Source organism: Mesorhizobium sp. B3-1-7 (genome assembly GCF_006439385.1).
Classification (GTDB): domain Bacteria; phylum Pseudomonadota; class Alphaproteobacteria; order Rhizobiales; family Rhizobiaceae; genus Mesorhizobium.
Window position 1 is genome coordinate 1 of record NZ_VFTL01000033.1, and the last position, 55,111, is coordinate 55,111.

The 55,111-nt window shown below is 63.3% G+C and carries 60 protein-coding genes; 22 read left to right on the plus strand and 38 right to left on the minus strand.

The features are described 5' to 3' along the window. Positions 1–196: 196 nt before the first annotated feature. A complete protein-coding gene (locus FJ417_RS24575) occupies positions 197–1,618 on the minus strand; it encodes an MFS transporter (RefSeq protein WP_140659748.1) in 1,422 nt (473 codons plus the stop codon). Positions 1,619–1,818: 200 nt separating this feature from the next. On the opposite strand from FJ417_RS24575, the gene FJ417_RS24580 reads away from it, so the two are divergent. The 3 genes from FJ417_RS24580 (at position 1,819) to FJ417_RS24590 (ending at position 4,035) form a co-directional block, all read left to right on the plus strand. Next, positions 1,819–2,055 (plus strand): type II toxin-antitoxin system prevent-host-death family antitoxin, encoded by a 237-nt coding sequence (locus FJ417_RS24580; protein ID WP_140785205.1) that lies wholly within the window; start codon positions 1,819–1,821, stop codon positions 2,053–2,055. Between the two features lie 164 nt (positions 2,056–2,219). Further along, a complete protein-coding gene (guaB, locus tag FJ417_RS24585; protein ID WP_140659747.1) occupies positions 2,220–3,722 on the plus strand; it encodes an IMP dehydrogenase in 1,503 nt (500 codons plus the stop codon). A gap of 106 nt (positions 3,723–3,828) precedes the next feature. Further along, positions 3,829–4,035: a transcriptional regulator gene (locus FJ417_RS24590; RefSeq protein ID WP_140785206.1), complete on the plus strand. Its 207-nt coding sequence runs from the start codon at positions 3,829–3,831 to the stop codon at positions 4,033–4,035. 235 nt (positions 4,036–4,270) lie between these two features. Here FJ417_RS24590 and FJ417_RS24595 read toward each other — a convergent pair whose 3' ends face one another. The 4 genes from FJ417_RS24595 to FJ417_RS24610 form a co-directional block, all read right to left on the minus strand. Then, positions 4,271–4,657: a hypothetical protein gene (locus FJ417_RS24595; RefSeq protein WP_140785207.1), complete on the minus strand. Its 387-nt coding sequence runs from the start codon at positions 4,655–4,657 to the stop codon at positions 4,271–4,273. A gap of 9 nt (positions 4,658–4,666) precedes the next feature. Then, on the minus strand, positions 4,667–5,098 hold the full coding sequence (locus FJ417_RS24600) for a DUF2280 domain-containing protein (RefSeq protein ID WP_140785208.1): 432 nt from the start codon (positions 5,096–5,098) through the stop codon (positions 4,667–4,669). A gap of 111 nt (positions 5,099–5,209) precedes the next feature. After that, positions 5,210–5,638, minus strand: coding sequence for a hypothetical protein (locus FJ417_RS24605; protein WP_140785209.1), 429 nt, complete (start codon positions 5,636–5,638; stop codon positions 5,210–5,212). A gap of 12 nt (positions 5,639–5,650) precedes the next feature. Continuing rightward, the gene (locus FJ417_RS24610; protein WP_140785210.1) at positions 5,651–5,980 is read right to left on the minus strand and encodes a hypothetical protein; all 330 of its coding nucleotides are present in this window, start codon (positions 5,978–5,980) and stop codon (positions 5,651–5,653) included. A 259-nt stretch (positions 5,981–6,239) separates the two neighbouring features. On the opposite strand from FJ417_RS24610, the gene FJ417_RS24615 reads away from it, so the two are divergent. From FJ417_RS24615 to FJ417_RS24625, 3 genes are all read left to right on the plus strand, one after another. Further along, on the plus strand, positions 6,240–6,446 hold the full coding sequence (locus tag FJ417_RS24615) for a CopG family transcriptional regulator (RefSeq protein ID WP_140785211.1): 207 nt from the start codon (positions 6,240–6,242) through the stop codon (positions 6,444–6,446). Positions 6,447–6,556: 110 nt separating this feature from the next. Continuing rightward, positions 6,557–6,982, plus strand: a complete 426-nt coding sequence (locus FJ417_RS24620; protein ID WP_140785212.1) for a hypothetical protein — start codon at positions 6,557–6,559, stop codon at positions 6,980–6,982. A gap of 91 nt (positions 6,983–7,073) precedes the next feature. Beyond that, positions 7,074–7,277: a hypothetical protein gene (locus FJ417_RS24625; RefSeq protein ID WP_246687533.1), complete on the plus strand. Its 204-nt coding sequence runs from the start codon at positions 7,074–7,076 to the stop codon at positions 7,275–7,277. A gap of 124 nt (positions 7,278–7,401) precedes the next feature. On the opposite strand, the gene FJ417_RS24630 is transcribed toward FJ417_RS24625, so the two are convergent. The 13 genes from FJ417_RS24630 to FJ417_RS24690 form a co-directional block, all read right to left on the minus strand. After that, positions 7,402–8,823 carry a LamG-like jellyroll fold domain-containing protein gene (locus FJ417_RS24630; RefSeq protein ID WP_140785213.1) on the minus strand — a complete coding sequence of 474 codons (1,422 nt, stop codon included), beginning with the start codon at positions 8,821–8,823 and terminating at the stop codon, positions 7,402–7,404. Between the two features lie 73 nt (positions 8,824–8,896). Then, positions 8,897–11,761, minus strand: coding sequence for a hypothetical protein (locus tag FJ417_RS24635; RefSeq protein WP_140785214.1), 2,865 nt, complete (start codon positions 11,759–11,761; stop codon positions 8,897–8,899). Positions 11,762–11,765: 4 nt separating this feature from the next. Beyond that, the gene (locus tag FJ417_RS24640) at positions 11,766–12,071 is read right to left on the minus strand and encodes a hypothetical protein (RefSeq protein WP_140785215.1); all 306 of its coding nucleotides are present in this window, start codon (positions 12,069–12,071) and stop codon (positions 11,766–11,768) included. A gap of 285 nt (positions 12,072–12,356) precedes the next feature. Beyond that, positions 12,357–12,863 (minus strand): hypothetical protein, encoded by a 507-nt coding sequence (locus tag FJ417_RS24645; protein WP_140785216.1) that lies wholly within the window; start codon positions 12,861–12,863, stop codon positions 12,357–12,359. A 15-nt stretch (positions 12,864–12,878) separates the two neighbouring features. Then, a complete protein-coding gene (locus FJ417_RS24650) occupies positions 12,879–13,118 on the minus strand; it encodes a hypothetical protein (RefSeq protein ID WP_140785217.1) in 240 nt (79 codons plus the stop codon). Positions 13,119–13,128: 10 nt separating this feature from the next. Next, positions 13,129–13,794 (minus strand): hypothetical protein, encoded by a 666-nt coding sequence (locus FJ417_RS24655; protein WP_140785218.1) that lies wholly within the window; start codon positions 13,792–13,794, stop codon positions 13,129–13,131. Positions 13,795–13,851: 57 nt separating this feature from the next. Then, positions 13,852–14,163, minus strand: a complete 312-nt coding sequence (locus tag FJ417_RS24660; RefSeq protein WP_140785219.1) for a helix-turn-helix domain-containing protein — start codon at positions 14,161–14,163, stop codon at positions 13,852–13,854. A 123-nt stretch (positions 14,164–14,286) separates the two neighbouring features. Beyond that, positions 14,287–14,511 carry a hypothetical protein gene (locus FJ417_RS24665; RefSeq protein ID WP_140785220.1) on the minus strand — a complete coding sequence of 75 codons (225 nt, stop codon included), beginning with the start codon at positions 14,509–14,511 and terminating at the stop codon, positions 14,287–14,289. A gap of 12 nt (positions 14,512–14,523) precedes the next feature. Continuing rightward, positions 14,524–14,838, minus strand: coding sequence for a hypothetical protein (locus FJ417_RS24670; RefSeq protein ID WP_140785221.1), 315 nt, complete (start codon positions 14,836–14,838; stop codon positions 14,524–14,526). Between the two features lie 202 nt (positions 14,839–15,040). Continuing rightward, positions 15,041–15,322, minus strand: coding sequence for a DUF6074 family protein (locus tag FJ417_RS24675; protein WP_140785222.1), 282 nt, complete (start codon positions 15,320–15,322; stop codon positions 15,041–15,043). Then, positions 15,312–16,100 (minus strand): helix-turn-helix domain-containing protein, encoded by a 789-nt coding sequence (locus tag FJ417_RS24680; protein WP_140785223.1) that lies wholly within the window; start codon positions 16,098–16,100, stop codon positions 15,312–15,314. The genes FJ417_RS24675 and FJ417_RS24680 overlap by 11 nt, the downstream gene beginning before the upstream one ends. Then, positions 16,097–16,294 carry a hypothetical protein gene (locus FJ417_RS24685; protein WP_140785224.1) on the minus strand — a complete coding sequence of 66 codons (198 nt, stop codon included), beginning with the start codon at positions 16,292–16,294 and terminating at the stop codon, positions 16,097–16,099. Before FJ417_RS24685 ends, FJ417_RS24680 begins: the two co-directional genes overlap by 4 nt. 541 nt (positions 16,295–16,835) lie before the next feature. After that, positions 16,836–18,089, minus strand: a complete 1,254-nt coding sequence (locus FJ417_RS24690) for a site-specific integrase (RefSeq protein ID WP_181183290.1) — start codon at positions 18,087–18,089, stop codon at positions 16,836–16,838. Between the two features lie 120 nt (positions 18,090–18,209). Here FJ417_RS24690 and FJ417_RS24695 point away from each other — a divergent pair, with 120 nt between their 5' ends. Together FJ417_RS24695 and FJ417_RS24700 are read left to right on the plus strand one after the other, a co-directional pair. Continuing rightward, the gene (locus FJ417_RS24695; RefSeq protein WP_246687534.1) at positions 18,210–18,896 is read left to right on the plus strand and encodes a hypothetical protein; all 687 of its coding nucleotides are present in this window, start codon (positions 18,210–18,212) and stop codon (positions 18,894–18,896) included. A 20-nt stretch (positions 18,897–18,916) separates the two neighbouring features. Continuing rightward, positions 18,917–19,336: an MAPEG family protein gene (locus FJ417_RS24700; RefSeq protein ID WP_140785226.1), complete on the plus strand. Its 420-nt coding sequence runs from the start codon at positions 18,917–18,919 to the stop codon at positions 19,334–19,336. Positions 19,337–19,407: 71 nt separating this feature from the next. On the opposite strand, the gene rnd is transcribed toward FJ417_RS24700, so the two are convergent. Together rnd and FJ417_RS24710 are read right to left on the minus strand one after the other, a co-directional pair. Beyond that, positions 19,408–20,559, minus strand: coding sequence for a ribonuclease D (gene rnd / locus FJ417_RS24705; RefSeq protein ID WP_140785227.1), 1,152 nt, complete (start codon positions 20,557–20,559; stop codon positions 19,408–19,410). A gap of 320 nt (positions 20,560–20,879) precedes the next feature. Beyond that, entirely contained in the window at positions 20,880–22,106 is a 1,227-nt protein-coding gene (locus FJ417_RS24710; RefSeq protein WP_140785228.1) for an MFS transporter, read from the minus strand. Between the two features lie 119 nt (positions 22,107–22,225). Here FJ417_RS24710 and FJ417_RS24715 point away from each other — a divergent pair, with 119 nt between their 5' ends. Both FJ417_RS24715 and aspS read left to right on the plus strand, forming a co-directional pair. Then, positions 22,226–22,984 (plus strand): DeoR/GlpR family DNA-binding transcription regulator, encoded by a 759-nt coding sequence (locus FJ417_RS24715; RefSeq protein ID WP_140785229.1) that lies wholly within the window; start codon positions 22,226–22,228, stop codon positions 22,982–22,984. 114 nt (positions 22,985–23,098) lie between these two features. Next, the gene (aspS, locus tag FJ417_RS24720; RefSeq protein ID WP_140641349.1) at positions 23,099–24,892 is read left to right on the plus strand and encodes an aspartate--tRNA ligase; all 1,794 of its coding nucleotides are present in this window, start codon (positions 23,099–23,101) and stop codon (positions 24,890–24,892) included. Positions 24,893–25,128: 236 nt separating this feature from the next. Here the strand turns inward: aspS and FJ417_RS24725 are convergent, their stop codons facing one another. Beyond that, positions 25,129–26,319 (minus strand): hypothetical protein, encoded by a 1,191-nt coding sequence (locus tag FJ417_RS24725; protein WP_140707433.1) that lies wholly within the window; start codon positions 26,317–26,319, stop codon positions 25,129–25,131. 415 nt (positions 26,320–26,734) lie between these two features. Here FJ417_RS24725 and parC point away from each other — a divergent pair, with 415 nt between their 5' ends. Together parC and FJ417_RS24735 are read left to right on the plus strand one after the other, a co-directional pair. After that, positions 26,735–28,990: a DNA topoisomerase IV subunit A gene (gene parC, locus FJ417_RS24730; RefSeq protein ID WP_140785230.1), complete on the plus strand. Its 2,256-nt coding sequence runs from the start codon at positions 26,735–26,737 to the stop codon at positions 28,988–28,990. 332 nt (positions 28,991–29,322) lie between these two features. Beyond that, a complete protein-coding gene (locus tag FJ417_RS24735; RefSeq protein WP_140785231.1) occupies positions 29,323–30,522 on the plus strand; it encodes an AI-2E family transporter in 1,200 nt (399 codons plus the stop codon). Here FJ417_RS24735 and FJ417_RS24740 read toward each other — a convergent pair. The 4 genes from FJ417_RS24740 to FJ417_RS24755 all read right to left on the minus strand — a co-directional run bounded on the left by FJ417_RS24740 (position 30,510) and on the right by FJ417_RS24755 (position 33,717). Next, the gene (locus FJ417_RS24740) at positions 30,510–31,406 is read right to left on the minus strand and encodes a DMT family transporter (RefSeq protein WP_140785232.1); all 897 of its coding nucleotides are present in this window, start codon (positions 31,404–31,406) and stop codon (positions 30,510–30,512) included. The two genes, FJ417_RS24735 and FJ417_RS24740, sit on opposite strands and share 13 nt — an antisense overlap. Positions 31,407–31,530: 124 nt before the next feature. Next, positions 31,531–32,295, minus strand: a complete 765-nt coding sequence (locus FJ417_RS24745) for an arginyltransferase (protein ID WP_140659119.1) — start codon at positions 32,293–32,295, stop codon at positions 31,531–31,533. A gap of 149 nt (positions 32,296–32,444) precedes the next feature. After that, a complete protein-coding gene (locus FJ417_RS24750) occupies positions 32,445–32,915 on the minus strand; it encodes an RDD family protein (RefSeq protein ID WP_140785233.1) in 471 nt (156 codons plus the stop codon). Positions 32,916–32,988: 73 nt separating this feature from the next. Then, positions 32,989–33,717, minus strand: a complete 729-nt coding sequence (locus tag FJ417_RS24755; protein WP_246687535.1) for an isoprenylcysteine carboxylmethyltransferase family protein — start codon at positions 33,715–33,717, stop codon at positions 32,989–32,991. A gap of 172 nt (positions 33,718–33,889) precedes the next feature. Between FJ417_RS24755 and sthA the strand changes: the two genes are divergently transcribed. Then, complete coding sequence (sthA, locus tag FJ417_RS24760) at positions 33,890–35,278, plus strand: Si-specific NAD(P)(+) transhydrogenase (protein WP_140785235.1); 1,389 nt, start codon at positions 33,890–33,892, stop codon at positions 35,276–35,278. 21 nt (positions 35,279–35,299) lie between these two features. Here the strand turns inward: sthA and FJ417_RS24765 are convergent, their stop codons facing one another. The 5 genes from FJ417_RS24765 to FJ417_RS24785 all read right to left on the minus strand — a co-directional run bounded on the left by FJ417_RS24765 (position 35,300) and on the right by FJ417_RS24785 (position 40,475). After that, a complete protein-coding gene (locus FJ417_RS24765; protein WP_140785236.1) occupies positions 35,300–36,406 on the minus strand; it encodes a hypothetical protein in 1,107 nt (368 codons plus the stop codon). After that, positions 36,406–37,023, minus strand: a complete 618-nt coding sequence (locus tag FJ417_RS24770) for a 5-bromo-4-chloroindolyl phosphate hydrolysis family protein (protein WP_140659115.1) — start codon at positions 37,021–37,023, stop codon at positions 36,406–36,408. The genes FJ417_RS24765 and FJ417_RS24770 overlap by 1 nt, the downstream gene beginning before the upstream one ends. Before the next feature lie 8 nt (positions 37,024–37,031). Then, a complete protein-coding gene (locus tag FJ417_RS24775; protein WP_140785237.1) occupies positions 37,032–38,603 on the minus strand; it encodes a substrate-binding domain-containing protein in 1,572 nt (523 codons plus the stop codon). A gap of 10 nt (positions 38,604–38,613) precedes the next feature. Beyond that, the gene (locus FJ417_RS24780; RefSeq protein WP_140785238.1) at positions 38,614–39,693 is read right to left on the minus strand and encodes a toxic anion resistance protein; all 1,080 of its coding nucleotides are present in this window, start codon (positions 39,691–39,693) and stop codon (positions 38,614–38,616) included. A gap of 107 nt (positions 39,694–39,800) precedes the next feature. Beyond that, on the minus strand, positions 39,801–40,475 hold the full coding sequence (locus tag FJ417_RS24785; RefSeq protein WP_246687536.1) for an alpha/beta hydrolase: 675 nt from the start codon (positions 40,473–40,475) through the stop codon (positions 39,801–39,803). Positions 40,476–40,678: 203 nt separating this feature from the next. Here FJ417_RS24785 and opgC point away from each other — a divergent pair, with 203 nt between their 5' ends. Next, positions 40,679–41,875 (plus strand): OpgC domain-containing protein, encoded by a 1,197-nt coding sequence (gene opgC / locus FJ417_RS24790; RefSeq protein ID WP_140785240.1) that lies wholly within the window; start codon positions 40,679–40,681, stop codon positions 41,873–41,875. A 56-nt stretch (positions 41,876–41,931) separates the two neighbouring features. Here the strand turns inward: opgC and FJ417_RS24795 are convergent, their stop codons facing one another. Beyond that, complete coding sequence (locus FJ417_RS24795; RefSeq protein ID WP_140785241.1) at positions 41,932–43,011, minus strand: LacI family DNA-binding transcriptional regulator; 1,080 nt, start codon at positions 43,009–43,011, stop codon at positions 41,932–41,934. A 175-nt stretch (positions 43,012–43,186) separates the two neighbouring features. Between FJ417_RS24795 and FJ417_RS33210 the strand changes: the two genes are divergently transcribed. Next, entirely contained in the window at positions 43,187–43,330 is a 144-nt protein-coding gene (locus FJ417_RS33210) for a hypothetical protein (protein ID WP_181167102.1), read from the plus strand. A gap of 53 nt (positions 43,331–43,383) precedes the next feature. Further along, complete coding sequence (locus tag FJ417_RS33215) at positions 43,384–43,527, plus strand: hypothetical protein (RefSeq protein WP_181175486.1); 144 nt, start codon at positions 43,384–43,386, stop codon at positions 43,525–43,527. Positions 43,528–43,544: 17 nt separating this feature from the next. Here FJ417_RS33215 and FJ417_RS24800 read toward each other — a convergent pair whose 3' ends face one another. Both FJ417_RS24800 and FJ417_RS24805 read right to left on the minus strand, forming a co-directional pair. Continuing rightward, positions 43,545–43,919: a DUF423 domain-containing protein gene (locus FJ417_RS24800; protein ID WP_140707457.1), complete on the minus strand. Its 375-nt coding sequence runs from the start codon at positions 43,917–43,919 to the stop codon at positions 43,545–43,547. A gap of 37 nt (positions 43,920–43,956) precedes the next feature. Beyond that, complete coding sequence (locus FJ417_RS24805) at positions 43,957–45,204, minus strand: MFS transporter (protein WP_140659109.1); 1,248 nt, start codon at positions 45,202–45,204, stop codon at positions 43,957–43,959. A 130-nt stretch (positions 45,205–45,334) separates the two neighbouring features. On the opposite strand from FJ417_RS24805, the gene FJ417_RS24810 reads away from it, so the two are divergent. Both FJ417_RS24810 and FJ417_RS24815 read left to right on the plus strand, forming a co-directional pair. Beyond that, positions 45,335–46,000, plus strand: coding sequence for a GntR family transcriptional regulator (locus tag FJ417_RS24810; RefSeq protein ID WP_140785264.1), 666 nt, complete (start codon positions 45,335–45,337; stop codon positions 45,998–46,000). A gap of 115 nt (positions 46,001–46,115) precedes the next feature. Further along, on the plus strand, positions 46,116–47,087 hold the full coding sequence (locus FJ417_RS24815; RefSeq protein WP_140785242.1) for a glycosyl transferase family 90: 972 nt from the start codon (positions 46,116–46,118) through the stop codon (positions 47,085–47,087). 16 nt (positions 47,088–47,103) lie between these two features. Here the strand turns inward: FJ417_RS24815 and FJ417_RS24820 are convergent, their stop codons facing one another. Continuing rightward, positions 47,104–48,147: an aldo/keto reductase gene (locus FJ417_RS24820; RefSeq protein ID WP_140785243.1), complete on the minus strand. Its 1,044-nt coding sequence runs from the start codon at positions 48,145–48,147 to the stop codon at positions 47,104–47,106. A 255-nt stretch (positions 48,148–48,402) separates the two neighbouring features. On the opposite strand from FJ417_RS24820, the gene ppk2 reads away from it, so the two are divergent. After that, on the plus strand, positions 48,403–49,323 hold the full coding sequence (ppk2, locus tag FJ417_RS24825) for a polyphosphate kinase 2 (protein ID WP_140659106.1): 921 nt from the start codon (positions 48,403–48,405) through the stop codon (positions 49,321–49,323). A gap of 245 nt (positions 49,324–49,568) precedes the next feature. Here the strand turns inward: ppk2 and FJ417_RS24830 are convergent, their stop codons facing one another. The 4 genes from FJ417_RS24830 to FJ417_RS24845 all read right to left on the minus strand — a co-directional run bounded on the left by FJ417_RS24830 (position 49,569) and on the right by FJ417_RS24845 (position 52,607). Beyond that, complete coding sequence (locus FJ417_RS24830; protein WP_140785244.1) at positions 49,569–50,216, minus strand: dihydrofolate reductase family protein; 648 nt, start codon at positions 50,214–50,216, stop codon at positions 49,569–49,571. Between the two features lie 189 nt (positions 50,217–50,405). After that, positions 50,406–50,543, minus strand: a complete 138-nt coding sequence (locus tag FJ417_RS24835) for a HepT-like ribonuclease domain-containing protein (RefSeq protein ID WP_140785265.1) — start codon at positions 50,541–50,543, stop codon at positions 50,406–50,408. An 89-nt stretch (positions 50,544–50,632) separates the two neighbouring features. After that, complete coding sequence (gene hemB, locus FJ417_RS24840; RefSeq protein WP_140785245.1) at positions 50,633–51,664, minus strand: porphobilinogen synthase; 1,032 nt, start codon at positions 51,662–51,664, stop codon at positions 50,633–50,635. Between the two features lie 121 nt (positions 51,665–51,785). Then, the gene (locus tag FJ417_RS24845; RefSeq protein WP_140785246.1) at positions 51,786–52,607 is read right to left on the minus strand and encodes a DUF2066 domain-containing protein; all 822 of its coding nucleotides are present in this window, start codon (positions 52,605–52,607) and stop codon (positions 51,786–51,788) included. A gap of 90 nt (positions 52,608–52,697) precedes the next feature. On the opposite strand from FJ417_RS24845, the gene FJ417_RS24850 reads away from it, so the two are divergent. The 3 genes from FJ417_RS24850 to FJ417_RS24860 all read left to right on the plus strand — a co-directional run bounded on the left by FJ417_RS24850 (position 52,698) and on the right by FJ417_RS24860 (position 54,820). Further along, positions 52,698–53,147 (plus strand): isoprenylcysteine carboxylmethyltransferase family protein, encoded by a 450-nt coding sequence (locus FJ417_RS24850; protein WP_140785247.1) that lies wholly within the window; start codon positions 52,698–52,700, stop codon positions 53,145–53,147. A gap of 210 nt (positions 53,148–53,357) precedes the next feature. Continuing rightward, a complete protein-coding gene (locus FJ417_RS24855) occupies positions 53,358–54,401 on the plus strand; it encodes an enoyl-CoA hydratase/isomerase family protein (RefSeq protein ID WP_140785248.1) in 1,044 nt (347 codons plus the stop codon). Then, the gene (locus FJ417_RS24860; protein WP_140641396.1) at positions 54,398–54,820 is read left to right on the plus strand and encodes a DUF6163 family protein; all 423 of its coding nucleotides are present in this window, start codon (positions 54,398–54,400) and stop codon (positions 54,818–54,820) included. The genes FJ417_RS24855 and FJ417_RS24860 overlap by 4 nt, the downstream gene beginning before the upstream one ends. Positions 54,821–55,111 lie beyond the last annotated feature (291 nt).

Below are 55,111 nucleotides of genomic sequence, written 5' to 3' on the forward strand. Positions count from 1 at the left end.
CGGGAGGAGTCGGTGGAGCTTTATCTGCTGGCGAAGGAGTTCAAAGGTCCTGGAACTTCGTCATTCTAGGGCGGAGCGAAGCGTAGACCCTAGAATCCCGTGTGTTGGTTCTGGCATGGATTCCAGGGTCTGCGCGCGTCGCTTCGCTCCTTGCTCCGCCCTGGAATGACGAAGTCACGCAGGGCGGCGCCGTGAGCTACTTCCCCGCTGTCCCCACCGTTTCCAGCGTCTTCGGCGTGGTCAGGCGACCGTGACCCGAGACGGCGTTGCCGGCGTCCGGCGCCAGCCGCATGAAGGTGATGGATGCCGCCGCCGAAACGGCCGCCACGATGAAGAAGGCGATGTGGAAGTCGCTGAGCGTCAGCGGCCCGCCATGGATGGACGTCGATACTTCGAGGATGCCGCCAGCCAGCGCAACGCCGAGCGCGATCGACAATTGCTGGAAAACCGCCGTGATCGGCGTCGCCTTGCTGGTGTCGGCGGGCGTGATCTCGGCATAGGAGAGCGCATTGACGCCGGTGAAGAACATCGAGCGGATGAAGCCGCCGACCAGAAGTATCGCCAGCATCAGCGCATAAGGCGTCTGCGGCGTGAACAAGCCGTAGATCGCGATCGAGGCGGCCGCGACAAGCGAGCCCCAGATCAGCACCCGACGGAAGCCGGCGAGGCGGAAAAGCAGTGCCGTGACGAACTTCATGCCGATGGCGCCGATCGCCGAGACGAAAGTGATCATGCCCGACTGGAAGGGCGTGAGCCCGAAGCCGATCTGGAACATCAGCGGCAAGAGGAACGGCACTGCGCCGATGCCGATGCGAAACAGCGAGCCGCCGAGCACGGAGGATCGGAACACCTGGTTGCGGAACAGCTCCAGCGCCAAGAGCGGGTTCCTGGCGCGCCGGGCATGGAGGAGATAGAGCACCCCTGAGACCACGCCGACGGCGACAGTGATGAAGCCCGCCATCGGCGGCAGCGCCGGCAGGCTGACGACGGAAAGGCCGAACACGACGCCGGAAGCGGCAAGCCCCGAGAGCACGAAGCCGGGGAAATCGAGCGGCGGCGTCTGGACAGGCTCCGTCTTGGGCAGATAACGCGTGGCGAGCCACATGCCGATCAGGCCGATCGGCACATTGATGAGAAAGATCCAGTGCCAGGTGAAATAGGTGGTGATGAAACCGCCGATCGGTGGGCCGACCAGCGGGCCGACCAGCGCCGGCACGGTCAGCCAGGACATTGCCGCGACGAGCTCGTTCTTCGGCGTGGCGCGCACCAGCACCAGCCGGCCGACCGGCGTCATCATCGCGCCGCCCATGCCTTGCAGGAAGCGCGACACAACGAAAGCCGGCAGCGAATTGGCGAAGGCGCAGGCGACCGAGCCGGCGATGAAGACGCCGATCGCGGCGCGAAACACGTTCTTGGCGCCGAACCGGTCCGCCATCCAGCCGCTGATCGGAATGAAGATCGCCAGCGACACCAGATAGGCGGTCAGCGCCAGCTTCAGCGCGATCGGGCTGGTATGGATGTCGACGGCGATCGCCGGCAGCGACGTCGCGATCACGGTCGAATCCATGTTCTCCATGAAAAGTGCGACCGCCAGGATGAGCGGGATGATGCGGTTCAAGGGAAACGCCCTGATTTGTCTTCGCGATTCTAGGCCCGGCTTGGGGGCGAACCGGTGCGACCGGGCGGTTATCACGCCTCGGCCCGAATGTCGCATTAAATTGCTGTCACTTTTGCGGGATCGCAACCACTGGCAGGGCAAATTTTTCGGCGGAATGTCGTCCTACCGGGCGTATTGTCATACTACCAATCTGTATGGAGTTGGACGACATCGTCTCCATAGCTGACGTCGAACGCAAACTCTCCTTCATCCTGCGTGGAGGCAGTGAAGGACAGAGCTATGTCGTGGTCAGCAATGGGCGGCCTGTGGCGCGGATCGTTCCCGCCGACACGCAGGAACTATTGCTCCACTCGCGCGCAGCGTTGTTGTCGCGGCTCGAGCAACAGCCGGTCGTCGCAGTCGAAAACTGGACACGCGACGATACTTACGAACGCTAGCGATGAAGGCTTTGGTTCGAAACGGGTGCCGTCACCTCGCGCAACGATCGGCTTTTCAACCGCGACAGGACGTGTTACCAGCCAGCGCCAATCCTGAAAGGGAAGATGAGAGTCGGCGCTGGCCAATCGGCCCAGCGCCTTTTCCGCATTCAAAAGGACTGGCCATGGCAAAAATCATCGAAACGTCCACCGGCGCGCTGGCGCTGACCTTCGACGACGTGCTCTTGCAGCCCGGCCATTCCGAAGTCATGCCGGGCGAGACCGACATCCGCACCCGTATTGCAGGCGACATCGATCTCAACGTGCCGATCCTGTCGGCGGCGATGGACACCGTCACCGAGGCGCGGCTGGCGATCGCCATGGCGCAGGCCGGCGGCATCGGCGTCATCCACCGCAATTTCTCGCCGGCCGAGCAGGCCGAGCAGGTCAGGCAGGTGAAGAAATTCGAGTCCGGCATGGTGGTGAACCCGGTCACCATCGGCCCGGACGCCACGCTGGCCGACGCGCTGGCGCTGATGCGCACCTATTCGATTTCGGGCATTCCAGTGGTCGAGAATGGCGGCACCGGCGGCCACACGGTCGGCCGGCTCGTCGGCATCCTCACCAACCGCGACGTGCGCTTCGCTTCCGATCCGGCGCAGAAGGTCTACGAACTGATGACGCGTGAGAACCTGATCACGGTCAAGGAGAATGTCGACCAGGACGAAGCCAAGCGTCTCCTCCACAAACACCGCATCGAGAAGCTGGTGGTGGTCGACAGGAATGGCAATTGCGTGGGCCTGATCACCGTCAAGGACATCGAGAAGTCGCAGCTCAACCCGCATGCCACCAAGGATGCCCAAGGGCGCCTGCGCGCGGCGGCCGCCACAAGTGTCGGCGACGACGGTTTCGAGCGCGCCGAGCGCCTGATCGACGCCGGCGTCGACTTGCTCGTCATCGACACCGCGCACGGCCATTCGCAGCGCGTGCTGGACGCGGTGGCGCGGGCGAAGAAGCTCTCCAATTCCGTGCGCATCCTGGCTGGCAATGTCGCCACCGCCGACGGCACGCAGGCGCTGATCGACGCCGGCGCCGACGCCGTCAAGGTCGGCATCGGCCCGGGCTCGATCTGCACAACCAGAATCGTGGCCGGCGTCGGCGTGCCGCAGCTTTCGGCGATCATGTCGGCGGTGGAGACGGCGCATAAGTCTGGCGTGAGCGTCATTGCCGACGGCGGCATCAAATATTCGGGCGATCTGGCCAAGGCGCTTGCCGCGGGCGCTAGCGCAGCAATGATCGGCTCGCTGCTTGCCGGCACCGACGAGAGCCCGGGCGAGGTCTATCTGCACCAGGGCCGCTCCTTCAAGGCTTACCGCGGCATGGGCTCGGTCGGCGCCATGGCGCGCGGCTCGGCCGATCGCTACTTCCAGGCCGAGGTCCGCGATACGCTGAAACTGGTTCCGGAAGGCATTGAAGGGCAGGTTCCCTACAAAGGACCTGTGGCTGGCGTGCTGCACCAGCTTGCAGGCGGCCTGAAAGCCGCTATGGGTTATGTGGGTGGACGTGACCTTGCAGATTTCCGCGAGCGCGCCACTTTTGTGCGCATATCCAATGCCGGACTTCGTGAAAGCCACGCCCATGACGTCACGATCACCCGCGAAAGCCCCAATTACCCGGGCGGCCTCTAGGAAATCGGTGAAAACCGTTTAAAATCCTCCCGATAGCGCATCAGCTCTGGTTGACGAATTTGTCCTTATCAGCGTGATGTCAGCACAATAGGGCAGGGGGGACTTCATGACCTGGATCACGAAACCGCGGCGTGAGCTCGATACCGCGGCGGTCTGCCGGCGCTACTGCGTCTGCGACACTACTCTCGACCGATGGCTCTCGAATCGATCGCGCGGCTTCCCGGAACCAAACCTGAATGGCCGGCGGCGCTTCTGGCTCGAGAGCGATCTCGACGCCTACGACGCAGCAGGGCTCGGCAAACCATTGATTTAATTCGGTCGAAAACTCGACCAGGGTTTCCCCCGGGATCGGGGGAAACGCCCCGAGAAGGGCACGCATATTGTGCGTACCCTTGGAGGCGAACCCTTCGCCGAAAAAATCCTTCACCGGTACTTTCGCGGTACCGGTGACGACTGACCCCATGGCGCCCGGTAAATTCGTACCGACTGTGAGGGCGCGCCGTTAGCTCATTGCGATCGCCGGTTTCGGCGAGCGCAAGATTGTGCGCCTAATCCTCTTCTGGATATTTGAGGGCTCGACGTTCAGCTTTTGCCGCGGCCCGGTTATCAGCCAATAGCTTCGAAATGGACAGCTTCGCCGAAGCCAGAGCAATCCGCCCACGTTCCTCCACTGACGGCTCAGGCTCTCGCGTGCTTGGCTTTGGTGGAATGATGCCTGCGCGCAAGAACTCTCGCATCGCGCCGGCGGTCACCCAATCCCTTCGGCCAGCCCGTGCCATGGCAAGAGCGCCACGATCCCGCGCCGCCCGCAGGGAGCCGGGACCCATCATGCCGCGGAAGAAGAGTTGGCAGGCCTCAGGAAGGGTCAGGGCGAAGTCGTCTGGCATCTCGTCGAGCGGAGGCAGGCTGTTCAGATCCCGCGACTTGATCACCATGATTGGCGCTCAGCGCTTCGGCAAGATAGCGACGACCGCCGGAGACGGCGACGGGCTGAACTCGCGCCGACCGGTAAACATGCCGCCGACTTCCCGCGCCGCCTGCTCAAGCAGCTTCAGCAGCAGATACCCGTCGCCCCGCTCTTCGGCTTTGTCGGCCATGCGCTGGAGCGCGCGTAGCCGGACCGTGCGGTGGCTGACTGCGATGGATGTTAAGTCGCGGATGAACGTCTCGCGGGTTTTTTCGAAGAGCGTCCGCCATTTCGGCGCCAGGTTCCGGCCGGCGTGCTTGGTCGGATCGAAAAACTCAATGCTCTGGCGGGCGATCACAATCCCGAATTCTTGCTTGACCGCCTCGGCGACGTCCGACGGCGACTCGAAGCGCGCGAGCCGTTGCACCACAAGGGCTTTCGCCCCTTCCGGGAGCTTTGCTTTCGCCATGGGTCTTTGCCATTTCGTCAGGTAAGGTCAGGCAAATATGCCATGCGAAGCGGGTAAAAGTCTTCCCCCTGCTGCAATCTAAGCAGGGGATGCGCAATTCTGCGCGGGGCCCTAACCCTTGCTGCCGGGCTTCCGCCTGCGTTGGTCTTCTGCGGCTTTGAGCTTCGCCAGAGCGCGCTTGTATGCACCGCTTGGGCTAACTGGCGCCGTCGGATGGTCCCTCTGTTTTGAAGATCCCCGCCATCTGAACAATTCATCGATCTGCCGCGGTGAGATCAGCACCTTTTTGTCGACATGGTAGCAGAGGCCGGCCTTGAGAGCTTTGGCGCGCAACGATCTGGCGCTCATGCGAAGGCCGCGCGCCGCGAAGCGCCCGGCCCAATATTCCGGCGGCTCGGCCGAGGCGAGCACGTCGGGCTGAAGGATGCCTGTGGCGACGCGAGCCGCCGCCTCTGGCCCCAAAGCTGCGAGCAGCTTGCCGAGGCTCGCCTCGATCATCTCAAGGGCGCTGGCGGCGGCCGCAGCCGCTTCGTCATCCATGTTTCCGCCGCATCAGGTGCACCGGCCTTCGAAAAATGCCAACGACGCCGCGAGGAGGCTCTTCACAATTGGCTCGCCGTTGTTCTCGCGCAGAACCTGGAGGGCCATGCGCAGCGCGGCCGTGGCGCCCTCAAGCGACGTCGCTGGCGCTGTCCATGCCACCAGGATGGCATCAGGATCGCCGCACAGGCGCTGGAACGCCTCGTCGTCCCCCTCCTCGTCGAGATCGTCGGGCAGATCGTCGTACGCCTCGCCAGCGAAGCGATAGAGGTTGATGGCGGCGAGCAGCGGGTCATTCGGCTCGGCGCCGGGCAACGGTCTTGTCGCAGCGGCGGCCATCATGCGCACTCCAGCTCGCGCCGCACAGCAGCGCCGTCCTTGAATGGCGGCCGAGGAAAGCGGACCGGGATGACAATGGGCTCGGGGTCGGTGTTGTCTTCGCCGCGGGCCAGGAAGGCCGCGACGACTGGGTCGCGGGCAATTTTAGAGAGTGCTATAGGAAGGCAAGCCATGGTCGAAATCTCCTTTCGATTGTGGTCCAGGGCTGGATTGAGGCGGCAACCTCTTTCCGGCCCGACTATTAAATGATAGGAATTAAACCATGAGCTCGTCAACAATAAATCCTATCAAAAAATCCAGAGGCAGACCTGCGGTTGATTCCGATCAGGTGAATATCCGCCTTGTTCGCAGCGACTTGGATGCGATCGATGCGTTCGCTGCCGAGCAAGCAGACTCGCCGACAAGGCCTGAGGCAATCCGCCGGATCATGAGAAACTGGCTGCAGGCGCACAACTACCTCTCCAAATAGCATGCCTGCGCTGTAACCATTTTGGTTGCATCGGTGCCGATCTGGTACGGGCTTGCGCTGTTATTTCAAGTGCGCAAGTATTCACCCGGGCAATGACTAGGGAGGTGGGGATGCTCCGGGTCCTGGCGATTGGCGCGCTCTTTGGCGCCGCCGGCGCGGCACATGCGCAGACCTTCGAGGCCATCAACAATTGCCGGCAGCTCGTCGACGGAGCCGATCGAGTGGCATGCTATGACGCGCTGAAGCCGGAGCCGGCCGCGGCAACGGTGGTGGCTGCTGACGCGAAGGCTCGCGAAGAGCGACAGTGTCACCACATCCCGATAGCGCTTGCCGGCGGCAACTGCCAAGAAGGCGACATCATGAAGATCGACGACATGAACGCCGACGATGTCGCCGACATGGTGCAGTCCTTCTGCGATTTCAACGCGCAGATCCTGACGCTCCCGGCTTCCTCGATATCGAGCCAATTGGCGGGGAAGCCGCAGTTCGTGTTGCTCTGCAAATATCATGCGAGACCGCTCGCACCGAGCAAGTGACCTCGAAAATGGGTTGGCCTGGCTCGGCTCGAGACCCCATCAGCCATAGCGGTCGGCGAGATCGTGGTCGCCTACGTCGGAGAGAACGAAAGTGCTGGACCAGCCTCATTCGATCGCGGACACCACACCACACATCAGCAGCGGGCAGAAGATCGAGCTAACGGGGGAAGTCACCAGGGTAGATGGGGACAGCGTGACGGTCGGCGGCAAGGACCTCGGGATCACGGTCAAACTCCATGCCGTGCGGCTCGTGACGAGCCATATGAGCCCGAAGCGGACGAAGGCCTCGAAATGAGGTGGGGGGCAAGGGTCCTGGCCTCGCCGGCTTCGCGATCGTCCACGCCTTCGCCGATTGAATATTAGCAACTCCTTGTATTCTACTCCCACCACTTCCAAGGTCTCGTCCGGGTGTCCTGGAACTAGCTCCTCGGAAATGCTGCCGTAGGCACGGTGATCGAGCCGTCGGTGTCGTAACGGCAGACGCCCTTGGTGATGCGGATCTCATCGAGCCAGCCATTGTAGATCGCACTGCCAAAGGCGCGGCCTATTTCGAGAGGGTCGACGGTAGAGTTGAACATGGCGCTGTTGGCCGGCGTGGAACTATCAGCCAAAGCCCCATTGCGCCAAAGCCTGAGCTTGCCGCTTGCATTCTTGCTGATGGCGATGAAACTCCAAGCGTCGATGCTTATCGCCGGACTTGCACCGGCACCAAGATCTTGAAAATTACTGCCGTCGGAGGTCCAATGAAACGCGGGCTTTAGGAGATTTTGGTCGATATACCAAACCCAATGGGTATTCACCTGCCCCATAACGCGTTCGATCGTACTTCCGTCATCATGTGGCCTCATCCAAAATTCGATCGTGAACTGATCGGAATTGGCTGCTGAGAGCCGCCAGTCGCTGCTGTTTGGGATCGATAGATAGTCGCCTGACCCGTCGAACAGGCAAGATGACGTACTGCCGACCGCAGCCTGTGCCGTATCGATCTGCGCATTGCCGTTGAAGGTTATCGGAGAATGGGCAGAAGGGCTTTGGTCGGTGGTCGTCGTTGCGCCGTCCGACCCCTCAAAGCCGAGCAGCAGCACGACATTGGCGAAGTATGGATCGGTGACCGGCGTCTTGCCGATCGGATAGAACCCGGTCGGAACCGAATAGGCGAATTTCGAGGCGATGAACTTGAACGTTGCCACCGTCGACGCGCTGTAGAGCGCGATGAAGGGGTAATAGGGACCGTCTCCGGTCAGCGTGCCTTGCTGGCCTGATCCGCCGACAACGGGCGTCGAGCCGAGCCATGTTCCATTCTTGGCGAACCAGATGCGGCCGGTGTCATGATCGCGCGCGATGCCGATGCGGTCGCCGCGCCCGAAGGTGGCAAAGCCGGACGTCTCCGATCCATCGTTGCGGACGACGCCGCTCGACCAGTAGGCCAGCGCGCCCGCCGTGTCGCCGGGGATTCCGTTCAGCGGCAGATCGCCATTGGTGACGCCGACCGCCAGCGTTGCGTTCTTCGGCGTCGAGTTCTGGACGAGGATTTCCCAATAATCGTAGCCGACCAGTTCCGCCGCCACATAGGCATTGCCCCAGGTTCCGGGATCGGCCGCCGTGCGGATCACGGTCTGTTTGGCATCGGTGACTTCAATGCGCGTCGCCTCGACGAAATCAGGGTCGATGCCGGGTTCGGGATTGCCGGTGTCCGGGTCGGTCGGCGTATCCTCGGGCGGCGTCGGATCGCCGGACGGCGGCGGGTCCGGCTCTTCTACTGGCGGAACATAGGGTGGCGCGGCAGCGGCAATGACGCGGCGCGCGGCGCCAAGGCGAAGGCCAAGCGACAGACAGGGCATATCTTAAAATCCTTTCAGCAAGGCCAGCGCCAGCACGACGGCGCAGGAGGCTATGAGGGCCAGAACTGACATCCTATCGACCATTGATGCCTCGTAGGGCTTCGCGAATCGCGAGCACGGCCTGACGCTTCAATTCGGCGGCGCTGTCCTTGGTGACTTGGGCGCCAGCCTGGAGGTAGATCGGCATGGAGAGCGTGCCGATCAGCGGCCGATCATTGGCGGCGTTGGAATTGGCCGCCGCCGGCTGGGAGCGCGCGTCGGTGAACTGATCCGGCCTTGCGATGATGAGCTTCTCGTTCGGGTTCTTGAAGAACTCGACCTTCTGGGTGTCGCCGGCATCGCCGCCGATCATGCCGCCAGAGGCAAAGCCGTATTTTGCCTGCGTGGCCTTGAGCGCGATCTGGAACGGAGACGAGCTGTTGCCGAGGCCATAACCGATCGGCTGGCCCGCAACGACGCCCGCCGCCTGAAAATTCGACTGATACTGCTTGAAGATCTGCATGAAGTAGGCGTCGCGCTCGGAGCGATCGGTCGTGCCGTTACTCGAAGACGAGCCGCCAGAAGAAGACGAGCCGCTGAACACCGAAGCGCTGCTTGCCGTGGCCGTCCTGATGTCGTCGAGGATTTGCGTGGTCTTGCGCGTATTCGCCTCGATGTTCATCTGGACCGTCCACATGCGGTCCTGGTCCTGGGTCGGCTGGGTGCCGGTGAAGGCCGATTGCGGGCTGGCGAGGGCCTGCATCTGGCCCGGTGTGAAGATGCCGACCGTTTCATCGGGGCTCTTGAAGAACGACACCTGCTGCGTATCGCCGGGATGGATCATGCCGCCCGTGGCGAAGCGCCAGACGTTGACCGTCGATGTGCCGGGCGAGCCCGATCCGCCCTGGCTTCCATAGCCGCTGGAGGGCACCTCATTGGCGGTGATCGAGGGGCCGGAGGTCGAGCCATCGCCGCCATAGCGCGTCACGCCGACCGAACTGGTGCCGCCATTGCTGTTCGGCACATCGTAGAGGGACTGCGTGCCGGAGCCGACCTGGCGCGTCACGACGGTGATCGTCACCGTCTTGTTGCGAATTGCCTGAATCGCGGCGTTGAGCTGCTTCGCGCCGGCCGCGTCTTGATCCAGCTGCATGCGGGTGCGGACAAGCGAATCGACGAATTTGTTCACCGCATCGACGCCGAAACCGTCGCGGATGAGGCTCTGGCGAATCATGTCCAGACCTTCGAAAACGGTCCGCGTCGTGGCGCTGCCCGAGTGCATCGCATCGAAAAGGCGGTTGACGGTGTCGACCGACCGCTGCAGCTCGGAATTGGCGTTGGCGATGCCGCTGACGTCGTTGAAGAACAGCTTGACGTTGTCACCGCTGGCGGCCGACGCAATGGCCTGCTTCAGCGCGTCCGCCTCCTGGGTGGTGGTGCGCAGCTGGTTGTCGAGATCAACGAAGCTGCTCAGCTGGTTGCGGCGCGCTTCCTGGATGGCCTGGTCGACCTGCTGAAAGGCACCAAGCGTGGCTTGTACGGATCCCGCCAGTTGCGCCCCGAAGGCATTCTGAGAGCGCGTGACGCCGAAGCGATCTCCACCGTTGATATCGCCGAACAGCTTGGCGATGGTGGCATCGGCGCCGCCGGCCGAAGCCTTGACGCCATCGAAGCCGCTGGCGAGCTCGAAGAGCGTCTGCGTCGCCCGCTTGTTGTGATCAACTATGCCCGCGAAGTCGTTCTTGACGTTCAAGGCATCCTGGAGCTTCGCCGCCGCCGTCGCGTCATCCTGCAGCGACTTGGCCAGGTCGTGCACGTTCTCGTTCAATGCGGGATCGAGGCGCATGCGGCCGAGCGCGGCCTGGACCTTGTCGGCGGCGTCGACGGCACCGGATTTCGCAATGTCGGCGAGATCGCCAAACGCCTTCTGGCCGGAGCTGCCGACGAGGCCCCATTCCTGCGACAGCATCTGCATCCGTGTCGAGAGCGAGCCAAGCAGGTCGTCGAGAGTCCGGGTGTTTTCTTTGATCTTATCGTTGATGTCGGCAGCGGCGACCGACTGCGGCAGCCTGGAGGCGACCTCCTCATATTGCTTCGCCGCCTTCGCCGCCTCGGGATAAGCGGCGGCGATCTCGTCGATGAGGGCCTTGTGCTCGGTCAGCACCTGGTCGACGCTCTGGATCGAGTTGCGCGTGGCGAGGACGTAGGCCGTGAGCCCTGCGACGGCGGCAACGCCGGCCGTAGCGATCATACCAGTGCCGGTGCCGAGAAAGGCGCCGAAGGCCGCGCGAGCCTTCGAGGTGGCAGCGATCAAACCTTCTTCGCCGGCGAGCGCGTATGAGAGGTGGTTTGCCTGCTGGGCGAGGATCTGCATCGCCGGCACGCCGAGCACCAAGCCCTCGGCCGCCGATCGGCCGGCATGGGCCAGCGACATCATCTGGGTCGCGCCCAGCCGTGACGCGCTCGCCGCGTGCTCCGTGGCGGATGCGACTTTCCCGGCCGCTCCGGCCTGGGCGTTGAGCGCGCCGACGGCGCCCTGCGTCAGCGTGGCCTTCTGTTTTTCGAGCTCCACGCCGATGCGGTTCGCATCGTTCACCTGCAACAGCGCCGTTTCGTATTGCTGCGACTGCGCGCCGATGATGGAGAAATTGGCCTTGGTCTCCATCTGGGCGAGGTTGAGGCTGTCCAGCGCCGCGGCGGCGCCTTTCGTCGCCGCGGTCACTTTCTCGAGGCTGGCGGCCGCAGGAGACGCCGCTCCGACCATCTTGGAAAGCAGCGCGTTGGTCTGCTCGATCAGCCCGGCGATCTTCGCCAGCCCCGCCGACATGCCGGCGCCGGAGAGCTTCGCCGACACCGCCGCGTCGAAGGCATCCGCCTGCTGCCGCGCCTTGCCGAGCGCGGCCTCAAAGGCGGCTGCGTTCGCGGAAATCGTGATGACGACGTCGCCGGCGGCCTCCATGGGTTTAGGCTCCCTTGAATGGCCGGCCGCCGTTGCAGAGAGCGGCGACATAATCGCTGAGCTTGCCGGATAGCTCGACCAGGTTCGATGCGGCGACGGCCTCGGCCGTGCTTCTCGCTTCCGCGCCCTTCAGCCCGGCGCCGGCGTTGATCACCATCGCCATGGCTTTGACACTGAGGCGGGAAATGGCCGCCATCGCCGGCGCAAGCCCATCGGCAGCGTCCGAAATTGCGAGCGCGGCCTCTCCCGTCGGAACGAGGGTTACAGTCTTGCCGGCGAGGTCGATCTCGACGGGTTTGGCGTCATCCATGGGAATGTCCTTTTTTTGGTGGGTGTGAGAGCGCTGAGCGGCGGCTCGCCCGCCGCCCAGCTTTTTGTTTCCCTCGAAGGAGGGCCTTGAGGTGACGGTCGGCACCGCAAGCCCGAGCGGCCGCGCCCTGGAAAAAGGCCGCCGCATCTCGGTGATTTTCCGGTCTCCGCCGAGTGGACCGCCAGGCCTTGCATCCTGGGTGCGCGCATTGCGGAAGCGTGCCAACCGCGCTGCGCGATGGAGAGGCCAGGACACTCAAGATCGGGAGCGTCCCGGCCATGATGATCATTCGTATCCGTGCGCCCTCACCAACTCACATCGGCCGGTGTAGAGCGATGGCTGTTCGCGAAGCACGCGATCGTAGGCCTTCGCGAAGGTCTCGTCCGGCCGCTGCTGCTTGCGGACCAGATCCTCGAGCTGGTCATCCATTTTCCGGATGCTGTCGAAGGCCTTGCTGATCCTGGTTTCCACCGGTGCCCGCCGCTCGGCCTTGACGACATGGTCCTTGCCGGCCTCGCCATATCGCGACCATTCGTCGGGATGCTCATTCGTGGCCTTCATGATCGCGGCCAGACGGGTTGAATTGTCACGCTTCTGGATACGGTCCACGCATGCCTCGAAGTCGCCTTGGGCCTTGGTGAAGGCGTCGACCGGAGGCTCGTCGGCGCGCTTCATGATCACCGCATTCGCACCTTCCTGGGCCGGACGATCGACGGCGGCGATCTTGTCGACCGTGAGCTCCTGCAGGATGCGGCGGCGCTTCAAGGCCGTGTTGAAATCCATGGCGGTCATCTCGTTCGTTCCCCCTTACTTCGGTCGTTCGTTCATCTGGGCGAAGGTGATCGCGCGGACTTCACGGGCGTTGATTGCCTTCTCTGCCTGCCCATCGCAGAACGACGAGATCCGCGGGTCGATGTTGGCCACATGGGCGAGGAGCCAGAAGCCGGCCGACCAGGGCGAGCCGCCAGCCGCGATGTAGGCGCTCACCGCGGTGGAGAGCGTCCCGAACGCGCTGTCGATTGCGGCTTTTTCCGATTCGAGTGCCATGGTGCGCCTCCTATGCCGCCGCGGCGGGGGTGTTCGTGGCAGCGCCGAGCACGGCCACGTCATGCCGAGCGAGCGTCGACCTGGCCGTTCCTGTGCCGGCCGCTCCGTCGAAGGAAGCGAAGCCGTGGAGACCGGCGGCGGCCATGGCACGATTTATCGTGAGCCGGCCGGCCAACTGGTTCGAGACTTCTGGCCGTACCGCTCCGGTTTTGACGAGTGCTGTCCGCAGGGCGTCGCGTCGACCAAGGGCAACGGCGGCTTCGGCGAGGGCCGCATCGATCGTTTCCGCCTCGGCGATGATCTGGCTCGCGATTTCACGGGCCGCGGCTGTGCGGCGGGCTATATCGTGTTCGGCGACGCGGTCCTCGGCCGCTTGCACATTCTTCCGTGCCTCGGCGATCGCGGCGGCGAGTGAGGCCATCTCCGATCCGTGCGTGCTCACCTCGACATTGATCGCGTCGAGCCTCGCCTTGGCTGCAGCGTCGCCGGTATGCGCCGCAAGGGCGACGCGAGCCCGCTCAGCTGCCAGATTTTCGGAATGCCGGTTGGCGGCTTCCTGCTTGGCTGCGATCGCTTCGACGACACGCTTGGCCGCGTCCAGTGCTGCAGAAGCCTCGCTGACGGCCTCTGCTGTCACTGGTGTTGGTGAGGCCTTGCCTCGTTTCAAAATGCTCAATTTGAGCTCCTTCTTCCGGACGGGCCGTCATCTCGACGGGCCTATGATGTGTCGTGATTAGGCGGCGCGGGCCTCCGAGTGAAGGCATCGGGACAGAAGCGAGCGGATCTCGCGGCGGTGCTCGGGCTCGACATCGCCGCGACGCAAACGACGAGCGAGAATATCGACCTGGCGGGCATCGTCTTCGATTTCCGCGAGGAATTCGATGATCTCATGATGCTGGGCGATAAAGGAATGCAAAGTCCCGCGCGCTACCTGGAGCTCTAGCGCGGCCTCGACGCGATTGCCGCCGGTGCGTTCCAGCACGGTCTTCACCTTGTCGATGGTCAGTATCCGTCTCACCAATGATTCTCCTTTCGCTTCGCACATTCGAGCACCATTATTCGCAGGTGTACAATACAAGAAATGTCATCCGCGGAGCTTTTTTCACGTGAAACAAAGTAACGTAACCAAAACGGTTACGTCGCGCGACAGTATATGTAACCTTTTTGGTTATGTGGGACTTAGGGAGGGCTCGATCTTCTCGCTCACCGCGCTCTCCCGCCGCTTCTGAGTCGCGACGAGGATTTCGAGTTCTTCGTCCGTCAAATGACTGATGTCTGGCTTTTGACGCGTGAAAATCGCTTCGCCGTCCTTGCCGGTGTTCTCGACGCGGCGGACGTAGCCGCGGTCCTTGCCTTTGAGCTCCAGAAACCAGCGTACAGGCGGACGTTCCACCTGTTCGGGAAGTCATGCGTTACCGCCGTCATCTAGGAGCAGTATAGTTGTGTGCTTCCCCGCTCGGACCAGCGCCAAGTGGACGTGGAAGAGGGTGATCTCGATGTCCCTGACATCCGCAGCGCCAGACAAATAGGCTCGAATGCTCTGCAACACGGCTTCGACTGCATCGTCAATTTGGTCGGTATCCCAGCCCTCAGAAATCGCACGTGTAGCGATCTGCGTCCCGAAGTGATCGCCGAGGCCTTTCATCGCTGCGACGCAGGCCTGGGTGTCTAGTCCGTGCAGCCTCAACTTCCGGTCTCCGGCGCTCTCGTTGCGTTTCATATGTACGACCTCCGCAGAGCCGGACGCTCGGGCCGTTCCGAGCGCTCACCCTTCGATGCAGCATGTTGTGCGCAGAACGTGGCGTAGATTGCAGCGACGCGCGCTCTCGCCTCTGGTGAGCGTGTCGCTGGTCTTTCCTCGAGGCCGTCATGCTGGCGCTTGCTGGCCCGCTCACCAGCCCGCTTGATGAATTCGGCCTGGTTCACCTCGTTCGCCCTTTCTGCGGCGTGTCGCCGCCGTACTGGCGCAGCAGCTCCATCTGCACCGCGTCGAAGAACGCCCAAAGCTCAACGTCGATCTGCTCTCTAGGCAGGCCGTGGGTGGACAGCCGGCGGTCGAGGTCCGCCACCACGCCGCGCCAATAGACTGCGGCCTCGTCACCGTGGATGACGTCCAGCCGACGCGCGACCTGGCGGACATCGGCGATTCGTCTCGACAGCGGAAACACCAAGATCCTGGCCGTGAAGTCGAGTTCAAGCTGCATCGGTGATCTCGCTCAGTCGACGGAGCATTCCTGCGATCGCGTCTCTCACCCGAACGGTTCGGTGGTACTCAGAATCGTCGGTGATCTCGCCGCTTTCGAGTTGGGCACTCAGCCAGGCAACCCGGCGCTTGCCCTCGCTCTCATCCATGCCGTGCTGCAGCCTGCGCTCGATGATCCCCAACATCGCTCCGAAGCTCTTTCCCGGCACGACTTCCGAGATGCTTCCGGTCGGTACGTCCGCTGCTTCGCAGGATATATTTCCCATTTTTATGGGATTTATTTCAGTTTCACTGAATATATTTGCATAATTAACTAATTGATTTTCTTGTGTATTTTCACTGATGGCTGTTACCTTTGGAGCGGCCTCCGCAACGCGATTGTTACCATTCCGCAGAGCTTCCGGTAGCGCCTCTGCTACCTGTTGTGCCCCCGGTTTTTTGGTAGCAGGACTGCTACCTTTCGCGCTGAGGAAATAATCCGTATCGAAGGCAGTGTAGATGATGCGGTAGACGCGCAGCCGTCCGTTCATCGGATGGTGGCTGATTTCCAGGTAGCCGCACAGCTTGAGCTTTGCGAGCGTCCGCGAGAGGCTCTTCTCGTGGCAACCTGCTAACTCCGCGAGGCGGGGATGGCTAGCAAAGCAACCGATGCCATTTGCTCCGAGGCGATCATGGAGCGCGATTGCCATCAGCACGCGGTAGTCTTCCGCCGCCAGCCGCTTATCGCCCGTCGCCCTTGCCGGTATCGCTGCATAGGACTTCCCCTTGGCAGCACTCATGCGGCGCGCGCCATCCGGAGGTTGGCCTCCCGGCAGACTTCACATGCTTCGACGGCCGACAGTCCGAACCTCTCGCGCAACAGGGGGACGATCGGCTGACCGATCCGGTCTCGAGGATTCTGGGAGAGCCATTCCACGGCGAGGTCGATGGCGGCGGAATGCTCATGCTCGGGAGGGGTAAGGTCTGCCGTCATGCGCGCCCCTCCCGCGAGGGATTCGGCGTGATGAGCCGCTTCTTGAGCCACTCACGTGCCGTCGGAACGTGAATGATGATCTCCTTGCCTCGTTTGGCGAAGGGGAGGCCGTCCTTCCTCGATCGCATGCGAGCGACCTGGCGCTTCGTCAGGCCGTTCGCTTTTGCGAATTCGGCCTCCGTCGGCCATTCATCGAAAATATTGTAATCCACCGTCGTGGGCTCCTCTTGGGGCGCCCGGGCGAAGCAGATCAAGCCGACGGGCGCAGTGAACTGGAAATGTTCTCTGAACCATCGGGTAGCGGACCGCCCTTGCGGGTCTCGGTCGGCTCACGTCTGTAGGACATGCGTCGTGGTTCGGAGTTTCGAAAACTCAGAATCCCTTCGACGCGGTGAATGTACGGCTGGGAATGGTGAAAGAGCAAGAGGTGATCTGCCACTTATCGACAGATAGCTGCCGAGTGCTGACCAGATGCTGACATACCTGGCGATCTGCGGCGATGCCATTGAAAATGCTGGCCAACTGGCGCCGACCCAGATGGTTACAAATTATCGGCGGGCGAAATCGCTGATTTGGTCAGGTCCAAATCGTCGCCAGATTCCTGTTTCGCTGCAGCCTCTATCAGATCAGCGGCACGTGTCATCGCCATGCGCAGCGGATCGTCGGCGAGGTGGGCGTAGCGCTGCGTCGTCTCGACCCGGCTGTGGCCGAGGGCGGCGCCGATCATCGGCAGGGAGAAGCCGCTGCCGGCCAGCGTCGAGGCGAAGCTGTGGCGCAGATCGTGCACGCGCAGCCCAGTTATCCCGGCCGCTTTCTTGGCCGCGCTCCAGGCGGCGCGGAGATCGTTGCGAAAGCCTTCCTTGCTTCGACCGGGAAACACCCATTCGGACACGGGATCCTGCTTCTCGCGGATGCCCTGCAGGATCGCCAGCACCGGGGCGGTGAGGGGGAGGTGGTGCGTCTTCTTCTGCTTCGTGGTCGACGCCGGCTTCGACCAGATCCCGCGGTGGAAGTCGAGCTGTTCCCACCGCATTTTGCACGCCTCGCCAACGCGACTGCCAGTCAGCAACAGCACCTTGAAAATCGCGGCCGCCTGCTTGTCCTCCAGGCCGTCGAGCGCCGCTGACAGCTTCTTGGTCTCGGCCGGGCTCAGATAGCGCTCCTTGCCCTCCAGTGTGTGCCTGGCGATGCCCTGTGCCGGATTGAGGCCGGTGCGCCAGCCCCATTCGATGGCGTAGCGGAACAACACGCCCATGAGGACGACGCACTGGTTCGCCTGATGGCGCTGGCCGAGATCGGTCAGCTTGCGGAAGACCTTCTCGATGTCGGACCGCTGAACGTCCTCGACCCTCATTTTCCCGAGGCTCGGCTTGAGGTGGTTCTTGATCGCCAGCTTATAGAACTTCCTCGTCGCCGGCCGCAGCGCGGGCAGGTGCTCCCGCTCGAACTCGTCGCAGAGCTGTTCGACCGTTCGGGCGCGCTTGCGCTCGTCCTCTGCCTGCTTCCGCTGCTCCTCCAATTCGCCGAGAGGGTCACCACCGAGGTCGACGACCTTGCGCAGCCGCTTCGCCTCCTGGCGCGCGACGCCCACCTTCCAGTCTGAGGTCGAGCCGATGGTATAGCGTCGCTCTTTCCCTGTGCCCCGGACGCGGTAGTTGAAGATGAAGCTTCGAGACCCGCTGGACGTCACCCGAACGCCGAAACCAGGAACCTCGCCGTCCCAATAGAGGGATTGACCCTTTGAAGGACTCAGCAATCGCGATATATGTCTGTCCGAAACAAGCGTTGCAGCCATCGCGCTCTCAGTCATCTTTGTGCCGTGTCAGCACTGTGTCAGTGGAGCTAATGGTAAATGTCGGTTGGGCTTAGGTAAAGAGTGGTAGCCATCGGCAAGGCAGCGGAATGGATGAAATCAATGGCTTATGAGGGTGAGGGCCAGAATCCGTTGGGCGGAAAGGCTTTGACCAATTCCGGTTCCCCGAAAGCCCCAATTACCCGGGCGGACTTTGATCGAGAGGCCGATCGGCCCGACCGCCAGGGGCTGTGGCGCGGCTTGAGCGTGGCGGTGCTGCGGCTGTCGCGGCACGCGCCGGCCCTGTCCATTGCCTCGATCGCGCTGTTCCTCGTCATGACGGCGCTGGAGTTTCTCTATTTCCAGCGCTTGAGCGGCGGCTTGGCCGCGCTCGACATGCGCGTCGCCGGCTTCACGCCCGACGAAGGCATGGCGTGGCTCACAGCACTCGGCCGTCGCGGCGGCGAGATCATCATCGTCTGGCACTATTTGACCTTCGACCTTTTGTTCCCGGCGCTGCTGTCGCTGACGCTGGTCAGCCTCATCCTTGCTTTCGGGCGGCGGCTCAGCACCTTCCGCGCCATGCCGGCGCAGCTGCAGGCCCTGTTCGCGCTCGTGCTGGTGCTGCCCTATACGGTGGCCGACTATGCTCAGAATTTTGCCCTGGCGCGGCTGCTCTCCGATTTCCAGCTGGCCAACCCCGATTCGCTGGCCTTCGCCTCTTTGCTGACCGTCACCAAATTCGCGCTGCTGGCCATTCCATTCTTTGTCGTCGCATTCTTCGCGCTGGCCGGGCAGCGGCGGCGCTGACGGGAGGAGAGGGCGGACAAATGCACCAGACCGCCATCTTCTGGCCGATGCTGGCGCATGTGCTCCTGGTCTACATCGTCTATCTGGTGATGCTGAAGCGGCGCTATCTCGCCGTGAAGTCCGGCGAAGCGAAGGTCGGCCAGTACAAGGTCCGCTCCACCGAGCCGGCCTCGAGCGTCACAGTCGCCAACAATCTGATCAACCAGTTCGAGCTGCCGGTTCTCTTCCACGTGCTCTGCTTGGCGCTGTTCGTCACCAATGGCGTGAACTACCTGACGCTGGCGTTGATGTGGCTGTTCATAGTCACGCGCTATGTGCACGCCTGGGTGCATCTCGACAGAAACTATGTGCTGCACCGCAGCCGCGCCTTCTTCCTTGGCGCGGGTATACTTCTTGTCGCCTGGTTCTGGTTCGCGCTGCACCTGCTCGCGGTGGTGTGACGCTAGAGCGTTTCACCGTTTCACGGAAACGGTCTATCTCTTTGTTTTTACGCACTTTTCCTGGAATTGCTCTAAAGGTCGAACACCGCGATCCGGCGCTTGTCGAACTTGATGCCGATCTCGCCGCGCACCAGCCTCAGCGCCTGCTCGCCGAAAACGGCGCGCCGCCAGCCCTGCAGCGCCGCCACGTCGGCTTCGTCGCCCTCGGCGGCTATGCGGTCGATATCGTCGCTGGAGGCAAGCACCTTGGTGGCGACGCCTTCCTTCTCCGCGACGATCCTGAGCAACACCTTGAGCAGCTCCGACGCCGCGCTCGATCCTTCCTGCGGCTGGACGCTTTTCGGCAGTTTCGGCATCGCATCCTTGGGCAGGGCAAGGGCGGTATTGACCGCGCCAAGCAGCGCGGTTGCCGTCGCGGAGCGCTCCCAGCCTTTCGGCGTGGTGCGCAGCTTGCCGAGCGCCGCCGCGTCGCGCGGCGCCTGCTGCGCGATCTCGTAGATCGCATCATCCTTGAGCACGCGGCCGCGCGGCACGTCGCGCTCGCGCGCCTCGCGCTCGCGCCAGGCGGCCACCGCCTGCACGATCGCCAGCTCCTGCGGCTTGCGCAGCCGCATCTTCAGCCGCTTCCAGGCATCCTCGGGATGCGGATCGTAGGTCTCGCGCGAGGTGAGGACATCCATCTCCTCGTTCAGCCAATGGGCGCGGTCCTCGCGCTTCAGCTCGGCGCTGAGATGCTGGTAGACCTTGATCAGATGGGTGACGTCGGCGAGCGCGTATTCGAGCTGCTTGTCGGAGAGCGGCCGGTGCCGCCAGTCGGTGAAGCGCGAGGATTTGTCGAGCCGGGCTCCGGTGACCTTCTGGACAAGCTGGTCATAGGAAACGCTGTCGCCGAAGCCGCAGACCATCGCCGCCACCTGCGTGTCGAACACTGGATGCGGCACCAGATCGCCGAGATGGACGATGATTTCGATGTCCTGCCGCGCCGCGTGGAAGACCTTCAGCACCGCTTCGTTGGCCATGAGCCGGAAAAACGGTTTCAGGTCGATGCCGGGCGACAACGGATCGATAAGCGCCTCAATCCCAGGCGCGGCGATCTGGATCAGGCAGAGGATCGGCCAGAAGGTCGTCTCGCGGATGAATTCGGTATCGACGGTAATGAATTCCGACTTTTCGAACGCCGCGACAACGCTCTCGAGTTCTTCTTGTGTGGTGATGACCTGCATCAAATCGCTTTTGGCACAATATTAAGCCTCTTTCAATTTCAGCCGCGCGCCCTTTCGTCAAGCCGCCGCAGCGTAAGCGGTGGCCCGATCGCCGGATTCTTCCATGCGAAATCGCGCTGCGTGCCGACGCGCCAACCCGCGATGTCCCTCAAGCCGTCGCGGTCCGCTCCACGGCTGCTTTCAGAATCGGCAGCGTGCCGCCCCAGTAGGGCTGGCATGCGGGCGACATCCAGCCCTGCATCATGTCGGTTCGGTCACGCTGCGCCAGACGTCGGACAACGGTGCCGCGATCGTGATCGACTTGACGATGGGCGAGCGGTTCATGCCTCGTAGGCCCGCGCCGGTACTCTCTCTCCGGTCGTGTCGGATCCTGTTCCGTCCGTTACGGCGTTCGGCGACGGTCGCCGGCCAAGCGCGCCCGCTGCCGCCAGGCTGAGCACGATGAACGGTATGCCGATGCCATAGGCCGAGCGGATGCCCCAGTGGTCCGAGACGAAGCCGAGCAGCGGCGGACCGAGCAGGAAGGCGACGAAGGAGATCTGCGACAATGCGGCAACGTTGATCGCGGCGGAGCGGTCCGTCATCTGGGCGGCCGCCGAAATCGCCAACGGAAAGATCGCGCTGCAGCCGATGCCCATGAGCGCGAAGCCCAGCATCGAGACGAAGGGCAAGGGCGAGAAGAAGACGATGAACACGCCGGCAGCCATCGTTGCCAACAACACGCGCGCCACGCCGCTCGGCGAGTGGCGGTCGACGATGCTGTCGGCGAAGAAGCGTGTCGTCGCCTGCGAGAAGGCGAACAGCGCCACGGTGATCCCGGCAACGAAGGGCCCTGACTCGAACACGGTGCGCATATAGATCGCCGACCAGTCCATGCTGGCGCCTTCCATCAGCATTGCCGACAGCGTCACCGCGACGAGGATGAGGATCGGCAGCGTCGGCCGGGCGAACATCGGCGCTTTGTCGCCAGACGTGACGAAGCGGGCGGGCGCCGGTTGGAAGCCGCCGAGCAACAGCGCCACCGCAACCGCCACCATCGGCACCACCAGCGCCAGATGCAGTTGCGGCGACAGGCCGAGATGCGCCAGCGCGCCGCCGAACAGCCCGGCGCCGAAGAAGCCAATGCTCCAGAACGAATGCGCCCTGTTCATGATGCGGCGCTTGAGCAGGAACTCGGTCCTGTCGGCCTCGACATTCAAGATGATCTCAATGCTGCCGATCATCAGTCCGACCGGGAGCAGCATCAGGAACAACGCGGCCGGGCCCGGCGCGTGCACCGCGACGGAATAGGCAAGCGCCAGCAGCGGCACCAGCCACAGCAGCGCGCGGCGAAAGCCGACGCGCTCCAGGATCGGCGTCGCCAGCGTCAGCGCGATCAGCGTGCCGATCGGCGTGCCGATCAGGGCGAGTCCCAGCGTGCCGTCCTCGATCTGCATGGCATGCTTGATATCGGGCAGGCGCGGGAAGATGTTGCCCATGGCGAAGGAATAGATCGCGAAGCCGGCATAGACGCGATGCTGCGGAGCGAGTTTCAGGCCAAGGGTCATCACGGGCAATCCAACAAGGAGATTTTGGCGAGCGACCTCTTCGGAGTCCGCCGGCGACTCTGTTTCTTGCATGAACAGGCAAAACATGCAATAACGTGCACAAATAAATAGGATCGTGCATGCTCACCGAAGAACGCCACCAACTCATTCGCGACCGGCTTGCGGCGGACGGAAAGGTGCTGGCCGGAGAGCTCGCCAGCCGTTTCGGCGTGTCGGAAGACACGGTGCGCCGCGATCTCAGGGAATTGGCGAAGGCCGGGCAACTGCGCCGCGTCTATGGCGGCGCGGTCGCTTCCGCGCCCTTTGCCGCCGCGACGCTCAGCCAGCGCAGCCGTCATGCGGTCGAGGAAAAAACGCGGCTCGCCAGGGCGGCGGTCGGGCTGCTGAGCGCGGGGCAGTCGCTGTTCATCGACGGCGGCACGACCAATGAGGCGATCGCCAGGGCGATCCCGCGCGACATCCAACTGACCGTCGCTACCAATTCGCTGGGCGTCGCCTCGGCTCTGGCGGACCTTCCCCTGGTCGAGCTGATCGTGCTCGGCGGCCGCTATGTGCCCGATCTCGGCACCTGCGTCGGCGCCGACACGCTCGCCGCCGTCGCGCAACTCGGCGCCGATCTGTTCTTTCTGGGCTCCTGCGGGCTGGATGTCGCGCGCGGCGTCACCGCCTTCGATTCGGCCGAAGCCGAGGTGAAGCGCGCCATGGCGAAAAACAGCGCTGGTATCGTCATTGCCGTCACCAACGACAAGCTTGCCACCGCCGCGCCCTATCGCGTGGCGAAGGCGGATGCGATCCGCCATCTCGTGGTGGAAAAGAGCGCGCCTCCCGCCACGCTCGCCGCTTTCCAAAGCCAGGGCGCGCAGATCCACTTTGCTTGAGCGGCTGCGGCAGCGCGCCTGTGTGACCGCTTGCCTTGACAAAGCCGGCCTCTCATGCGCTTTTCGCGCCAATTTTCGAGCCGGGCCGATGCCCGCAATTTCCGGACTTTACCCATGACCACGCATCGTTACCGCAGCCACACCTGTGCCCAGTTGAGAAAGAGCGACGTCGGCAATTCCGTCCGCCTGTCGGGCTGGGTGCATCGCGTGCGCGACCATGGCGGCCTGCTTTTCATCGACCTGCGCGACCATTACGGCCTGACCCAGATCGTCGCCGATCCGGATTCGCCGGCCTTCAAGGTGGCCGAGACACTGCGCGGCGAATGGGTGATCCGCGTCGACGGCGAGGTCAAGGCGCGCCTGCCGGAAACCGTTAATCCAAACCTGCCGACCGGCGAGATCGAGATTTTCGCGCGCGAGATCGAAGTGCTGTCGGCCGCCAAGGAGCTGCCGCTGCCGGTGTTCGGCGAACCTGAATATCCCGAAGACATCCGCCTGAAATACCGCTTCCTCGACCTGCGCCGCGAGACGCTGCACCGGAATATCGTGGCGCGCACGAAGATCATCGCCGAGATGCGCAAGCGCATGGGGGAGGTCGGTTTCACCGAATTTTCGACGCCGATCCTCACCGCCTCGTCGCCAGAAGGCGCGCGCGACTTCCTGGTGCCGTCGCGCATCCATCCCGGCACCTTCTACGCGCTGCCGCAGGCGCCGCAGCAGTACAAGCAGCTGATCATGGTCTCCGGCTTTGACCGCTATTTCCAGATCGCGCCCTGCTTCCGCGACGAGGATCCGCGCGCCGACCGCCTGCCGGGCGAGTTCTACCAGCTCGACCTCGAAATGAGCTTCGTCGAGCAGGACGACGTGCTCAGCACGATGGAGCCTGTCCTCCGCGCGGTCTTCGAGACGTTCGCCGCCGGCAAGCCGGTGACGCAGAAATTCCGCCGCATTCCCTATGACGAGGCGATGCGCACCTATGGCACCGACAAACCGGACCTGCGCAATCCGATCGAGATGCAGGCCGTCTCGGATCATTTTCGCGACTCCGGCTTCAAGGTGTTCGCCAACATCCTCGCCAACGATCCAAAGGCCGAAGTCTGGGCCATTCCGGCCAAGACCGGCGGCAGCCGCGCCTTCTGCGACCGCATGAATTCCTGGGCGCAGGGCGAGGGGCAGCCGGGGCTCGGCTACATCTTCTGGCGCAAGGAAGGTGAAAAACTCGAAGGCGCCGGCCCGATCGCCAAGAACATCGGCGAGGAGCGCACCGAGGCGATCCGCCAGCAGCTCGGCCTCGCCGATGGCGACGCCGCCTTCTTCGTCGCCGGCGACCCGAAGAAGTTCGTCACTTTCGCGGGCGCGGCGCGTACGCGCGCCGGCGAGGAGCTGAACCTCGTCGACCGCGAGCGCTTCGAACTTTGCTGGATCGTCGACTTCCCGTTCTTCGAATGGAACGAGGACGAGAAGAAGATCGACTTCGCCCACAATCCGTTCTCCATGCCGCAAGGGGGCATCGACGCGCTGAATGGTGAGGAGCCGCTCGGCATCAAGGCGTTCCAGTACGACATGGTCTGCAACGGCTTCGAGATCGCATCGGGCGGCATCCGCAACCACCTGCCGGAAACCATGGTCAAGGCGTTCGAGATGGTCGGCCTGGACCGCGCGACGGTGGAGGAGCGCTTCGGCGGCCTTTACCGCGCTTTCCAGTATGGCGCGCCGCCGCATGGCGGCATGGCGGCGGGCGTCGACCGCATTGTCATGTTGCTCGTGGGCGCCAAGAACCTGCGCGAGATCACCATGTTCCCGATGAACCAGCAGGCCTACGACCTGCTGATGAGCGCGCCTTCCGAAGCCACCCCGCAACAGCTGCGCGAGCTGTCGCTGCGCGTCGCCGTGGCGAAGAAGGACTGACGGCAGCCTAGCAACTGCCCTTTCTCCCCGTCACTGATACGGGGGAGAAATGTCCGGCAGGACAATGAGGGGCAGCGCGGGTGCTGGCGATTTGCACGCGGTCGTAACAGCTGAGGCCTTCTGACAGGCAGTCGGTTCAGCACCGAATTACATATTCGCAAGCGTCGGCGCTGCCCCTCATCCGCCTGCCGGCACCTTCTCCCCGTATAGTGACGGGGAGAAGGCAGCTAATTCGATCAGTCCTGGTTCGCCTTGACCTTGACGCCCAACGTCTTCGGCAGGTCGAGCGGGTTGGACATGGCGCCGGCCATGATCAGCGCGAACGGCACCGACGACGGCGGCTCGGCCGAGATTTCCAGGCTCTTCGGGTCGTCGAGGAAGGTGTTGACGGCAGCCGACACCTCGGCCGTCAGCTCGGGATTGTTGAGCTGCGCCATGCCGAACGGCACGATCGCCTTGGCCTGGTTGGCGACGTCCTTGGACGACATGCCCTGCTGCTTGCCGACATAGTCGAGCACCTTGCCGGTGAGCGAATCGTCCTCGAAGCGCACCGAGGCGCCGTTGAAGGAAAGCTGCTGCATCAGGCCGAGCATGGCCATGCCTTGCGCGGAATTGTCGGCGCCTTCCGGTTGGGCGGCGAGCTTCTTCTGCATCTCCTGCATCGACTTGATGAAGTCGACCGTGTAGCCGCCGAGGTCGAAGGTCATGCCGAGCGTGCCGGCATTTTCGACCGAGACGTCATATTTCGACAGCTCCATCTTGCCGTCGCTCGGCTGCCAGGTGCCGGCCATCGCGATGTTGCCCGAGATGTTCTGGTAGCCCAGCGCCTCTATCGCTTCCTTCGACTTCGGATCGTCGATCAGCGTCAGGTCGGCGGTGAATTTTTCGGTGTTGGCGGTGAAGTCCATCGCCTTGCCGTCGGCCGGCGGGGTGATCTGGACCGCAAGCCCGTCCATCGCGAACGCCGTCTTGTCGCCGACCTTGACCGTCATGTTGGAGAGCTCCGCCGACTTGTACATCATCAGCGAGCCGAGCGGATCGGTGCCGCCTTCGGCGGGAACCTTCATGTCGTGGATGACCACCGGGCTGAGGTTGAGCGTCACGCCGTCCTTGCTGTGCTCGAAAGGCGAGGTCGAGACGGTGGCGATCTCATAGCCGCCATTGGCTTCGCTGACCCCTTCCAGCTTCACGTCGCCGATCGGCAGCGCTTCCTTCTCGGCCGCCGGCTTGATGGAGACGCCCTGCAGCACGGCGTTCGAATCGTCGCCTGAGACGCCGGTCCAGGAAATCTCGACGCCCTGGGCGGCAAGGGCTGCCTTGATGCGCTCGGCCACCGCCGGATCGGCGGCGAAGGCCGCGTTGAGCGGCAGCGTCAGCAGAAAGGTCGAAAAAGCCAGTTTCTTGAGCGTTGAGCGTTGGATTGTCATGGCGAGTTCCCTGTCCTGATTGGCTATGTGAAATTGTTTTGAAATCTGCTCCATCACCATTCCGTGACGAACGGGACGGGAAAAAGGCATTTCCGGCCCCATTTGTCGAAAACGGCGATGAAAAGCAAACGCCGGTCGGCAGCCATTGCCCGATGCGGTGAATTTGTCATGAAGACCGCGGCTTTCCTTGGCCAGCGCGTTGCATTGCCAGATAGCGGCCGCATGTAACGGATTGATGTTGGCCGGCGTCGTGTTGCCGACTAAGCCTGTTGCAGATCGGCGGCAAATTGCAGCCGCCGCGGCGCCGCTTCCGTGAAATCCTTCACACCGCCGGCTGCGTGTCTATAGCCGCGGCGAATGCGCCGACGTTCACGCGGCGCTTGCCGCGAATCACCCGCTCGGCTAGTCCAAATCCATGGGAAAAAGGCTTTTGCCGCCTGATAACAATGGCGGCGGCGATAAAATCGAACCGGTCGATCTGAAGGAAGCGCTCGAGCGGCGCTATCTGGCTTACGCGCTGTCGACCATCATGCACCGGGCGCTGCCGGATGTGCGCGACGGACTGAAGCCGGTCCATCGCCGCATCATGCATGCCATGCGGCTGCTCCGGCTCAACCCCGATCAGGGCTTTGCCAAATGCGCCCGCATCGTCGGCGACGTGATGGGCAAGTTCCATCCGCATGGCGACCAGTCGATCTACGACGCCCTGGTGCGTCTCGCGCAGGATTTCTCGATGCGCTACCCGCTGGTCGACGGGCAGGGCAATTTCGGCAACATCGACGGCGATAACGCCGCCGCCATGCGTTACACCGAAGCGCGCATGACAGAGGTGGCGAGCGAACTGCTTGCCGGCATCACCGAGGATGCAGTCGATTTCCGGCCGACCTACAATGAAGAGGACGAGGAGCCGTCCGTCCTGCCGGGCGCCTTCCCGAACCTGCTCGCCAACGGCTCGTCGGGCATTGCCGTCGGCATGGCGACTTCCATCCCGCCGCATAACGCGGCTGAGCTTTGCGACGCAGCGCTTCATCTGATCGAGCATCCGGACGCGCCGGTGGCGAAACTGATGGATTTCGTCCAGGGTCCGGATTTCCCGACCGGTGGCATCATCGTCGACAGCCGCGCCTCGATCCTCGAAGCCTATGAAACGGGCCGTGGCGGTTTTCGCGTGCGCTCGAAATGGGGTCAGGAAGACCAGGGCAGGGGCACCTGGAGCATCGTCGTCACCGAAATCCCCTACGGCGTGCAGAAGGCCAGGCTGATCGAGAAGATCGCCGAGCTTTTGATGGCGCGCAAGCTGCCGCTGCTCGAGGACATCCGCGACGAGAGCGCGGAAGACATCCGCGTCGTCCTGGTGCCGAAGAGCCGCACCGTCGATCCCGGCCTCCTGATGGAATCGCTGTTCAAGCTCACCGAGCTCGAAAGCCGCTTCCCGCTCAACATGAACGTTTTGTCGCGCGGCAAGGTGCCGAACGTCCTGTCGCTGAAGGGCGTGCTGAAGGAGTGGCTCGACCACCGTCGCGAGGTTTTGATCCGCCGCTCGAAATACCGGCTCGGCGAGATCGAGAAGCGGCTGGAAATCCTCGCCGGCTATCTGATCGCCTATCTCAACATCGACGAGGTCATCCGGATCATCCGCGAGGAGGATGAGCCCAAGCAGGTGATGATGGCCCGCTGGTCGCTCACCGACAACCAGGCCGAAGCGATCCTCAACATGCGCCTGCGCGCGTTGCGCAAGCTCGAAGAGATCGAGATCCGCAAGGAATTCGACGGCCTCACCGCCGAGAAGAAGCAGATCGAGGCCCTGCTGGCTTCCGACGCCAAGCAATGGTCGACGATCAAGTGGGAAGTCACCAAGATCCGCGACACGTTCGGTCCGGAGACCGAACTCGGCAAGCGCCGCACCCAGTTCGCCGATGCGCCCGAGCATGACCTGACCGACATCGCGCACGCCATGATCGAGCGCGAGCCGGTCACCGTCGTTGTGTCGGAAAAGGGCTGGCTGCGCGCCATGAAGGGCCACCTGACCGACCATTCGCAGCTCGCCTTCAAGGAAGGCGACAGCCTGAAGCTCGCCTTCCATGCCCAGACCACGGACAAGATCCTGGTCTTCACCACCGGCGGCAAGTTCTACACCATCGGCGCCGACCGGCTGCCGGGCGGGCGCGGCCATGGCGAGCCGATCCGCATCATCGTCGACATGGAGAACGATCAGGACATCGTCACCGCCTTTGTCCATGACCCCAAACGCAAGCTGCTGCTCGTCTCCTACGACGCCAACGGTTTCGTCGTTTCGGAGGAAGAGGTCGTCGCCAACACCCGCAAGGGCAAGCAAGTGATGAACGTCAAGGCGCCGGACGAGGCCAAGCGCTGCATCCCGGTGTCGGGCGACCATCTCGCCATTGTCGGCGAGAACCGCAAGATGCTGGTCTTCCCGCTGGCCGAAATCCCGGAAATGGCGCGCGGCAAGGGCGTGCGCCTGCAGAAATACAAGGATGGCGGCGTGGTGGACCTGAAGACCTTCACCCTCGAGATGGGGCTCTCCTGGCAGGATTCGGCCGATCGCACCTTCACCAAGTCGCGCGAGGAGCTTGCCGAGTGGATCGGCGCGCGTGCCGCCGCCGGCCGCATGGTGCCGAAGGGTTTCCCCAGGACGGGCAAGTTCGGGTAGCGAGGCTCCCCTTCTCTCCTTGTGGGGTAAGAAGCGGTCCGCGTTAGCGGACGAAAAGCCAATTGCTTGGCTTTTCGAGCTTCGAACGCCCTGAGCCTGCAAAGGGCCGGGGATGGCCGATCCACCACCCGGCCGGGTCCCCGCTGCTTCGCAGCGTCCCGGCGTTCGCTGGCCTTTCATCGTGCCACTGGCACGATGAATTCGCTTCGCGAACCGGCTGCTCACCCCACAAGGGGAAGGCAAGGACGAACATTTGGACTATCGTCACGATTACTGCACTATGATGGTGCATAAGCATCCATTGAACCATCGGGCAGGGGAGAAACGCACGCTTGAAGCGGGCTGAAATCCAGAAACCGGGGCAGCGCCTGTTCGGCCTGTCGACGCCGCTCAGGGCGGCCGTCATCCCGCCGCTGTCGGCGGCGCGCTGGCTCCTGGTGCTGATCGCCGCCGCCGGCGTCTATTTCTTCCACGGCTTCCTGTTCCCGGTGCTGGCGGCGCTCGTCATCGCCTTTGCCAGCTGGCCGCTCTACCGCCGACTGCTCGTTGGCGTCGGCGGCAACCGCACCGTCGGCGCGACTTTGGCGATCCTTTTCATCCTCACCTTCCTGGTAGTGCCGATCGCGCTTGCCGGCACCTATGCCATCAACGAGCTGCGCGAGTGGGTCACCTGGGCGATCGAGACCAATCGCCACGGCGCGGTGACACCGGGTTGGATCGCCGCCATACCGGTCGTCGGCCAGTGGCTGAACGAGCAGTGGACGGCCTATCTCGGCCACCCCGGCGGCATCGGCGAGTTGATCCAGCTGATCAGCGGCTCCAATATCGGCAGCATCTATCGCGGCGCCTTGGCTGCCGGCGGCAGCGCCTTCAGCCTGATGCTGACGCTTCTGTTCATGATGATCGCGCTGTTCTTCGCCTATCGCGACGGCGAGGCTTTCGCGGCCCAGATCGATCGCCTCGGCGAACGCATCCTGCCGACGCGCTGGGAGCGTATCTCGCGCGTCGTGCCGGCAACCATTTCCTCGACGGTCACCGGCATGACCATCATCGCCATCGGCGAGGGCCTGGTGCTCGGCATCGCCTATTGGCTCGCCGGCGTGCCGTCGCCGGTGACGCTCGGCGCGCTCACCGGCATCATGGCGCTGATCCCGGGCGGTGCGCCGCTCTCCTTCACCCTGGTGTCGATCTACCTCGCCGCCAGCGGCAAGCTTTTCGCGGGCGCGGCCCTGTTCATCTGGGGCGCGGTCGAGCTCTTCATCGTCGACAAGACCTTGCGGCCCAAGCTCGTTGGCGGCCCGATCAAGCTGCCGTTCCTGCCGACCTTTTTCGGCCTGATCGGCGGCGTCAAGACGATGGGGTTCCTCGGCCTGTTCATAGGCCCGGTGTTGATGGCGCTGCTCGTCGCCATCTGGCGCGAATGGCTGCGCGAGGTCGAGATCATGGACGAGCTTCCGCCTGTCGCCGACGAGGCCGGCGCGCCGCCCCGGATCGAGACGGCCGCCGAGCCAAGGAAGATTCAGGCCGGGTGATGCACCGCGAGGTCCGCACGGCGCTTGCGGCCCTCATGCAATTGCCAGAGCGAATGCGCGACCAGCGTTACGATCATGATGCCGCCGCCGATCACGCTGTTGCGTGACGGTGTCTCGGCGAAGATCATCCACACCCAGACCGGCGCCAGGATCGTTTCCAAGAGATAGAACATCGCGACTTCCGCGCCCGAGATGTATTTCGGTCCGTTGGCGAGGCAGAAGAACGCGATCGGCATGACGACGCCGCCGTTCAGGATGATCCACCACGGCGCTTCGACTTGAAAGCCGGTCCTGGAGACCATGAACGCCGCCACCCCAAAAGGCAGGATCACGCCGATAAGCGCGGTAAAGCCCATGTCCTTGCCGCTGGCGCGCGAGATGGTGATGGCGCAGGCAATCAGGAAGGCCGAACACAATGCCATCAGGTCGCCGAACAAATATCCGGTGCCGACGGAATCGCCGACGATGATGGCGACGCCGACGATCATCAGCGCCATCGCGGCGAGGGTCAGCGGTCGCGGCCGCTCCTTCAGGAACAGCCACGACAGCAGCGCCGCGAAGACGGTGTTGAAGGCCAGGATGAAGACCAGATCGGCTGTCGATGTATGATAGACGGCTGTCATGAAGGCGACCGCGCCGAGCCCGTAAATCACGGCCACGACCAGCCCCGACCAGCCGGGTATGAGCTGCGGCGCATTCTTGCTGTACAAGCGCCAGACCGCCCACATGATCAGCGCCGCCGCCAAGGTGCAGCTGGTGCGCAGCAAAAGGATGGTCCAAGCTTCGCCATCCGCGAGCCGGATCAGCGGAATATCTATGCTCAGCACCAGACCGCCGATGGCGGTGACGAGGAGGCCTTTCTGGTGATCGGTGTGGGAAGACATGTGATCGTTCTCGAAACAAAGCGAGAGCAAGGGCCGGCGCGATTGCACACCTCGCGCGCGAGGGCGCGCAAGATCGGCGTCTTCTCCCTTGAAACACAATAAGGGCGGGTTCGGGAAAACTGTTTTAGCGACTGACCGCTTCGTGGTCGTAGCGTTCCCAGCCTTTCGGGCCGAGATGCTCCTGCGGCATGAAGCGCATCTTATAATTCATCTTGCGCGAGCCGTTGACCCAGTAGCCGAGATAGACGTGGGGCAGTCCCATCGCCTTGGCGCGGGCGATGTGATCGAGGATCATGAAGGTGCCGAGCGAGCGGTCCTCGAAGTCAGGATTGAAATAGGAATAGACCATCGACAGGCCATCGGCCATCTTGTCGGTGAGCGCGACCGCGATCAGCTCGCCATGGCCCTTGCCGGTGATGAACGTGTCGGGGCCGCGACGCCGGTATTCGATGATCTTGGTGTCGACATGCGTGTCTTCCACCATCATCGCATAGTCGAGCACGGTCATGTCCGACATGCCGCCACGGCGATGGCGGGCGTCGAGATAGCCGCGGAAGAGCGAGTATTGCTCGGTCGAGGGCTGCGCGTCATGCATGGCGCCGACGAGGTCGGCATTGTGCTGGATGACGCGGCGCATGTTGCGGCTGGGGCTGAATTCCTGTGCCAGGATGCGAACCGAGACACAGGCGCGGCACGACTCGCAGGCCGGACGGTAGGCGATGTTCTGCGAGCGCCGGAAGCCGCCTTGCGTCAGCAGGTCGTTCATCTCCGGCGCCTTGTCGCCGACAAGGTGCGTGAACACCTTGCGCTCGAACTGTCCCTCCAGATAAGGGCACGGCGACGGCGCGGTCAGGAAGAACTGCGGCGACTGGGTCGGATGCTGCGTCATCTAATCTTGGAAACGCTCCTGCGAATCGCTCTACCTTTGGCCCGGTCGGCGAAAAATTCAACAGGATTGTGCGGACGCGACGGGCTTGACCTGTTCATATTTAAGCATAGGCGGCGCGGCGGTCTGATCGACACGGCCGTGGAACGCCGTCAGATATCGGTGCGGGTGACCACCGTGCCGAGCAGCAGGTCGTGCAGCGTGCGCTTGCGGTCGGAGAACAGCGTGACCAGGAGCACCAGCGGCGTCAGGATGACGTTGCCAGCCCAGAACAGCACCGAGTGAACCACGGCCGTCATGCCGTCGATGCGGCTGCCGTCGAGCTTCTCCAGGCGGATACCCACGATCTTCATGCCGGTCGTCGCCTGGCCGCGGCTGCCCAGCGTGTTCCAGATGTAGAGAATGGCGACCATCGGCACCAGCACCGAAAACAGCGCCCAGCCGAGGCCGAAAGTCAAAAGCCCGAGAATGGCTACCAGGATGGCGAAGGGAATGGTCAGCAGCGCGACGAAGAAATAGTCGAGCAGGAAGGCGAAGATGCGCCTTGTCCGCACCCCGCGATAGGCGCGAGTGTCCTCGAACCTGGTCGTGATGATCTCGCCATCCAATACGCGTGCGTTCATATCCGTTCCTCGATCGCGGCATCCGCTTGAGGATGCCTGCCGCCCTTTTCAAATGGTGAGGGTGGCCCGGAATTCAAGGAAGGTGCCCGCCGGCGGACCGGCGCGATATCAGAAGATGCCCGGGGCTGAGCCTGTAGCGAACCCGCCCGAGATAGTCGCGATATTCCTCGGTGAGCGCCAGGATGCGCTCCTCGCGCAGGATGCGATGGATCTGGAACAGGGTGATGATCGCGTAGACCGTGAAATTGTAGATCGAGACGCTCGACAGCAGGAAAAGGATGTGCCCCGCCAGGTAGCCGGCATAGATCGGGTGCCGCACGAAGCGGTAGGCGCCGCCGGTGACGACGCCGCGATTGGTGGGCAGGATGGCGAAGGAGCGGCCAAGCGATATCTTGCCCCAGATCACCAGCCACAGCGCCAGGAATTGCAGCGGCGCCGCGATATAGAGCGGGATGATGGCGATTCCGTCCTGGAGCGATACGAAACCCGAGCCGAAACCGGCCGTCAGCGAGATGAATACCGTGAAAGGGCTCCAGTCGCGGACAATCGGTCGGCGCGCCAGCAGCAGCCAGGTAAAGGTCAGGACGTCGGAGATCATGAGCAGCAGGATGTTCAGCCGGCCCGGATCGATGACGAGGTGACGCGCACCGCGATAGACGAAGACCGCGGCGACCACCAGCGCGATGAAACGGAACAGGCCCTCGCGAAGGTCGGTGAGGATCTCGCTGCTTCGCAGCCCGGACCAAAAACCGATCTTTGCGCCAGGCAGCACATCGCTTTTGGAAATCGTCAACCCTGCCACCCCGGTGGTCCCCTCGACATGGACCATTGCACGCAAGCCTTGCCGTGCGGTTAAGGTTTCGCATGCTTTTGGTTGCATTGGCGGATTCGCCTGCGAGGGAATGGTGTGTTGCCTGTTGAACATGACATTCTTCCCGGTCTAGCTTGCTGCGGCGCACAAAGGGGACGGGGACATGGACTACGACATGCTGGTCATCGGCAGCGGCCCTTCGGGCCGCCGCGCCGCGGTGCAATCGGCCAAGCTCGGCAAGTCGGTGCTGGTGGTCGACCGAGGCCGGCGCCTGGGCGGCGTCTCGGTGCATACCGGCACGATCCCGTCGAAGACGCTGCGCGAAACGGTGCTCAACCTCTCGGGCTGGCGCGAACGCGGCTTCTACGGGCGTGGCTACCGGGTCATGCAGGACATTTCGATCTCAGATCTGGTCGACCGGCTGCACAAGACGCTCGACCATGAGGTCGAGGTGCTGCAGCATCAGTTCATGCGCAACACGGTGAAGAGCGCGCGCGCCGCCGTGAAGTTCCTCACGCCGAACAAGGTCAGCTTGACCGCCGACAATGGCGACTACAGCGAAGTTGGCTTCGCCAACGCGCTGATCGCCGTCGGCACCAGGCCGCACCGGCCGGCCGACGTGCCCTTCGACAAAAAGCGCGTCTTCGACAGCGACGAGATGCTGGAACTCCACCATCTGCCGCGCACGCTGACGGTGATCGGCGCCGGCGTCATCGGCGTCGAATACGCCACCATCTTTTCCGCCCTCGACGTGCCGGTGACACTGGTCGAGCCGCGCAACACCATCCTCGACTTCATCGATCGCGAGATCGTCGACGACTTCATTCACCAGATGCGTGACCGCGGCATGATCATCCGCCTCGGCAGCACGGTGAAGGAGATCGCCTCGAAACCCGACCACGCCGAAGTGACGCTGGCCGATGGCCGCACCATCCGCTCCGAGATGGTGCTCTACGCAGCCGGCCGCACCGGCAATGTCGCCAGCCTCGGCCTCGACACGGTCGGCATCGAGGCCGACGCCCGCGGCCGCATCAAGGTCGATCCGCATACCTTCCAGACCACGGTTTCAAACATCTACGCGTCCGGCGACGTCATCGGCTTCCCGAGCCTGGCTTCGACGTCGATGGAGCAGGGCCGGGTGGCGGCTTGCCACGCCTTCGGGGTCCACCTGCCGCCGCCGCCGGAGAGCTTTCCCTATGGCATCTACGCCGTGCCGGAAATTTCCACGGTCGGCCTGTCGGAAGAACAGGTGCGCGACAGCGGCGCAGCCTACGAGGTCGGCCTGGCGCGCTTCCGCGAGACCTCGCGCGGCCACATCATGGGCGTTTCGAGCGGCTTCCTGAAGCTGTTGTTCTCGGTCGAGACGCGCCGCCTGCTCGGCGCCCACATCGTCGGCGAGGGCGCTACCGAGCTCATTCATATCGGCCAGGCGGTGATCAACCTCGGCGGCACGGTCGACTTCTTCGTCAACAACACCTTCAACTATCCGACGCTGGCCGAAGCCTACAAGATCGCCGGCCTGGACGCCTGGAACCGGATGGGGCAGGGCTAAGGGATCGGCCAAGCTGGCCGGTCAGCCTTCCATCTGCGACAGCAGCGAAAGCATGACGTCGGCCGAAGGCATCGGCAGCACCGCCTCGATCTCGGCCGGCCGCACGCCGGCGATGGCGTCTGCATCGCCCGCCACGGTACCGAGCGGCCCGCGGAACCCGTGCTTCGACCAGGCGAGTTGCTGCAGCTTCGGGCTGGTCAGCGCTTCGAGCAGCGGATCGACCGCCGGATCGATGACGATCAGCGGATGCGCCGAATAGACGGTGGGGCGCGGATAGAGAATCTCCGGCTTGGCGCCGGCGCCAGCCTGCACGCGCTGCCAGCGCTCCGGATCGGCAAGCGCCCATTCCACGAGCTGGTTTTCGTAGCCCACCACCATCGGCTCGGCGCCGAGCCCTCCGGCGATATACTGGTCGAACAGCTTGCCCGACGAGGACGATTTCAGGCCCATGCTGCGGAAGATCGACTTCGCCTCCTCGCCATGCCGGGCAAGCAGTTCCTGCGTCGCCACGTCGCCGCTCATCAGGCTGAGCACGAGCCCTGCGAACATGAAGCCGGAATTGGAGCGGTTGGGGTCGGTGGAGACGATGCGTGCGCGACCATAGAGTTCGGAAATGCCGAGATCCGACCAGTTCTTGCCGGCCAGCATGGCATCGAGCAGCGCCTTGAGGTCGAGCTGGTTGTAGCCGCCCTTGGCGGCGACGGTGACCAGGCCGCTTTTCTTCAGGCCTTCGACCACCGGGCCCCAGGTGTAGACGACGATCGGCGAATTGAGCACGACCTGGTCGTTGCGGATCGAGACGCCGCTCTTACGCGCGAGATCGACCATGATCGACGAGGATGGCCACAGGAATTGCGGCTTCTGCGTCAAAAGTGCCGGCTCGCGCACCATCTCGACCGAACCGGCGACACGCGCGTCGAGCTCCAGCCCGTAGCCGCCAAGCGCGCCGATCACATCGGGGTCGGCCAGGAAAGCCTGCTTCTCGCCGCCGACGAAGCCGAACAGATGCGCGCGGTTGCCGAGATAACCGCGGAACTCCGGCCGGTCCTTGAGCGTCAGATAGCCGCCCGTTCCGGCCGCGGCGGCGGCAAGCAGTCCCAATCCGAAAGCGCGGCGAGAAAGGGCCATCAGCGACCGATATCCTCTTTCAGCGACTCCTGGATGAGTCGAAGGTCAACGTCGAGCGTGCCAAGCTCGGAGTCCGCTTGGCTGTCGGCATAGTGGACGAAGGCGTCCTGCAGCTTGGTGATCACCGCGCCGACAGTGGCAAGCCGCTGCTGGCTTGGCGCGCGGCGATCGGCAAGCGTGGCATAGCCTTCCGCGACTTCCGCCGCCTGCGGCACGTAATAGGTCAGGAAGCGCCGCACGGAAGCAGCGCTTGCCGGTTTCGCCTCGACTTTGGAGATGACGTCGGCGGCGATATCGGAAAGGTTCTTCACCTTGGCTTTTATGTCCTTGTCGGCGATAGAGCCGGCCGCGGCCGCCAGCCGGTCGGCCGCCGGCTGCGCCTGCGCCAGCAATTCGCGCGCGAACGCCACCTGGCCGCCGCCGATCGAGCGCAGGTCGAGCCCTTCGAACAGCTGGCGTGGCGCCAGCACGAAGATCAATCCGGCAAAGACCAGAACCGAGATCACCGCCGAGACCAGGAAGGGGAAGTGGGTGAACGTGCCCAGACCAATCAGCAGCGCGGCCGACACCAGCCCCGCCGCGATCCAGTTCCAGTCATTGCCGAACAAGCCGCGCATGGTTGGCCTTAGTTGTAGCCGCGCGCCGCGCGGAAGGCACCCGCAAGATCGCCGCCGCCGTCGAAGACACGCGCCGAGGTCGCCTTGGCGAGACTGTCGAGCTGGCTCTTGTCGGCATCGCCGAAGGTGATCCCGAACACCGGCACCCGCAGCGGCGCCTGCCGCCACTCAGCCAAGAACGGCTCGGCGCTGCCGTCGGTGCGGCCATCCGTCATGATGACGATGGCCGGCAGGTATTTCGGCAGGTCGGGCGTCGTCAGGATCTTCTGCAGCGCCTGCGAGGCGCAGGCATACATGTCGGTACCGCCGCCGGCGCGCTGCTGCGCCACGTCGCCAAGCAGTTGGTTCTGGCCCGCAGGATCACCGGTCGCGTCGAAAATGTCGCGCACTTTGCTGTCGAAAGGCAGCACGAAAATGTGGTCGGACGGCGTCCATTGCACCAGAACTTCGCTTGACTTTTCCGGCGTGAACAGGAACTGCGCGGCCTGCTGCAACTGCGTTTCGCCTTCGTTCTCCATCGAACCCGAAAAGTCGAAGCAGAGCGCCGTCAATGACGGTTTGCGCAGCGCCTGCTGGTAGAGATCAAGCGCCTTGCGGATCACCGCGGGTTCCGGCATGCGGATCGACGTCACCAGCTTGCCCGGATCGAAATTCCAGTCGGGCTCGGCCGTCGCCTGGATCGCGGCGCCGCCGAGCGGCAGTCGCCGGCCAGTGTCGGCGATGCGCTTGCGCACCGTGTCCGACTGCAGATAGGCGAGCAGGTCGGCGAAGAACTTTTCGACATCGGCGCCGCGCCCGTGATCGATGAAGCCGAGCGGGGAATCGCCGACCGCGACGCCATCGGCCGGATAGACCGCGTAGAGCGGCTCGTCGCCCATTTGCTTCAGCCTGTCGTTGGTCTCTTTCAGCGTCGCCTCGTAATTCCACATCGCGTCATAGAGCGTGCCCTTGCGCGCGGAATCGACATAGAGGTCGGCCAGCCAGCCTGAAGACCCGGAAGAGCGCTCGACACCCTGCAACAGGGCGCCGACCGTGTCGTGCACGGAGAGGTTGTCGAGGTCGCCGGGCTGGATCACCTCCTTGCCGCCGAGCGCGCTGGAGAGCATCGCCAGATAGGCGCTGGCGCCGGAGTTGGACTGCGTGGCCGAGGTCATCAGGAATTTGAGCTTGCCGTCCTTCACCGCGGCAAGGATGTCTTTCATGTAGACTTGCCTGCCGATCCAGCCGAGTTCGGCGGCCTTGGATTTGCGCACGCCGAGGATGACCGGCATCTGCGCGATCGAGGTGAGGTTGCGTACCTTGCGGCCGGTATCGAACAGGTCGACCCAGACGCTCGACGCCGGCCAGACCGCGTCCTGATCGAGCCCGCTGGCCTTCTGCAGGCCGAGACCGATATCGAGCGAGCCTTGGTAGGAGATGGTGCAGGTCGCGCCCTGCTTGGCGCAGAACTCCTGCACGATCGGCTCCAGCACCGTGTTCTCCGAACCGGAGACGATCGAGAATTTGACGTTGCCCGAATTGCAGGCCGCCAGCAGCAGCGCGGCCGCCGACGCCAGAACGGACGAAAGCTTCATTGGCATCGAGGCCCCGTCAGCCCTGGGTGAGCGCTTTCTTGAGGTCGGCGGTCATCTGGTCCATCTCCTTTTCGGCGTCGGCCCGCTTTTGCCGGCCTTGCTCCTGGACCTTGAGCACACCTTGCACCGTGTCGATCAGGTCGCGGTTGGCCTGCGCCAGCGTCTCGACATCGACGATGCCGCGCTGCGCCTGCTCCTCGATGGAGATGGCCTGATCCTTCATCATCTTCGATGTCTGGCGGATCATCTCGTTGGTGGCGTCCGTCACCGTCTTTTGCAGCTCCAGCGCCGACTTCTGGTTGGTCAACCCAAGCAGGATGACCATCTTCTGTTTCCAAGCTGGCACGGTCAGCACCGAGGTGGCCTGCAGGTTCTCGATCAGCGTCTCGTCGCCCGACTGCACAATGCGGATCTGCGGCAATTGCTGGATGCCGAGCTGGCGCGCCTGCACCAGATAGAAGATGCGCTTTTCCAGCCGGTCGAGCGCCTGCACGGCGTCCTGGTAGGTTTGCGCCTCCAGGGAGCCGGCGGTGTCGGCGCTCTTCGCCTCCGCCGCGGCCTTCAGCTTCGGCAGTTCGTCGGCGCGGTAGTTGTCGACGAATTTCTTGCCGGCCTGCACATAGGCGTCGAGATTGAGGATGGAGTCCTTGGTCTGCTCGTGCAGGTCGTCGAGCACGGCGATGTCGCGCCTGAGCGTGTCCTTATGACGGTCGAGCTCAAGGCCGATACGGTCGATCTGACCGGCGACGTCCTCGTACTTTTCCTTGAAGCGCTCGAGCCGTGCCTTGAACGAGGAGAACAAATTGCTCAAGAACCCTTCGTCCTTCAGCGAAGCCGGATCGAGGTTCCTGGCCTTCATGATGATGTCGGTAAGCAATGTGCCGGTGTCGCCGAGATCGCGGTTGCGGATCTGCGACAGAATCTTGTCGGCATAGTCGCTGACCGCTTGCTGGGCGCGGTCGCCGAAGACCGAAATCGCCGCTCGGTCGCGAATATCGATGCCGCCTTCGATCCTGGCGACCTCGCCCGGGCTGGCGGCAATGGCGGGCAACTTCGAAGTGTCGTCGAGCAGAGTGATGCTGTTCTCGTCGGCCATTGAGACCTCCCCCTCGGTGAACAGTATCTCGATAGACAGTGTGTGACAGACATATGACAATGGCCGGGCGTGGCGCTTGGGCCGTGAAATAGATTACATTTCCGCGCCTATGCGGAGGGACCCCTCGCTTCTGCAGCCGGCGCCGCCAGCCATTGCCGCACGATCGCGGCGTCCGCATCGCCGAATTCATGGCCCGAGGCGACGATGCGCGCGTCGACCTCGACGCGGCGCTCGCTGAACAGCGTGACCAGGGCAGGAGCGAACAAACCGTAGGTCTGGTCGGCGGCGCCGGCGACGATCAGCACCCGTGTGCCGCTAAGATCTGACGTTGGAGGATTGTCGAGCACCGGCATCGCCCTCAACAGCGCCGCCTGCTTGACCAGGCCGGGATGGAGCAGCATCAGGCTGGAGACGACATTGGCGCCGTTCGAATAGCCAAGGAAGGTCGCGCGTTGCAGGTCGAGCCCATGCTCCCTCGCGGCTTCCGTCGCGAACTTGGCATAGGCGGCCGTCTCGGCACGGATGGAGGTTTGCTCGAAACTGGTCGGCGTGATTCGCTCGAACCAGCGAAATCCGTCCTCCTGCCGAATGCGGCCGCGCGCCGCGACGATCACTGAACGCGGCGCGATCTGCATCGCCAGCGGCAGCATCGTCGTCTCGTCCACGCCTGACCCGTGCAGCACGAAGAGGCAGTCGCCGCTGGCGTTTGCCGGCGTCAACAGACGGTAGGGAAATGTCAGATTCTCGCGCAGGATGCTGTTTTCGTCGCTATATTCGAACACGCTCACATCCATTTGATTCCATGAGAGATTCGTTGATTTGCCGGCTTCAAAACGGAATATTTTCGCGCTCCGCGAAAGTTGATTGAACCAGGCGCAATTCAGGCCGTTTTTCCGCCGATACACTCCCCTGGGAGGAATCGAAGCGGTGCGCCCCGGGGGTCGCATTGCTGGCTATGAACAACCAGCTTTGAGGCCTTTTGTCGATGACCACCCCTGTTTCCAACGATCGCGACAAGCGTATCGTCGAGCGCGATACGCGGATCGACGTGCTGCGCGCACTCGCGCTGCTCACCATTTTCGTCGACCATGTGCCTGGCACGGTCTTCGAAAATTGGACCTATAAGAATTTCGGGTTTTCCGATGCGGCGGAGGCCTTCGTGCTGATTTCCGGCATCTCGGTGGCGCTGGCCTATGGCACGAAGTTCAAGCCGGGCGGCCGATTGCTCGCGACCTTGAAGATGTGGCGGCGCGCTGGCGTGCTCTACATCTCCCACATCGTCATCACGATGGTGGTGATCGCGCTGTTTTGCGCCGCCGCGCTGTTCGCGCACCGGCCGGAAATCCTGATGATGATCAACATCGAACCCTTGATGCGCAACACGCCGCAGGTGCTGCTCGGCATCGTCACGCTCGGCCACCAACTCGGCTATAACAACATCCTGCCCGTCTATGCGGCGCTGCTTCTGGCGGCGCCTGCTTTCGTGCTGTTCGTCAGCTATCGGCCCGTGCCGGCGCTGATCGCGTCCGGCCTGCTGTGGCTCGTCGCCGGCATCTGGCAGATCGCGCCGCCGAACTATCCGGAGCCAGGCCTTTGGTTCCTCAACCCGCTGTCTTGGCAGTTCCTTTTCAACATCGGCCTTGCCGCCATGCTGCATGTGAAGCGCGGCGGGCGGATCCCAGTCAATCCGTGGCTGCTTGGTGCCGCCGGCATCTATGTGATCGGAGCGGCGATCTGGGTGCACAGCCCGCTCTGGGGGCAGATCACCTGGTTCGACCTGCCGGTGGTGATCGGCGGCTTCGATAAGACCTTCCTGTCGCTGCCTCGGCTGCTGCACATCCTGTCGGTCAGCTATCTGATCGTGGCGCTGCCGGCTGTCTCGAACCTCTTCCGCGTCCGGCCCGACAATCCGCTGGCGATCCTGGGCAAGCGCTCGCTGCCGGTGTTCATCGCCGGCACGCTGCTTGCCATGGCGGCGCAGGTGCTGAAGCTGATCAATCCGGGCGGCCCGGCCTACGACACGCTTCTGATCGCTGCAGGCATCGCCATGCAACTCGCGCTTGCACTCTACCTCGAATGGCTTGCGAGCCTCGGCCCCTCCCGCGCCAAGCCGGTACGCGAGGAGCCTGCGCGTGCGACGTTCGGCGTGCAGCCGCTGCCGGCGAGGGCGGGCGGCTACTGACCGCAGCGCAAGGAAAGTGCCGGGTGGTCTATCCGCGCGGAATTACCTGAGCCCGCTCAGGCTTTCGGCGCCGGACCGGTCGAGCCTCTGACGACGAACTCGACGCCCATCGTCTCGCGCCGCACCGCGCCGTCATGGTCGAGGATCATGCGCGCGGCGCGACGGCCGATCTCCATGATCGGCTGGGCGATCGTCGTCAGCGGCGGCGTGGCCAGCGCGCCGTCCGGCACGCCGTCAAAGCCGACAATGGAGACATCGCCGGGAACATTGAGGCCGCGTGCCCTCAGCCAGTCGATGGCGATCAGGGCCATGCGATCCGACATAGCCAGGATGGCGGTCGGCGGCTCCCCCTTGGCAAAGATCGCCTCGAGGCCGGCCCTGGTGCTTTTTTCTTCGTTCTCGGTCTCATAGACCGGGATTTTCGCCGTATCGATGCCGAAGCGGGAAAGCTCCTCGAAGTAGCCGGCAAGGCGATCGCGCGTTCCGGTGTAGACCGCGCTGCGCACCGCTTCCGGCGTCGCGAAGCCGGTGCGATTGTCGGCAAAGCCGAGCGACAGGACGGCGAAGCGGCGATGGCCAAGCTCGGCGAGATGGCGGGCGGCAAGCTTTGCGCCTGCGACATTGTCGACTCCGATGGCCGACACGGTCTCGTCCTGGAAGCCGAGCTCCAGCGCAACGAAGGGCAGCCTGCGCTCGCGCGTCAGATCGACAAGGCGCGAGCCGCCTTCGATGCAGAACAGCACAAAACCGTCGACAAGCGCACTCTGGATGTTCCAGGCGAGCTTTTCCTGGTTGGCGGCCGAAACCAGCGCGATGCCTGCGCCGGTGGCGTCGCAGGCTTCGGAAATGCCGGCCATCATGACGCGGGCGAAGGGATCGTCGAAGAAGTACGAAAGGGGCTCGGTGGTGGCGACGCCGATGGCGTTGACCTTGCCGGCGCGCAGCAGGCGGCCTTTCGGGTCCGGGCCGGCATAGCCCATCTGCTCCGCGACCGCCTTCACCCGTTCCCGCACTTCGGCGCGCACGATCTCGGGGCGGCTGAAAACATTCGAGGCCGTGCCATGCGAGACGCCGGCGGCCTTGGCGATGTCGGCCAACCTGATCGGTCTTGCCTGGCCTTCGAGGAGTGATGCCATGTCGTTCCTCCGAATCCGGTCAACGCGACGAACATGACCGCTGAATTGTCGCCGGTCATCTAACATTTTTGTTGGATCGATTCAAATTCAGTTGACGTCGGGCAAATAAGGCCTATGATTTGAATCGATCCAAATTTCCGCTTCATGGTGGAGTGGATTTGGACAGGAGTATGCCATGCATCCGGTGAGCTATTTGTTCGAGGATATCTACCGCAACGATTGGGGCATCGCCTCGGTCATCGTCAGCGAGAAGCGGCGTGGCAGGTCGAGTCCATGGAGGCGCGCCCCGCGCTTTCTCGTGGAGCGCAAGCGCGGCTGAGCCGCGGTGATTTTCAGCGCCGATAGATTGGATCGGTTCAATCCTAAGGAGAAATGGTCATGCATCCGATTGGTCATCTGTTTCAGGACATCTACCGCAACTATTGGGGCATCACGCCCGGAACCGAGCAACCTGAACGGCGCCGCGGCGGCGGGTTGCCTGCGCGCCAGCGCAAGCGGCGTTTCGGCCAAAGATAGGTCAGGCCAAAGACAGGTCAGGGTCGCGGGCGCCAGAGCGCCGAGACTGCGATCGCCACCCAGCCGGCGATCAGAAGGGTGCCACCGATCGGCGCCGACATCGGGAACAGCCGCGAGCCGAGAAAGTCGCGGGCAAGCAGATCGCCGCAGAATAGGAGCAGGCCCGCGAGCAGGACGAGGCTGGCGATCCTGAGACAGCGGTTGCCGCCGGCAAGGCCGATGGCAAGGAACACGGGCGCATGCATCAGCAGGAAATTGGCTGCGGTGCCGGTGAAGGCGCCGCCGCGATGCGCGGCCGCCGCCGACAGCGCCACGCCGGCCGCGCCGACGAGGCCGGCTGCCAGCACGAGGACGCGGCTCCTGCCGCCTGATGCTTGGCCCGTAAGGCTCATCTTGGATGCTCCATGCTGCGCTTGGGCGGTGCGCCGATCAGGATTCGCCGGCTTCAAGCAGCATATGCCGTGCGCGGCGCGACTGGACAATCCAGTTGTAGGCAGCACCCAGCGCCATCAGCACCGATGTGCCCAAAAACACCGAGCGCATACCGAAATGCCCACCGACGAAACCGCCCGACAGCGGTCCCGCGACCTGGCCGACATATTGCGCCGAGATCGCCAGGCCAAGCACATTGCCGCCGATCCCGTCGGGGATGTTGTGGCGGATGACGCTGGTGATGCAGGGCAACAGCCCGCCCAGCGCCAGGCCCATCAGGAAGCGCAGACCGATCAACTGCCAGCCATTGGTGACGAAGGCTTGCGGAATGAGCAGCAATGCCGAGACGGCAAGTGCGCCGACTACGACGTTCCAGTGGCCGACGCGGTCGGCGAGCTTGCCGAGCCAAGACGAGGACAGGATGGTGCCGAGCGCTGCCGCCGACATGACGACGCCAGCGACCATGGTCACCTTGCTCTGGTCCTCGACGAGCTGCTGCACATAGACGGTGATGATCGGCTCGATCGACATGGTGGCGAAGGCGAGCAGCATGCCGGTGGTCAGCATGGCGACGATCGGCCGCTTGTCGGGGATCTGCGACCAGCCGCTTTTCGGCTTCGCTGTCGAGGCGGGCTTAGGCGCCGGCGGATTCTCCTTGATCAGGAAAGTCGTCGCCAGGAAGGCCAGGAAGATCACGGCGCCGGAAAGCAGGAAGGTCGCGCGGATGCCGATCAGCGGCGGCAGCAAGCCGCCGAGCAGCGGTCCGACCAGCGAACCGGCGGTGATACCCGCCGCGAGCACGCCCAGCGCCCAGCCCGAGCGCTCCTTCGGCGTCTGCATTGCCACCAGGATCGTGGAGCCCGACGAATAACCGCCGGCAAAACCGATCAGCAGCCGAAGCAGCACCAGTTGCCACACACTCTCAACCATCCCGGTCAGCGACATGCAGATCGCCATGCCGAACGAAGCGCGCACCAGCATCAGCTTGCGGCCGTAGCGGTCGCCCAGCCGTCCCCACAAGGGCGCGACAAGCGCGGCCGCGAAGAAGGTCGCGCCATAGGCGATGCCCGACCACTGCACGATCGCCGCGTGGCCTTCGGCGCCGAGCTGCTCGACGTAAAGCGGCAGGAACGGCAGCAGCAGCGTCATGGCGATAAGCGTGCTGAACGAGCCGGCGAAGCAGACGGCGAGGTTGCGTCGCCAATGGATGTTGAAGTCGCTCTGTTCGGATTCGTTGGGCGTCATGTCATGCGTGCCGATGCTGGGGTTGTTACGGATACCAATTTGGGATACCAAGCCGGTATTCGTCATGGACCTGACACTCACCGCTGTCAATGCGGGCGCTGTCGATGCGGCTTTGGAAAGCGAGACGACAATGTCGCAGATGCAAAATGTCGAAAGACAGCTTCGCGAAATGATCCTCGGCCTGGAGATCGGCCCGGGCGAACGTTTGACCGAGCGTTGGATCGAGAGCCGGTTCGGCGCTTCGCGAACGCCGGTGCGGGCGGCGCTGCTGCGCCTGGAAACGGAAGGGCTGATCGGCCGCGACGGCCGCGGCTGGACGGTGGCGCCGATCAACCTGGCGGAACTCGGGCAGATCGCCGTCTACCGCGAGGCGGTCGAGGTCGCCGCGGTTCGCCTGACGGCGGCGCTCGAAGACCGTGGCGGCACCGAGGTGATCGCGGCGATGCTCGATTCCTGCGATGCCGAGACGCCGCGCGAGGAATGGCACCGCGTCGGCATGGATTTCCACATTGAGCTGGCCAGGCTTTCCGGCAACGAGTTTCTGCTCAGGGCCGTTCGCGACGCGATGACTAGGCTGTCGCGGGCGCGCTGGCTGGAGGTGCGCGATGAAAAGGCGCTCGGTCGTGCCTGGGCCGAACATCATGCCATCCTTGCCGCCGTCAAGGCCGGCCACGCGGACGAAGCGGCGGGTCTGCTCTCCGCTCACATCGCCGGCAGCCGCGATCGGCTTGTCAGCTCCTTGCATGACGATCGGCGCGGCCTGCGCGCCAGAGGATTCGCCGTGGTCGCGGCGTAAGATGTCGTGTGGCCATTCGCATTAGCAGGCTTGCAACATGGCCGGGAGAATGCTGTAGGAGACGAGGGGGATGAAGGCAGACTACCGTTGACCATCTTGCTGAATTCGCGGACGCATGGCCACACTCTCACGAACCGCCGCAAAGCTGTTCTATTACGCGCGCAATTTCGCGCGTGACCGCGCACCGCAATCCCTGTTCCGCGACCGCCTGGCCAGCCGGCTCGAGCAGGCGAGGCTCTCGGGCAAGACGGTTCGCGAGCGACTGAATTACTACAACAAGCTGGAACACCCGTTCGTGCCGAGTCCCGACGCCGTGGCCGTCGGCAAGCTGCCGTCCGCGTCCAGCATGTATTATTACGATCTCAAGGAATTCGCCCGCTATTTCGATCCCGGCCTGCTGATCGATTTCGAATATGGCGATGTCGTCGGCATTCCGGAGGTGCCGAGGATCGTCAAGGACCGCCCCATTGGCGACGACAACGCCAACGGCGTGCTGATGAAGCTGAACAAGTTCCGCCACTTCTACATGCCGCCCGACAAGCTGTCTTTCGCCGACAAGCGGCCGATGGTGGTCTGGCGGGGGCATCTCAATAATCCGCTTCGCACCCGCTTCGTGGAAAAGGCCGCTGACCTGCCGTTTTGCGACGCGGGTTCCCATAAGCCCGACGCGCCGGACGGATACCGCAAGCCGTTCCTGAACATCGAGCAGCAGCGACAGTATCGCTACATCGTCTCGCTCGAAGGCAATGATGTCGCGACAAACCTGAAATGGATCATGAGCTCCAATTCGCTCTGCCTGATGCCGGAGCCGACCTACGAAACCTGGTTCGCGGAAGCCCAGGTCGAGCCCAATGTCCACTACGTGCCGCTGCGGCAGGATTTTTCCGATCTGGTCGACAAGGTGACCTATTTCGAAAAACACCCCGCCGAGGCGGGGCGGATAACCGCCGCCGCCAACGCCTATTGCCGCAAATTCGGCAATGAACAGGACGAGCAGGCGATCTCGCTGCTCGTCCTCTACAAATATTTCGTGCTGAGCGGGCAGATAAAGCCCGACGCGGAAGTCTGGCGCTTCATCGCCGGCTGAACGTCCAGCCGCAGCCCTAAGCGTGAGAGCGGTCGAACACCTTATCGGCCGACCCGAAACGGTCCCTGGCGGTGAACTGCTGGTGCCAGTAGGGATAAAGCACCGGCGGCCGGCTGACGACGTCGAGGCGCTGCCGCTCCTCCTCGGTGAGCGAAAGGCTGGCCGCGGCGAGATTGTCCTTGAGCTGCGCCTCGTTGCGGGCGCCGATCACCAGCGAACTCACGGCCGGGCGGCCAAGCAGCCAGGCAAGCGCGACCTGCGCCCCTGAGACGCCGCGTGCGTTGCCGATCTCGTTGAGCACGTCGACGATGCGCCACAGGCGGTCCTCGTCGCGGATCGGCGGTTCCTTCCAGCCGCCGACCTGGCGCGCGGTCGGGCTGTCGCGATGGTATTTGCCGGAGAGCAGGCCGCCCGCCAGCGGGCTCCAGACCAGCACGCCCAGGCCCTGGTCGACCGAGATCGGCAGCAATTCATATTCGGCCTCGCGCGCTTCCAGCGTGTAGTGGATCTGCTGGGTGACGAAACGGGCCTGATGGCGGCTGTCGCTGACGGCAAGAGCCCTCATCACCTGCCAGCCCGAATAATTGGAGCAGCCGATATAGCGGATCTTGCCCTGGTTGACCAAGGTGTCGAACGCCGCGATCGTCTCCTCCAGCGGCGTGAGCCCGTCCCACTGGTGGACGAAATAGATGTCGATGACGTCGGTCCTGAGCCGCTTCAGGCTCTTCTCGCATTCGCGGATCAGATGGTGGCGCGACAGGCCTTCGTCATTGGGGCCGGCGCCGATGCGCATGCGCGCCTTCGAGGCAATCAGCACGTCGTTCTTGCGCTTGCCGCCAAGCGCCTCGCCGATGATCTCTTCCGACAATCCATTAGAATAGACATTGGCGGTATCGATGAGGTTGATGCCGGCATCGATGCAGGTGTCGATGATGCGTTTGGCTTCCGAAAGATCCGAATTGCCGACGGCGGCGAACGGACCGGCGCCGCCGAAGGTCATGGTGCCAAGCGTCAATGTCGAGATTTTCAAGCCCGATCGGCCCAGCGTGCGGTATTCCATGTCAGTCCTCGCAATTTGTTTGAAGAGGCGCCGTGGCGAGCGCCGGGAAGAGGCGAGGGGATTTGTAGGACAATTCCCGCCGCTTGTCGCCCCGCTATCGATACGGACCGATCACATATCTTCGAGGCCTGCTGCCGGGCGATTGCAATAAAACCGTCATTGCGCCTCTGTATCTCAGTCGACTTACGGAGTGTCCACCCGGAGCCGGAGCGGATTCCGAAGCGATGATGGCCGACAGGCAGACGGAGCTGCGCGATGAATGAAGTGAAACCGAATTCCGGGGCGAAGGACTGGCTGGAAGCCGAGCTCGAGGATACGCTCGACGAGGACTATGAGCTGGAGCTTTCCGAGCCGGCGCTCTCGCTCGAGATCGCCAAGATCTACAAGAAGTCGCATCCGCCCTCCATGGAGCGCATGACCTATTTCCGCGAGTTGCTCAGGCTGCAGTCGGAATTGATCAAGCTGCAGTCCTGGGTCGCCTACCACAAGAAGAAGCTGGTGGTGGTCTTCGAAGGCCGCGATTCCGCCGGCAAGGGCGGCGTCATCAAGCGCATCACGCAGCGGCTCAATCCGCGCATCGCCCGCGTCGTGGCGCTGCCGGCGCCGACCGAGCGCGAGAAATCGCAATGGTATTTCCAGCGCTACGTGCCGCATCTACCCGCGGGCGGCGAGATCGTGCTGTTCGACCGCTCCTGGTACAACCGCTCCGGCGTCGAGCGGGTGATGGGCTTTGCCAATGGGGACCAAGTCGAGGAGTTCTTCAACGACGTGCCGGAATTCGAGCGTATGCTGGTCCGTTCCGGCATCACGCTCGTCAAGTACTGGTTCTCGATCACCGACGAGGAACAGCAGATGCGCTTCCTGATGCGCATCCACGATCCGATGAAGCAGTGGAAGCTGTCGCCAATGGACCTGCAGTCGCGGGTGCGCTGGGAGCAGTACACCAAAGCCAAGGAAGAGACCTTCGCCCGCACCAACATTCCGGAAGCGCCCTGGTTCATCGTCGAGGGCAACGACAAGAAGCGGGCGCGGCTGAACTGCATCGACCACCTGTTGCAGCAGATGCCGTATGAGGAGGTTCCGCACGAGGACATCTCGCTGCCCGACCGCGTCTTCAACCCGTCCTACGAGCGCCAGGTGCTGCCCCGCGAGCTCTATGTGCCGGAGAAGTATTGAGGTCTTTTCCTTCTCCCCGTTTCACGGGGAGGTGAGGGAGTGGTCCGCGCAGCGGGCGAAAAGCCAATTGCTTGGCTTTTCGAACGACGAACGCCCGAAGGGTGGATGAGGGGCAGCGCCGGCGTCGGCGATTGAGCCCCAATTCGCTGCCATTGCGAGCTTGCCGCTAATCTCAAAGGTCGCGCCGCCCTCATTGCCCTGCCGGGCATTTCTCCGCGTATAGTGACGGGGAGAAAGAGCTGTACTTACGCTCGCCCGATCATCACATGCAAAGCGTTCGCCGTCGCCACTTGCTCGTTGCAGCGATAGCCGAGCTTCACCATGTCGAGGCCGGCGAAAAGATGCTCGCCCGAGCCGAGCAGCACCGGCGAAATCGCCAGATGCATCTCGTCGATCAGCCGTTCCTGGAGATATTGCCGGAAAGTCGAAACACCGCCGCCGATCCGCACATCCTTGCTCCCGGCCGCGGCCTTAGCCTGTTCGAGCGCCGAGTGGATGCCGTCGGTGACGAAGTAGAACGTCGTGCCGCCTTCCATCGTGATTGGCGCGCGTTTGTAGCGGGTCAGCACGAAAGTCGGAACATGATAGGGCGGGTTGTCGCCCCACCAGCCTTTCCAGTTGTCGTCCGGCCATTCGCCGCGGATCGGCCCGAACAGGTTGCGGCCGAGAATGTAGGCGCCGACATTCTCGAAACTGCGGATGGCGAAGTCGTCGTCGACACCGGTCGCGCCGCCATCCTTGCCAATCACCATCTGGTGGAATGTCCGGGTGGTGACCAACCATTTGTGCAGGGTCTCGCCACCGACACCGAGCGGATGTTCAAGCGTCTGATCGGGACCGGCGCCGTAGCCGTCGAGCGACAGGGTAAAACCGTTGACACGCAGCTTGGACATGATTGCCTCCTAGACCAGTTGTAATTTGCAATCGGTTGTTGAGTAGCTTGGCCGATTGCGAAATGCAAGCGGTATTTTCCGGCGATCGAGTCGGGCAGCGTCGGGATCGTCGCCGGAAAGGTAGCTGCCCGGGATATTGGGGCGAAGCGGGTAAGGGATGCCGTCGCAATCTTTCGTCGAGAAAAGCGATTAGCTGGGCAACTCTGCGCCGGCAGCATCAAGGATGCGTTCAATGGCTACGCGTAGCGCCGGCAAATTGTCTGTCACGACAGCCCAGACGATGGCTTCGGAAGTCTTGTGATATTCATGGCGCAGGATGTTGCCTATGCCGCGACTGCAACCGTTCGATCACATCGTTCCTGCTCATAGATCCATTCTAACGGATCCCGTCAGAATTCCAAAATCGCGAGGCAGGCCTAGCCTTTCAGCATCTGCGCCACCACCGGCGCAAAATAGGTCAGCACGCCGTCGCAGCCCGCCCGCTTCAGCGAAAGCAGCGATTCCAGCATCGCCTTCTCGCCGTCGATCCAGCCATTGGCGGCGGCTGCCTTGATCATCGAATATTCGCCCGACACCTGATAGGCGAAGGTCGGCATCTGGAACTCGTCCTTCAGCCGGCGGATGATGTCGAGATAGGGCAGGCCGGGCTTCACCATCAGCATGTCGGCGCCTTCGGCGAGGTCCTGCTCGGCCTCGCGCACCGCTTCGTCCGAATTGGCGTGGTCGATGTAGTAGGTCTTCTTGTCGCCCTTGAGCAGGCCGGCGGTGCCGACCGCCTCGCGATAGGGCCCGTAGAAGGCCGAGGCGAATTTCGTCGCGTAGGACATGATCGCCACGTCCTGGAAACCGTTGGCGTCGAGCGCGTCGCGGATGGCGCCGATGCGGCCGTCCATCATGTCCGACGGCGCGATGATGTCGGCGCCGGCCGCCGCCTGGATGACAGCCGCGGCGGCGACCTGTTCCACCGTCTCGTCATTGACGATGATGCCGTCGCGCAGGATGCCGTCATGGCCGTGGCTGGTGAACGGGTCGAGCGCGGCATCGGTGATGATGCCGATCTCCGGCACGGCGTCCTTGATGGCGCGCGTGGCACGGTTGATGACATTGTCGGGATCGAGGATATGCGATCCCGTCTGGTCGCGCAGCGCAAGCTCGACATTGGGGAAGGTGGCGATGGCCGGGATGCCGAGCTTGGCGGCGCGCTCGGCCTCCTTCACCGCGAGGTCGATGGACAGGCGGTAGACGTCCGGCATCGCGGCGATCGGCTCGCGCGTGTTCCTGCCGTCGACGACGAAGATCGGCCAGATCAGGTCGTTCACCGAAAGCTGGTTCTCCTGCACCAGCCGGCGCGACCAGTCGGCCTTGCGCATGCGCCGCAGCCGCCGGCTGCCGGTAATCTCGTCGACGCTGCGCGCGCCGGCAGGCTTTGCGGGGGTGAATTTGTTCATGGTCAAACTCTCTTTTGCGCCGGCTTTTTATCACGCGTCTCCGCCGCTGACCAATGCGACACGATTGTGCCAGGGACGTGGCACACGTTCCTTTCCCCCACTTTGTGGGGCGAGGAAACGCCTAGGGCTGCCCGTTCCCCGACAGGATCTGCGCCGCGCCCCTGATCGCAACCCGGAACGCCTCGTCGAAGCTGACGCCGCGGACCTGCCAGCGATAGGTCTTGCCGCGATCGGCCAGCCGCCAGTCGGCGATCCAGCCGAGGTCCTTGTCGCTCCACACGATGCTGCCGGCGAGCGCCCGGGCCGCTCCCGCTTTCTTCGCGAGTTTGTCGAGCTTTGCCATATTGGCCGCCGCGACGGCCTTTTCGTCGAGGCCGCCGAACTGCCTGGCCTTTGGAAAGGCAATGCGCATCAGCAGTGGACTTGTGGCGTTGGCGAAGGATTCCCTCATCGTCTTGCCGTGGTCCTCATCCGCCGTCAGCACGAAATGCCGCGAACCCTGCTCAGCGGTCATGAAGACGGCGATAGGCGGCCGATCGCCGAGCCAGGGCCTGCTGCCGAGCTGCGCCAACAGCTTGTCGACGACGGCCGGCTTGTAGAGGCAGGTGAGATCATGCGGCCGGTCATGCGTGCCTTGCTCGTCATGGATCGGGATGCCTTCGAGCCGGTCGCGGTAGCGGAAGGATTGCACGAAGTCGGCCGCTTTGTCGCGCAGGGCCAGCATCTCCGGCTTCTGCGACAGGCGCTGGTCGCCCGAGACCTTGACCAGCACCTTGTCAAGGCAATCCTTGAAGCCGATCTGCCGGTTTACGTCTCCAGTGCCGGTGACGATGGTCTGAGATTGATAAAGCTCGTTCGCAGTCGCGGCCTCGGCAGGGCAAGACATCCGTAGGATGGCGATCAGGCCGATCGCTGCAGCCGCGAGGCGGAAAAATCCGGGCATGGCTTGCCGTCCGGTTCAAGATGCCCATTTTCTAGCACCGGGTGCGTGCGGTGGCCAAGGCGGATTGCCGGCTAAACGAAGGAGCAAGGCATGACCTTGATCTGGTTCATCTATGCCGCCTGGCTGCTGCTGATTGTTTATCTGACCGTTCAGGCAATCGGCGTGAAACGCGATACCGAGCTGCATTTGCTGCAGAGCTTCGGTTTGATGTTTGCCATGATCGCCGCCTTCCTGCTGCCGCGCCTGCCGTTATTCGGCTTCGTCAACTTCGCCCCCGTCAACGCAGCCCTGGGCGGCATCGGCGCGGTGATCGCCGTCGCCGGCATGGCGCTGCTGGTCTGGGCGCGGCAAATTCTCGGCCGCAACTGGAGCCAGACCGTCTCGGCCAAGCAGGACCATAATCTGGTGAGATCCGGCCCATACCGCAGCCTGCGCCATCCCATGTATACGGGCGGCCTGCTGGCATGCCTGGGCTCGGCGATCGTGGTGGGCGGTCCTTTCGTCTTTCTGTTCATCCTGCTCGGGGCGATTTTCATCTGACGTGTCGGCGCCGAGGACCGGCTTCTGGCGCGGCAATTTCCCGATGAATTCCCCGACTATGCGCGCTGCACGAACGCGCTTATCCCATTCGTATGGTAGCCTGCTTGCCGCGAAAGACGCTGCCTTATCCGTGGCACTCGACAATTGACGTTGGCCCGGTCGCCGCTTAGCACTTCTCCTCCCGCAGGCGCGGGGGAGGATTCTCTCATTATGGATTTTGGCGGAGGCGACGAGATCCGCTTCGAGCGGCTGGGCAAGGCGGGTGTGGTCACCTTGACCCGGCCGAAGGCGCTCAACGCCGTCACGCACGACATGGTCAACGCGCTCGGCAAGGCGCTCGATGCCTGGGAAGAGAACGCCGGCATCAATGTCGTCGTCGTCAAGGCCGAGGGCAGGGCGTTTTCCGCCGGCGGCGATATCCTGCACATCTATGAGGCCGGCCGGGCCGGCAAGCCGCCCGTCGACTTCTTCGCCGACGAATACCGGCTCAACGCCCGCATCGCCCGCTTCAAGAAACCCTATGTCGCGCTGATCGACGGCATAGTCATGGGCGGCGGCGTCGGCATCTCCTTCCACGGCTCGCATCGCGTGCTGACCGAAAACGCGCAGTTCGCCATGCCGGAGGTCGGCATCGGCTTCTTCCCGGATGTCGGCGCCAGCCACCTGCTGCCGGATCTCGGCGGCTCTTTCGGCATGTATCTCGGATTGACCGGAAATCGCATCCGTTACGGCGATGCGCTTTGGTCGGGGCTCGCCACGCACACTATCAAGGCGGAGGACCAGGCGGGCCTGCTCGACGAACTGGCGACGAGCGGCGACGCGAATGCAGAATTGCGCGATTTCTTCGTGCCCGCGAAACGCGAGACGGAGCGGCAGGACCTGGAGTCGATCGCGCGCCATTTTTCGCAGAGCTCGCTCGCCGGCATTATCGACAGCCTGGAACGGGCAGGGGCTGAAGATGCTTTTGCCGCGAAGACGCTCGCGACCTTGAAAACCCGCTCGCCGACCAGCCTCAACATCGCCTGGCGCCAGATCAGCGCCGGCTCGACGCTGTCGATGGACGAATGCATGAGGATGGAGTTCCGCATCCTGAACCGCATGCTTGCCGGCCACGATTTCTATGAAGGCATCCGCGCCGCCATCATCGACAAGGGCTCGACACCCAAGTGGCGGCCGGCGGGGCTGGATGAGGTCGATGCGGCCGAGATCGACGCCTATTTCGCGCCGCTCGGGGATAAGGAACTCGCGCTGTGAGCGAAGTCACCTCCAGGCGCGTGGTGCTGCAGCCCTCGACCACCGAGGTGATCTTCGCCTGGTTCCAGCGCGTCATCGCCGGCTATTGCCTGTTGTTCGGCATCCTCTATTGGATCCGCCTGATCGGCATCTATCCGGGCGAACTGTGGCGCTTCGACCTGATGCCGGTGCACTGGCAGGTGGCGGCGGCCATGCTCGCCGTCTTCTTCCCCTTCGCCGCCGCCGGCCTCTGGATGCTGGCATCGTGGGGACCGGTGATCTGGTTCATCTGCGCGGCGACCGAGACGGTGATGTATGCCGGCTTCCCCGATCTCTTCGGCCATCGGCTGCTGATCGTCGTCTCGCATGCCTGCGTGGCCTTGCTCTACATCGTCTTTCGCGTCACCATATGGCTGCAGAAGCGCCAGCTTCGCCAATGATGCCGAAAAGTGTGAAGCGGTTTTCGGATGACATCATGCTCCACCCATAAAGCCGGCCGGGGGCCGACCTTCAGGGCCGGTTTCGCAGCCCAGTTTCACTGCAAAATCCATTGGCTAAATCTTTAGGTTAATTGTTCTTGCTCGGGTGACCGATCGTTAAGCGTCTTTCGAAACCTCTTACCGGTAAGCTCTTGTTAGCCCTGGCGTTTAAGTCGAATTTTATGAGTATTCGATAGTGTCGCGATCAAGGTGAAAAACAAAAAATCACCAAGGCGACAAACGAGAGGCAAA

Coding starts and splice junctions, on each gene's coding strand:
- guaB (WP_140659747.1), top strand. CDS start 2,220: ATGGCAAAAATCATCGAAACGTCCACCGGCGCGCTGGCGCTGACCTTC.
- FJ417_RS24590 (WP_140785206.1), top strand. CDS start 3,829: ATGACCTGGATCACGAAACCGCGGCGTGAGCTCGATACCGCGGCGGTC.
- FJ417_RS24595 (WP_140785207.1), bottom strand. CDS start 4,657: ATGGTGATCAAGTCGCGGGATCTGAACAGCCTGCCTCCGCTCGACGAG.
- FJ417_RS24600 (WP_140785208.1), bottom strand. CDS start 5,098: ATGGCGAAAGCAAAGCTCCCGGAAGGGGCGAAAGCCCTTGTGGTGCAA.
- FJ417_RS24605 (WP_140785209.1), bottom strand. CDS start 5,638: ATGGATGACGAAGCGGCTGCGGCCGCCGCCAGCGCCCTTGAGATGATC.
- FJ417_RS24610 (WP_140785210.1), bottom strand. CDS start 5,980: ATGATGGCCGCCGCTGCGACAAGACCGTTGCCCGGCGCCGAGCCGAAT.
- FJ417_RS24615 (WP_140785211.1), top strand. CDS start 6,240: ATGAGCTCGTCAACAATAAATCCTATCAAAAAATCCAGAGGCAGACCT.
- FJ417_RS24620 (WP_140785212.1), top strand. CDS start 6,557: ATGCTCCGGGTCCTGGCGATTGGCGCGCTCTTTGGCGCCGCCGGCGCG.
- FJ417_RS24630 (WP_140785213.1), bottom strand. CDS start 8,823: ATGCCCTGTCTGTCGCTTGGCCTTCGCCTTGGCGCCGCGCGCCGCGTC.
- FJ417_RS24635 (WP_140785214.1), bottom strand. CDS start 11,761: ATGGAGGCCGCCGGCGACGTCGTCATCACGATTTCCGCGAACGCAGCC.
- FJ417_RS24640 (WP_140785215.1), bottom strand. CDS start 12,071: ATGGATGACGCCAAACCCGTCGAGATCGACCTCGCCGGCAAGACTGTA.
- FJ417_RS24645 (WP_140785216.1), bottom strand. CDS start 12,863: ATGACCGCCATGGATTTCAACACGGCCTTGAAGCGCCGCCGCATCCTG.
- FJ417_RS24650 (WP_140785217.1), bottom strand. CDS start 13,118: ATGGCACTCGAATCGGAAAAAGCCGCAATCGACAGCGCGTTCGGGACG.
- FJ417_RS24660 (WP_140785219.1), bottom strand. CDS start 14,163: ATGTGCGAAGCGAAAGGAGAATCATTGGTGAGACGGATACTGACCATC.
- FJ417_RS24670 (WP_140785221.1), bottom strand. CDS start 14,838: ATGAAACGCAACGAGAGCGCCGGAGACCGGAAGTTGAGGCTGCACGGA.
- FJ417_RS24675 (WP_140785222.1), bottom strand. CDS start 15,322: ATGCAGCTTGAACTCGACTTCACGGCCAGGATCTTGGTGTTTCCGCTG.
- FJ417_RS24680 (WP_140785223.1), bottom strand. CDS start 16,100: ATGAGTGCTGCCAAGGGGAAGTCCTATGCAGCGATACCGGCAAGGGCG.
- FJ417_RS24685 (WP_140785224.1), bottom strand. CDS start 16,294: ATGACGGCAGACCTTACCCCTCCCGAGCATGAGCATTCCGCCGCCATC.
- FJ417_RS24690 (WP_181183290.1), bottom strand. CDS start 18,089: ATGGCTGCAACGCTTGTTTCGGACAGACATATATCGCGATTGCTGAGT.
- FJ417_RS24695 (WP_246687534.1), top strand. CDS start 18,210: ATGGCTTATGAGGGTGAGGGCCAGAATCCGTTGGGCGGAAAGGCTTTG.
- FJ417_RS24700 (WP_140785226.1), top strand. CDS start 18,917: ATGCACCAGACCGCCATCTTCTGGCCGATGCTGGCGCATGTGCTCCTG.
- rnd (WP_140785227.1), bottom strand. CDS start 20,559: ATGCAGGTCATCACCACACAAGAAGAACTCGAGAGCGTTGTCGCGGCG.
- FJ417_RS24710 (WP_140785228.1), bottom strand. CDS start 22,106: ATGACCCTTGGCCTGAAACTCGCTCCGCAGCATCGCGTCTATGCCGGC.
- FJ417_RS24715 (WP_140785229.1), top strand. CDS start 22,226: ATGCTCACCGAAGAACGCCACCAACTCATTCGCGACCGGCTTGCGGCG.
- aspS (WP_140641349.1), top strand. CDS start 23,099: ATGACCACGCATCGTTACCGCAGCCACACCTGTGCCCAGTTGAGAAAG.
- FJ417_RS24725 (WP_140707433.1), bottom strand. CDS start 26,319: ATGACAATCCAACGCTCAACGCTCAAGAAACTGGCTTTTTCGACCTTT.
- parC (WP_140785230.1), top strand. CDS start 26,735: ATGGGAAAAAGGCTTTTGCCGCCTGATAACAATGGCGGCGGCGATAAA.
- FJ417_RS24740 (WP_140785232.1), bottom strand. CDS start 31,406: ATGTCTTCCCACACCGATCACCAGAAAGGCCTCCTCGTCACCGCCATC.
- FJ417_RS24745 (WP_140659119.1), bottom strand. CDS start 32,295: ATGACGCAGCATCCGACCCAGTCGCCGCAGTTCTTCCTGACCGCGCCG.
- FJ417_RS24750 (WP_140785233.1), bottom strand. CDS start 32,915: ATGAACGCACGCGTATTGGATGGCGAGATCATCACGACCAGGTTCGAG.
- sthA (WP_140785235.1), top strand. CDS start 33,890: ATGGACTACGACATGCTGGTCATCGGCAGCGGCCCTTCGGGCCGCCGC.
- FJ417_RS24765 (WP_140785236.1), bottom strand. CDS start 36,406: ATGGCCCTTTCTCGCCGCGCTTTCGGATTGGGACTGCTTGCCGCCGCC.
- FJ417_RS24770 (WP_140659115.1), bottom strand. CDS start 37,023: ATGCGCGGCTTGTTCGGCAATGACTGGAACTGGATCGCGGCGGGGCTG.
- FJ417_RS24775 (WP_140785237.1), bottom strand. CDS start 38,603: ATGCCAATGAAGCTTTCGTCCGTTCTGGCGTCGGCGGCCGCGCTGCTG.
- FJ417_RS24780 (WP_140785238.1), bottom strand. CDS start 39,693: ATGGCCGACGAGAACAGCATCACTCTGCTCGACGACACTTCGAAGTTG.
- opgC (WP_140785240.1), top strand. CDS start 40,679: ATGACCACCCCTGTTTCCAACGATCGCGACAAGCGTATCGTCGAGCGC.
- FJ417_RS24795 (WP_140785241.1), bottom strand. CDS start 43,011: ATGGCATCACTCCTCGAAGGCCAGGCAAGACCGATCAGGTTGGCCGAC.
- FJ417_RS33210 (WP_181167102.1), top strand. CDS start 43,187: ATGCATCCGGTGAGCTATTTGTTCGAGGATATCTACCGCAACGATTGG.
- FJ417_RS33215 (WP_181175486.1), top strand. CDS start 43,384: ATGGTCATGCATCCGATTGGTCATCTGTTTCAGGACATCTACCGCAAC.
- FJ417_RS24800 (WP_140707457.1), bottom strand. CDS start 43,919: ATGAGCCTTACGGGCCAAGCATCAGGCGGCAGGAGCCGCGTCCTCGTG.
- FJ417_RS24805 (WP_140659109.1), bottom strand. CDS start 45,204: ATGACGCCCAACGAATCCGAACAGAGCGACTTCAACATCCATTGGCGA.
- FJ417_RS24810 (WP_140785264.1), top strand. CDS start 45,335: ATGTCGCAGATGCAAAATGTCGAAAGACAGCTTCGCGAAATGATCCTC.
- FJ417_RS24815 (WP_140785242.1), top strand. CDS start 46,116: ATGGCCACACTCTCACGAACCGCCGCAAAGCTGTTCTATTACGCGCGC.
- FJ417_RS24820 (WP_140785243.1), bottom strand. CDS start 48,147: ATGGAATACCGCACGCTGGGCCGATCGGGCTTGAAAATCTCGACATTG.
- ppk2 (WP_140659106.1), top strand. CDS start 48,403: ATGAATGAAGTGAAACCGAATTCCGGGGCGAAGGACTGGCTGGAAGCC.
- FJ417_RS24830 (WP_140785244.1), bottom strand. CDS start 50,216: ATGTCCAAGCTGCGTGTCAACGGTTTTACCCTGTCGCTCGACGGCTAC.
- hemB (WP_140785245.1), bottom strand. CDS start 51,664: ATGAACAAATTCACCCCCGCAAAGCCTGCCGGCGCGCGCAGCGTCGAC.
- FJ417_RS24845 (WP_140785246.1), bottom strand. CDS start 52,607: ATGCCCGGATTTTTCCGCCTCGCGGCTGCAGCGATCGGCCTGATCGCC.
- FJ417_RS24850 (WP_140785247.1), top strand. CDS start 52,698: ATGACCTTGATCTGGTTCATCTATGCCGCCTGGCTGCTGCTGATTGTT.
- FJ417_RS24855 (WP_140785248.1), top strand. CDS start 53,358: ATGGATTTTGGCGGAGGCGACGAGATCCGCTTCGAGCGGCTGGGCAAG.